Here is a 55,500-nt window from a genome sequence, read left to right on the forward strand (position 1 = left end):
CGCGGCCGTAGCCGCCCACGGCGACGAGGCTGACGCCGGTGAGTGACCCGGCGGCGGCCGTGAACAGTCCGGTGAGCCAGTCGTCGGTCAGTTCGGCGAGGGCGGCACGGCGCGGCGGCCCGGACCGCGCCTCCTCGGTGAGGAGGCGCAGCCGGGCCGCCGCGTAGCCGCTGGGTCCCGAGTCATCCGTCTGTTTCCGCACATCCGTACCCGTCACGCGGCGACTCCCGTCTTCACGTCGTGTCAGAGCGCGTCCGGGCCGCGCTCGCCGGTGCGGACCCGTACGGCCGTCTCCACCGGCAGGGACCAGACCTTGCCGTCACCGATCTTGCCGGTCCGGGCCGCCTTGACGACGACCTCGATCAGCTGCTCCGCGTCGTCGTCCTCGGCCAGCACCTCGATGCGGATCTTGGGGACGAGGTCGACGGTGTACTCGGCACCGCGGTAGACCTCGGTGTGGCCCCGCTGACGACCGTAGCCGCTGGCCTCGGTGACCGTCAGTCCGTGGACGCCGAAGGCCTGGAGGGCCTCCTTGATCTCGTCCAGCCGGTGGGGCTTGACGACGGCGGTGATGAGCTTCATGCGTCCACCTTCCTGTTCTGCGTGGCGGCCGGGGCCGGGGCGCTCGTGACGGTGCCGAGGACACCGCCGCCGGCGCCGCTGAAGTCGTAGGCGGTCTCGGCGTGCTCGGCCTGGTCGATGCCGGAGACCTCCTCGTCCTCGGTGACCCGCATCCCGATGGTCCGGTCGATCAGGAAGGCGAGGACGGCGGAGGCGACCAGGGAGTAGGCGAGGACGGCGAAGACACCGGCGCACTGCTTCCACAGCTGGTCGAAGGAGTGGTCGCCGTAGAGGACGCCCGTCGCGGTGGACTGGCCCTTGCCGGTGGCGAAGAAGCCGATGAGCAGGGAGCCGATGATGCCGCCGACCATGTGGACGCCGACGACGTCGAGGGAGTCGTCATAGCCGAACCTGAACTTCAGGCCGACGGCCGCGGCGCAGGCGACACCGGCGATGGCGCCGACGGCGATCGCGCCGAGCGGGGACACCGCGCCGCCGGACGGGGTGATGGCGACCAGGCCGGCGACCGCGCCGGAGGCGGCGCCCAGCGTGGTGCACGCGCCGTGGCGGATCTTCTCGTAGGCGAGCCAGGCCAGCATGGCGGCGGCGGTGGCGACCTGTGTGTTGACGAACATCAGCGCGCCGACGCCGTCGTCGTTGCCGAGCCAGGAGCCGGCGTTGAACCCGAACCAGCCGAACCACAGCAGACCGGCGCCGAGCATGACCAGCGGGAGGCTGTGCGGGCGCATCGGGTCCTTCTTGAAGCCGACCCGCTTGCCGATGACCAGGATCACGCCGAGGGCCGCGGCACCGGCGTTGATGTGGACGGCGGTACCACCGGCGAAGTCGATCACACCGAGCTTGAACGCCCAGCCGTCGGCGCCCCAGACCCAGTGGGCGACCGGGACGTAGACGATCGTGGCCCACAGGGCGATGAACAGCGACCACGCGGAGAACTTGACGCGGTCCGCGAGGGCACCGCTTATCAGGGCCGGCGTGATGATGGCGAACATCAGCTGGAACACCATGAACACGAAGACCGGGATGGTGTAGCCGTCCCACAGCTCCGTCAGCCCGATGTCGCTGAGCCCGAACCAGTCCGGGTTCCAGCCGATCAGGCTGTTGCCGGTGCCGAAGGCGAGGGAGAAGCCGTAGAGCACCCACAGAATCGTGACGATGCCCATGCTGATGAAGCTCATCATCAGCATGTTGAGGGTGCTCTTGACCCGGACCATGCCTCCGTAGAAGAAGGCCAGGCCCGGAGTCATGATCAGCACCAGGGCGGAACAGATGAGCATGAAGCCTGTGTTCGCGGAGGAAAGCTTGGGTGCCTCCGCGGCAAGCGTGATGGCTGGTGCCATCGGCGTCTCCTCGTCGGTTGGTACGGCGCCGTGCGGGCGGTGCCTGAGCGGTCCGGCGGGTGAGGGGCAGGCCGGTTATGCGCCATGAGATTGGCGCAGCGCGGTTTCGGTGGAAGCCCCTCGTTGTTTCGCCGGGGTGACGAAGGCGCCTGGCGTGTTACGCGTCCATGAACTGCCGGATGTCGGGCACGCCGATCGTTATCGTGACGCGACCATATTGACCGAGTGGGAAAACAGACCGGCCGCGGCGGCCTCTCCGATGACCTGGCGCGGGGGAGCCGAGTCGTACGGTTCGGGAGGACCGGCCGCGGCCGGGGCTCGGATGCTCTGGCGGGTCAGACCGCCTCTGCGGTCTCGGGAAGATCGACGGCGAGCTGCTCGGTGAGGTCGACCACGGCGGCCAGGTCGCCGTGGTCGCGCACGGCGGTGTCGACCGTCTTTCGGATACGGGTGTTCACACGCTCGGAGCGGACCTTCCTGGCGATGCTCATGGCCTGCGAGGCGTACTCCGTGCTGCGCTCGGGCTCGCCCTGGAGCAGGTGCACGGTGGCCATGCCGATCAGGTTCAGGGCGTAGGACCGCTGGTGCTCGCCGTCCTTGGCGAACAGCTCCACCGCCCGCTGCATCAGCGGCTCGGCCAGCGAGGCGTAGGCGGGGCTGCGGCCGGCGACATAGGCGAGGTCGCGGAACGAGTGGGAGTTCTCGCCGTACAGCTCGGCCTCGGAGAAGAAGCGGATCCAGTCGGGGTCCGGCTCGTCCCACTCGCCGGCCTCGGCGAAGGTGTCCTCGGCCATGCGGACCGCGCGCTTGGTCTTGCCGGGCTGGCCCATGTTGGCGTAGGCGCGGGCCTCCATCGCATACAGCATGGACTGGGTCCGGGGGCTCGCGCAGTCCCGGCTGCCGTACTGGGCGAGGTGGATGAGCTCCAGGGCGTCGTCGGGCCGGCCGAGGTGGATCATCTGCCGGCTCATGCTGGAGAGGATGTAGGAGCCGAGCGGCTTGTCGCCGGCCTCCTTGGCCGCGTGCAGGGCGAGCACGAAGTACTTCTGCGCGGTGGGCTGAAGGCCGACGTCGTACGACATCCAGCCCGCCAGTTCGGCGAGTTCCGCGGCGACCTTGAACAGGACGCGGGTGGTGGCTCCGGGCTGGGGTTCCTGGAGGAGGTCGGTGACCTCGTGCAGCTGGCCGACGACCGCCTTGCGGCGCAGGCCGCCGCCGCACTGCGCGTCCCACTGGCGGAACATCCGCGTGGTGGACTCCAGCAGGTCCAGCTCGGGCTTGGACAGCCGGCCCGGCCTGCGGGGGTCGAGGGCGGCCTCCGGCCCGGGCGGGAAGGGGGAGGCGGGGGCCGGCACGAGCCAGCGCTGGAGGGGCTCGATGAGGGAGGGTCCCGCGGACAGGGCCAGGGAGGTGCCGAGGAAGCCCCGGCGGGCCAGCATCAGGTCGCTGCGCGAGAACTCGCCGAGCAGGGCGACCGTCTGCGGCGCCGTCCAGGGCAGGTCGACGCCGGACGCGGAGGGGGTCTGGCGGGCGGCGCGCAGGCCGAGGTCCTCGATGGAGACGACGCAGCCGAAGCGTTCGCAGAACAGCTCGGAGAGGATGCGCGGAATCGGCTCGCGCGGGTTCTCCCCGTCCAGCCAGCGGCGCACCCGCGAGGTGTCCGTGGAGATGTGATTGGCACCCAACTGGCGGGCCCGGCGGTTCACTTGGCGGGCCAGCTCGCCCTTGGACCAGCCGCTGCGCACGAACCACGAGCCGAGCAGCTCATTGGGGCGCTTGTCAGCGTTCGTCCCGCTACCGCCGTTGCCCTCCACTGGAACGCCCCCATCCCTGAAGCCACGTGTCGCCGAGTGCGCCAAGCCCTATCAGAATGCCGGTAAATACGGCCTCCCGTCCGCCGGTTCTCACCCTTCGAACGAGCTGACGACTTGCCCCCGGCATACCCACGAGTGCATGTGCCCCCAGGACCCGCACACTCACAGTAACCCCACGATCACCCGCTCAGCCACGGGCGTTTGCGAAACGCCACCATTCGCCACCCCTTCGAATGAACTCACGGTGGCCTTCGCGCGATTCACTTGACACAGGACGGACGGAAGTGGGCGGAGTGATGCACGAAGGGGCGCACAGCCTCCCGTGCGCCACCCGATGCGCTTCAACGCGCCGCCTTGGCCTCGCGGCTGCGCGGGCAGGCGGACCCGTAGCGTTACGTTCCGCTTCCGTCTCGCTCCGTGTCGTAACCACCGGCGCGCAGGACCCGTTGGAGGGGGCATGGACTTCACGATCGGCGGCATTCGCGAGATCCGCACCGGCGTACGTCGTCGCGGCCGCGCCTCGGAGTGCACGGCCGTCGCCGAGTTCACCGGGCTGTGGGGCTGGGACGTGGTGCCGGGCGCGCGGGCCGCGGCGGGCGCCTGTTCCTGCGGACACGCCGACTGCCCGGCGCCGGGTGCCCATCCGCTGGACTTCGCGCCGCAGGTGCCGGCCGGCGCCACGCTGGACGAGGCGACAAGGACCTGGTCCGAGTTCCCGGGCGCCGCTGTGATGCTGCCGGTCGGCCGGGCGTTCGACGTCATCGAGGTCTCCGAGGCCGCCGGGCGGCGCGCCCTCGTCCGCCTGGAGCGCATGGGTCTCCCGCTCGGCCCGGTGACCGCGACGCCGGACGGCCGCGCGCACTTCTTCGTCGCGCCCGGAGCCGCCGCCGGTCTCCCCCGCCTGCTCTACCGCATGGGATGGGACGACCCCCGCGCACTGGACCTGCGCGGCCTGGGCCCGGGCGCGTTCGTCACCGCGCCGCCCTCCGACCGCGGCGGCCTGGGGCCGGTGCGCTGGCTGCGCCCGCCGGCACTGGACTCGGCGACCCGGCCCCCGGCGGCCCGGCTGCTGCTGGGCACGCTGGCGTACGTCGCCCACCGGTCACGGGCGTAGGCCCGGCCGGGCGGACCTGCCCGCCGGCTCCGATCGACGGCCTGGCCGGCGGCCCCTCCCGGCAATCCCGTCCGCCGGGAAGGACGAAACTCCCGCCCCGGCTGCGATACGGGGCGGGAGCTTCCTGGACCGACTGCGCGGATTGCCAGATGGTGACTACTCGCCGATCAGCGCGTCCACGAACGCCTCCGGCTCGAAGGGCGCGAGGTCGTCCGCGCCCTCGCCGAGCCCGACCAGCTTGACCGGCACGCCCAGCTCGCGCTGCACCGCGACGACGATGCCGCCCTTCGCCGTGCCGTCCAGCTTGGTCAGCACGATGCCGGTGATGTCCACGACCTCCGCGAACACCCGGGCCTGCACCAGACCGTTCTGGCCGGTGGTGGCGTCCAGGACGAGCAGCACCTCGTCCAGCGGCGCGTGCTTCTCGACCACGCGCTTGACCTTGCCCAGCTCGTCCATCAGGCCGGTCTTGGTGTGCAGGCGGCCGGCCGTGTCGATGAGGACGACGTCGACCCCCATCTCCTTGCCCTCCTTGACCGCGTCGAAGGCCACGGAGGCGGGGTCGCCGGCCTCGGGGCCGCGCACGGTGTAGGCGCCGACGCGCTCGCCCCAGGTCTGGAGCTGGTCGGCGGCGGCGGCCCGGAAGGTGTCGGCGGCGCCGAGGACGACCGTGCGGCCGTCGGCGACCAGTACCCGGGCGAGCTTGCCGGTGGTGGTGGTCTTGCCGGTGCCGTTGACGCCGACGACCATCACGATGCCCGGCTTGCGGTCCTCGGGCTCGGTCTTCACCACGCGGTCGACGTCCGTGCCGATCAGCTTGAGCAGCTCCTCGCGCAGGAGGCCGCGCAACTCCACGGGGGTGCGGGTGCCGAGCACCTTGACCCGCTCGCGCAGCCGCTCGACCAGCTCCTGGGTGGGCTGCACGCCGACGTCGGCGGTGAGCAGCGTGTCCTCGATCTCCTCCCAGGTGTCCTCGTCGAGATGCTCGCGGGACAGCAGCGTGAGCAGGCCTTTGCCGAGGGCGTTCTGCGATCGGGACAGGCGGGCGCGCAGGCGGACCAGCCGCCCGGCGGTGGGCTCCGGGATCTCGATCTCGATCTCGGGAGCCTCGACGACAGGGGGCTCCTCGACGGCGACCGGGGGGCCGCCCGGGAGATCCACCTCCTCGATGGTCCGGCGCGGTTCGTCGCGCGGCGTCTCGGCCTCGTCGCCGACGTGCGGCTCGGCCGGGGGCGCGGTGATGTCGGGCGCTGCGGGGGGCGGCGGGGGCAGCGGCTTCCGGCGCCGGCTGCCGACGATGAGCCCGCCGAGCGCGCCGAGCACGACCACGGCGATGACTACAGCAAGGATGACGATGTCCATAACGCGTCCAGTATCGGCCATGGGTCACGCCGGGGACCCGTTTTGCGGGCGTGGGCGGAAGTTGTACCTTCCACCAAGAGACAAACTCGGCATTAGGCATGGAGTCGGATCAAGTACGATGGTGGGAACTCCGTCCACGCGCGTAGAGTCCCCACGTCCCCCGTCCCCCACGTCTGGCATCCCTTCTTCATGAGTACAACCGTCGAGACCGAGGGCGCTCTCGAGACCCGAGGCATCGAGCAGGTCCCCGACCACGAGCGCACAGCGAAGACCCGTGAGCTGTTCCCCACCTGGGTCGGTGCGAACATCAGCGTGCTGCTGCTGACGATGGGCGCGAGCCTCGTCGTGGCGTACCACCTGGACATCTGGCAGGCGCTGATCGTCGCGGTGTCCGCGCCGATCGTGTCGTACGGCCTGGTCGGGCTGATCGGCATCGCCGGCAAGCGGGGCGGCGCGCCCGGCATGGCGCTGTCGCGCGCGGTCTTCGGGCAGCGCGGCAACCTGCTGCCCGGTTCGCTGATCTGGGTCGCCCGCTGGGGCTGGGAGACGATCAACGCGGTGACCGGCGCCTACGCGGTGCTCACCGTCCTGGACATCGTCTTCGGCATCAGGGCGAACAGCGTGCTGGACATGGTGACGCTGCTGGCGTTCGTCGTGGCGACCTTCGCGATCTCCGGGCTCGGCATCAACGCCGTGCAGAGGTGCAACAAGTACGCGGCCTACGTCTTCGGCGTCTTCTCGGTGCTGGTCCTCGCCTACCTGGTGGCGAGCACCGACTGGTCCGAGGTGCTGGACCACGGCGCCGGCTCCACCGCCTCGGTGATCACCGGCATCGGCATGATCGCGGCCGGCGGCGTCAGCTGGATCCCGTCCGCGCCGGACTTCACCCGCTACCTGCCGCGCACGGCTTCCTCGAAGGCGGTCGTGGGCACGGCGGTGGGCGGCGCCGGTGTCGTCGTCCTGCCGATGGTGCTGATGGGCGCGGTGATGGCGGTCTCCACGCCGGACCTGGCCTCGGCGACGGACCCGGTGTCCTTCCTCGGTGAGATCCTGCCGACCTGGATCGCGGTGCCGTACCTGTTCGTCGCGCTGATCGGCATGCTGCTGATCAACTCGATGTCGATGTACTCGGCGGGCTTCACCGCGCAGACCCTCGGTTTCAAGGTGCCCCGGCACTGGGCGGTGTCGGTCAACGCCGTGATCTCGCTGGTCTTCGGCGGGGTGCTGATGCTGGTGGCGACGAGCTTCATGGGCTCCTTCATCGCCTTCCTGTCGCTGCTGGCGGTGGCCTTCTCCGCCTGGGTCGGCGTCTTCGGCGCGGACATGCTGCGCCGCACCGAGTACGACGGCCGGGCCATGGCCGACACGACCCGCACCAGCGCCTACTGGTACCGGGGCGGCTTCTCCCCCGCGGCCGTGGCCGCCTGGGCGGCCGGCCTGCTCTCCGGCCTGATGCTCACCACCTCGGACTGGTTCACCGGTCCGCTCGCGAGGAACAACGTCATCGGCGAGTACGGCCTCGGCTGGGTCGCGACGATCGCGGTCTCGGGTGTGCTGTACCTGGTGCTGCCGAAGCCGGCCGTGGCGCGGCCGGCGGCCGGGCGGCCCGCCGGGGAGCCGGCCGGGGAGCGCGAGACCCTGGCCGTCTGAGCGCGGAACCCCGGCCGTCCGGCACGTCCCGGCCGACGTCCCCCTCCACCGAGCCGTACGGAGGGGGACTTTCCGTGCGGTCGGCGGCCGGGGACTTTCCGTGCGGTCGGCGGCCGGCTGGAGGAGCGGGCTCCGTCCCGCGGACAGCGCCGCGGGTGAACGCACCGCCGCCCCCGGTCCGGGCAGTGGCCGGGCCGGGGGCGACGGAGGGTACGAGGAGAGGGGCAGCGGGGACTTGGCCCGACTCCTCGGGACTGCGGGGCCTCAGCCCATCTCCTCCAGCGACTTGCCCTTCGTCTCCTTGACGAACTTCAGGACGAACGGGATGGAGAGCGCGGCGAAGACCGTGTAGATCACATAGGTGCCGGAGAGGTTCCAGTCGGCCAGCGACGGGAAGCTCGCGGTGATGGCCCAGTTGGCGATCCACTGCGCGGCGGCGGCGACGCCCAGGGCGGCGGCGCGGATCTTGTTCGGGAACATCTCGCCGAGCATGACCCAGACGACCACACCCCAGGACAGGGCGAAGAAGAGCACGAAGACGTGGGCGGCGATCAGGGCGACCCAGCCCTGGGTCGCGGGCAGCTTGCCGTCGACCAGGTGGAAGGAGAACGCCCAGGCCTCCAGCGCGAGGCCGACGGCCATGCCGACGGAACCGATGAGGGCGAGCGGCTTGCGGCCGACACGGTCCACGAAGATCATCGCGATCACGGTGCCGACGATGTTGATGATCGACGTCGTGAAGGAGTAGAAGAACGAGTGCGCCGGGTCGACGCCGACCGACTGCCACAGCGTCGAGGAGTAGTAGAACGCGACGTTGATGCCGACGAACTGCTGGAAGACCGACAGGCCGATGCCGACCCAGACGATCGGCTTGAAGAAGAAGCCGCCGCCGAGCAGGTCCTTGAAGCTGGACTTGTCCTCGCTCTTCATGGCGTTCTCGATCTCGGCGACCCGGGCGTCGAGGTCGACGCCCTTGCCCTCGACCTCGGCGAGGATCTCGCGGGCGCGGTCACGCTTGCCGACGGAGAGCAGGAAGCGCGGGGACTCGGGGATCGCGAAGGAGAGCATGCCGTAGAGGACGGCCGGGACGACCATCACGCCGAGCATGACCTGCCAGGCCTCCAGGCCCATCAGGGTGCCGCGCTGGTCGCCGCCGGCGGCGTTCAGCAGGCCCCAGTTGACCAGCTGTGAGATGGCGATGCCGACGACGATCGCGGCCTGCTGGAAGGAGCCGAGGCGGCCGCGGTAGGCGGGCGGGGCGACCTCGGCGATGTAGGCGGGGCCGATGACGGAGGCCATGCCGATGGCGAAGCCGCCGACGATGCGCCACAGGGCGAGGTCCCACAGCGCGAAGGGCAGCGCGGAGCCGACGGCGCTGATCGTGAACAGCACGGCGGCGATCTGCATGCAGCGGATGCGGCCGATCCGGTCGGCTATGCGGCCGGCGGTGGCGGCACCCACGGCACAGCCGATCAGCGCGATGGCGATGACCTGGGCCAGGGCGGCGGAGCCGATGTCGTAGCGGTCCCGGATGGCCTCGACGGCGCCGTTGATGACGGAGCTGTCGTACCCGAAGAGGAAGCCGCCCATGGCGGCCGCCGCCGCGATGAAGATGACGTGCCCGAGATGTTCGGGAGGTGCCGTCCTCACTCCTGACTGAGGTGTCTGCGCTGTGCTGGTCACGTGTATCTCCTCGGGCCACGGCAACGCTGCCGGTGGGGGTCAGCCCTACAGGTATCCCGTGGGGGGTCCTTCACTCCCACTTAAACCTGAAGGTAAAAGCAACGTTGCAGAGACTATGCCTTCAAGTTTCGAAGTCAATAGGTGAACGGCTATGAGTTTCGAGACAGCGTGAGACTCTCTACGTTCAAGAAGTGAACATAGAGTCAGTTGATCTTGAGGCGTGGTCTAGCGCAGGCGCTGGGAAATGACCTTGGACACGCCGTCACCCTGCATCGACACGCCGTAGAGCGCGTCGGCGACCTCCATCGTGCGCTTCTGGTGCGTGATCACGATCAGCTGCGAGGCCTCCTGCAGCTCCTGCATGATGCGGATCAGCCGCTGGAGGTTGGTGTCGTCCAGGGCCGCCTCGACCTCGTCCATGACGTAGAACGGGCTCGGCCGGGCCTTGAAGATCGACACCAGCAGGGCGACCGCGGTCAGGGACCGTTCGCCACCGGAGAGCAGGGACAGCCGCTTGACCTTCTTGCCCGGCGGCCGGGCCTCCACGTCCACGCCCGTGGTGAGCATGTTGTCGGGGTCGGTCAGCACCAGACGGCCCTCGCCGCCCGGGAAGAGGCGGCCGAAGACACCCTCGAACTCGCGGGCGGTGTCCCGGTAGGCCTCGGTGAAGACCTGCTCGACGCGCTCGTCGACCTCCTTCACCACCTGGAGCAGGTCGGCGCGGGTCTTCTTCAGGTCCTCCAGTTGCTCGCTCAGGAACTTGTGCCGCTCCTCCAGCGCCGCGAACTCCTCCAGGGCCAGCGGGTTGACCTTGCCCAGCTGCTGGTACGCGCGCTCGGCGGCCTTGAGGCGCTTCTCCTGTTCGGCCCGCACGAAGGGGCGCGGCCGGTTGCGCGGGTGCTCCGGGTCCTCCGGCAGCTGCTCGCCGTCGGCGGGGAGCGAGGGCGGCACGGGCTGCCGCGGCCCGTACTCGGCCACGAGCCCGGCCGGCTCGACGCCCAGCTCCTCCAGCGCCCTGGTCTCCAGCTGCTCGATCCGCAGCCTCTTCTCGGCCCCGAGCACCTCGCCGCGGTGCACCGAGTCCGTCAGCTTGTCGAGTTCGGCCTTCAGGTCGCGTCCCGCCGCGCGTGCGGCGGTCAGCTCCTGCTCGCGCCGTGCCTTGGCGGCCTCGGCGGCGGCGCGCTCCCGCTCGGCGCGGGTGACGGACACCTCGACGTGCGCGAGCAGCTGGCGGGCGCCGGAGGCGACGGCTTCCGCCACGGCCGCCTCGTGCCGCAGCCGGGCCCGGCGCTGCTCGGCACGCGCGCGTGCCTCGCGCTCGGCGCGGGCGGCACGGTCGAGCGAGTCGGCCCGCCCCGCCAGCCCCTTGACCCGTTCCTCGTGCGTACGGACCTGGAGCCGGGCCTCCATCTCGGTCTGCCGGGCGTTGGCGCCGTCGGCGGCCAGCCGGTCGCGCACGGAGGTGTCCGGCTCCTCCTCGGCCGGCGCCTCCTCGGCCACGGCAAGCCGTTCGGCCAGCTCCTCGGCCTCCTGTACGGCCTTCTCCAGCGCCTCCTGCGCCCGCGCGGCGGCCGCCGCGGACCGTTCCGCCTCACCGGCGGCGCCGCGCGCCTGGCCGGCGAGCCGGCCGAGCTGCTGGGCCACGGCACTCTTCTCCCGGTCGGCGGCCCGGCGCCGCTCCCCCAGTTCCTCCACGAGGCCGGCCGACCGGGTACGCCGCTCGGCCGCCACCCGCTGCTCCTCGGCGAGCCCAGTGCAGCGTACGGCCAGTTCGGCCAGTTCGGCGGCGGCCTCGTCCACGGAGGCCTGCACCTCCAGGAGGCTGGGGGCCCCGGCCGACCCGCCGTGCGCGAAGTGGGACCCGAGGAGATCGCCCTCGGCGGTCACCGCGATCAGCTCCGGGTGGTCGCGGACCAGGTCCTCGGCGTCCTCCAGCGTTCCGACGACCACGAATCCGCGCAGCAGTCGCCTTACGGCGGGCATGAGCTCGGCGGGGCCCTCCACGAGGCGCTCCGCGGGGAGGGCGGTGGCGGAACGTTCGGCGGCCGCGGGCGCGTCGTGGCCGGGCGCGCAGTTCCCCGCGCCCCTGGGAAGCGAGCCGTCGGCTGCCTCCGGGGCCGGTGCCTGATGTACGGCGGCCGCCGGTGCGTCGTGGCCGGGCGCGCAGTTCCCCGCGCCCCTGGGAAGCGTGCCGTCCTGTGTGTCGGCCGGGGCCGGTGCCTGATGTACGGCGGCCGCCGGTGCGTCGTGGCCGGGCGCGCAGTTCCCCGCGCCCCCGGGAAGTGTGTCGGCCGGGGGTGTGGCCAGCAGGAGGGACGCGCGGCCGGCGTCCTGTTTGCGCAGGAGTCTGATCGCCTCGGCCGCGGATGCCGGTGTCGCCACGGCGATCGCGTCCGCGGCCGCGCCGAAGGCGGCGGCGATCGCCGCCTCGTGGCCCGGGGCGACGGTCAGCAGTTCGGCGGCCGGGCCGAGGACTCCGGTGAGGCGGTCCTGGGCGCCGAGCAGTACGCCGGTGCCGTCCTTGCGCCGCAGGCCCAGCGCCAGCGCCTCGTGGCGGGCCCGGGTCGCGGCACGCGCGCGTTCGGCCGCGGTGAGCGCCTCGCGGGCCGCGCCGAGCGCGGCCTCGGCCTCGGCGAGCTGCCGCTTGGCCGCCTCGTGCCGCTCGGCCAGGTCGGCGTCGTCGGCGTCGAGGCCGTCCACCTCGGCCTTCAGTGCCTCGTACTCCTCCTGGGCGCGGACCGCGCGCTCCTGGGCCTCGTCCCGTGCCGTGGCCAGCCGGTCGATCTCGGCCTGCGCGGAGGCGGCGCGCGAGCGTGCCGCGTTGACCTGTCCGGACAGGCGGGCCAGGCCCTCACGGCGGTCTGCGATGGCGCGGGCCACGTCCTTCAGCCGGCGTTCCTCGACGGCCAGTTCGCGCTCCAGTTCGGCGCGGTGGGCCACCGTGTCGTCCAGGGCGTGCTGGGCCGCGTCCAGGGCCGCCTCCAGCTCGGCCTCCTGCTCACGGACACGGGCGGCCTCGCGCTCCAGGTCCTCGGGGTCCCGGCCGCGCCGCTCCTCGGCGGGCGCGGAGGTCGCGCTCTTGACCCGGGCGTCGGCCAGCGAGACGGTGCCGCGCACGCGCTCGGCCAGCTGGGACAGCTCGTACCAGGTCTGCTGGGCGCGCTGCAGCCGGGGTGTGAGCTGCCGTACCTCGTCCTCCAGCAGGGACTCGCGCTGCAGGGCCTTCTTCAGTTCCTGCTCCGCGGTCTCCTTGCGTTCCTTCAGGGCCGCCTCGTCGGCGATCTCGGCCTGGAGGGCCTCGCGCAGGCGTACGAGGTCGTCGGCGAGCAGCCTCAGCCGCGCGTCCCTGAGGTCCGCCTGGATGACAGCGGCTCTCCTCGCCACCGCCGCCTGGCGGCCGAGCGGCTTGAGCTGGCGGCGCAGCTCGTCGGTGAGGTCCTGCACGCGCGCGAGGTTGGCCTGCATCGCGTCCAGTTTCCGCAGAGCCTTCTCCTTGCGCTTGCGGTGCTTGAGGACGCCCGCGGCCTCCTCGATGAAGGCGCGGCGGCCCATGGGGTCGGCGTGCAGGACGGAGTCGAGCTGGCCCTGGCCGACGATGACGTGCATCTCGCGGCCGATGCCGGAGTCGGAGAGGAGTTCCTGGATGTCCAGCAGACGGCAGGTGTCGCCGTTGATCTGGTACTCGCTGCCGCCGTTGCGGAACATGATCCGCGTGATGGTGACCTCGGCGTACTCGATGGGGAGCGCGCCGTCGGAGTTGTCGATGGTCAGGGACACCTCGGCGCGGCCCAGCGGCGGACGGCCGGTGGTGCCGGCGAAGATGACGTCCTCCATCTTGCCGCCGCGCAGCGACTTGGCGCCCTGCTCGCCCATGACCCAGCTGAGCGCGTCCACCACGTTGGACTTGCCCGAGCCGTTGGGGCCGACGACGCACGTGATGCCCGGTTCGAACCGGAGCGTGGTGGCCGAGGCGAACGACTTGAACCCGCGGAGGGTCAGGGCCTTGAGGTGCACGCCGCTGGACTCTACCCGCCGCCGCTATCTCACTCCACGAACACTCGCAACCGCACGGTTTCGCCGTTGAACGGGAAGGGCACATCAGACGTTGAAGACAGTGAAAGGATGCGGGGGGAAGAAAGAAGGGACGCCGAAGCGTCCCTTGCGAATCCGACGGCCGGGTCGCAGCCGTCCAGATCAACTGAGCGGTTGATACGGGCAGCCCGAGCACTGCGCCTGCTGTTGTGGAGCGATGCAGTGATCAGGTGAGCGCAGGCTCCGCCTGGTGTGCGTCGATGCTCTCCATGATCCTCTCCTGAGAGGCGGCGGCCGACAGCGCTTCGTTCTCGGCCTGGATCCTGACGAGCTCGGACTCCAGGTCCTGGACACGCTGCTGCAGCCGTCGCATCTCGGCGAGGAGTCGAGGGTCGGAGCCGCCGACGTAACCGAGAAGCGCCTTTGCCATGATGGATGGTCCTCCACACTGAGTGACCGACCGAAACGGTGTGGGTCGTGAGGGATTCGCACCCGTGGTGCTTGGCACATCGGGTGTTGCTCTGCTGTTGTGTCATGCCAAACAGCTAAGGTGCGCGGGGCTTTCAGCGTCTCACCAAAAAGTTTGACGGTCAACACGATCACGCCCTGCAATGGCGGGCAAACCGGGGCGCGCGGCCGGAAAAACGGCGGCGCTGCGACTCGTCCGGGGCCCTCGGGGCGTGGCGATCAGCGGTACCCGCGGAGCTTCCCACGCCACGCCCTTCTTGGCAACCACCAGGCCGTTTCCGTCTTCCGCGGGTGCTCTCGGCGGCCCTCGCCGGCCCGCCCGCGGGGCCGGCTCAGCGGATGGCGAAGCCGTCGTAGCCGCCGCGAGGTGTGTCCCAGATCTCGGTGACGCCGTCGACGTGTCCGGGCGTGTCGTCGCCCTGGAGCCAGTCGAGCAGCCCCTCGCAGCCCTCGCGCGCCCCCTCCGCGACCACCTGGACCCGGCCGTCGGCCAGATTGAGAGCAAAACCACTCAACCCGCCGATCTCCAGCGCCTTGGCGCGCGTGAACCAGCGGAAACCCACGCCCTGCACGCGTCCGCGCACCCAGGCGACCAGCCGTACATCCTCGCTCATGGGTGCAACCTAACTGGCCGATGTCGCTCGGGACACATCGCGCCGCAGCGGCATGCGGTAGCGTCCGCTCCCAATGCATCTCATATGAAACTCACTCGATCGAGTGAGTTCGGGCCGGCCAGAGGGAGCCATACGCCGCGCTGCACCGGTCGACCGCGAGCACGAGGAAGAGGGGCAAGGACATGGGCCGCCACCGACGCTCCGCCGCCGGCCGCGCCGCCGAGGGCCGCGCCACCGGGGGCACGCACACGTACGACTCCGCCCAGGGGAACGACGACCCGTCGAACCCGTCCGCGGGCCGGCGGACGCCCATGGGCATCGCGCCGTACCTGAACCCGCAGGCCTACGCCGAGACCAACGCCAAGGCGCACGCCTACCTGTTCGAGGCGGACGACGACACCCCCGCCGCGGGCGGCGGGTTCACCCCGGCCGGCGGCCCGTCCCCGGGACACCGGCACCGCAAGAGGGCGGGGCGGCCGGTGCGCGCGGGCCTGCTCGGAGTGTCCGCGGCCGTCGCCCTCGGCACGGTCGCGGTGGCCACGGGCGTGGTGCCCGGCCTGGAGGACTACGGGCTCGGCGGCGGCACGAAGACCACCGGCGCCGACCACGTGGAGCCCGTGGGCGTGCCGAGCAACACGGCCAGCGAGCAGGGCGGCACCTCGGGCAGCGCCGACAGCGGTGACGGCTCGACCGCCGGCTCCCGGGGTGCCGGCGGGAACACCGGGCAGTCCCGCTCCCCGCGCCCGTCCGCGTCGCCGTCCACCTCCGCCCCCGCCTCCCCCTCCCCCTCCAAGCCGGCGTCCTCCGAGCCCGCCCCGTCGAAGACGGCCACCCGCGAGCCGGCGCCGAGGGCGACGCCGTCCAAGCCGAAGAGCACCCCGTCTCGTAAGACGCCCAAGGCGCCGTCGGCGCCCTCCGCACCGGGTCCGGTGTCGAAGGAGAGCGCCGTCGAGGCCGAGGTGCTCAAGCTGGTCAACGAGGAGCGGGCGAAGGCCGGCTGCAGCGCGCTGTCGGCGAACTCCTCTCTCGCCAGGCTGGCCGGGTCGTTCAGCGACGACATGGCCGCACGAGGCTTCTTCGACCACACCGACCCGGACGGGGCCACCCCGTGGGACCGGGCCGCCAAGGCGGGCATAACCGATCTCGGCGGCGAGAACATAGCCCGCGGCCAGACCGACGCGGCGGCCGTGATGGAGGCCTGGATGAACAGCCCCGGCCACCGCGCCAACATACTGAACTGCGACTTCAAGACCCTCGGCGTCGGCGTCCACCTCGGCCCGGGCGGCCCTTGGTGGACACAGGACTTCGGCTACTGAGAATCCCGCAGTTCTTCAACACCCCATGAGGTCTCCCGGGCCGCCTCAGGGCCGTCATCGGCAGCCGAGCCGCCCCCGAGGATCCGTCGACGGCGGCCCGGGTCCGGGTCGCGCCGGCGGCATCAGGTGGGGCCAGGTCCGACTCGGCGCAGGCGCCGGTCCTCGTCGAGTGCCCTCTGTGTAAGGGCGATGCGGTTGCGGTCGCGATGCCGAAGGATTGCGGTGATCCTGTCAGGGGAGCGTGGCCGTCTTCGCACGGGCCGTGTGCGTCGGTGACCAGGCTGTACAGGAAGGCTGCGGCCATGGCAACTATGCCGAGCAGGACCCGGCACGGAGGGCCCGACAGCAACGAAACGATCGACCGTGCGTCTTTGTTCGCCGGGGCCGCGCTGATGCTCAGCGGGCCCCTCAGCATTCTCATGGGCGCATCCGGCATCGCACAGGACACCCTGTTCGCCGCGTCCCGGTACGCCTACCGGTTCGACCTGACCGCCTGGGGCTGGATCCACCTCGTGATCGGAGTGGCACTCGTCGTTGCCGGCCTGGGAGTCCTGACGAACCAGAGCTGGGGTCGCGGGGCCGCCGCAGCGGCGGCAGGGATCAGCCTGATCACCCAGTTCATGTTCGTTCCGTACTACCCGGCGTGGGCCATCCTCGTGATGACGCTCGACCTCTTGATCTTGTTCGCGCTGACAAGGTCCCACATCGAGACACCCGGTGGCCGGTAGAGCCGTCATCGGTCTGCGCGTCGAGCACCCTCCGGGCCGTCTCGGTGCCGTCGGAGGGTGCTCGGCGACGACCGACGCCACTGACGGTCCCGCGGCACGTCCGCGGGTCGCCGGCGCCGGGGCGCCTTCCGGCTCAGGCGGCGGCTCGTCCCCGCGTGAAGGTCCGCGCCGTCCCGGCCACCCGGCGGCCCAGGTGTTCGGCGGTGGCCACGTCGGCCTTGTGGACACCCTCGGGGCCCTGGTCGTTGTTGCTCTGGGCGGCGGCGCCGGCGAAGAAGCCGAGGCGGTTGAGGTCGTTCTCGGAGGCGGTGGTGCTGTTCCAGCCGGGCAGCAGGCCGAGGTTGACCCAGTGCATGCCGTGCTGGGCGGCGAGCGTCTGGAAGAACTGCAGGGTGTGCAGCTTGTCGCCGCTCTTGGAGGCCGAGTTCGTGAACCCGGCGGCCAGCTTGTCCCCCCAGTCCTGGCCGAACCAGCGCCTGGAGGTCGCCTCGGCGAAGACGTGGAAGGCGCCGGAGGCGGTGCCCATGTAGGTGGGCGAACCGAAGACGATCGCGTCGGAACGGTCCAGCGTCCGCCACTGCTCGTCGGTGATCTCGTCGACCTTGATCAGGTGCACCTGGGCGCCCTCGTCGGCGGCGCCGGCGCGGACGGCCTCGGCGAGGACCGCGGTGTGGCCGAAACCGGAGTGGTAGGCGATGGAGATGACAGGGGTGGTCACAGGGACTCCTCGGGATGAGCTGCTCAAGTCGGTGACCAAACGAAAGCACTAACTTTTGGTTAGCGCAACCCTCCAGTTAGCGCTGCGCTCGCGTACGCTTGTGTCATGACCGGCATCCCACAGGAGCAGAACGACCTCGCGTACGACGTGTTCGCCAAGGCGTGCCCGTCGCGCGGCACGCTGGAGCACGTCACGGGCCGCTGGGGCGGACTGACGCTCGGCGCGCTGCACCAGGGCTCGCTGCGCTTCAACGAACTGCGCCGCCGCGTCGACGGCGTGAGCGAGAAGATGCTGTCCCAGACGCTGCACGCGCTGGAGCGCGACGGTCTGGTGCACCGCGAGGCCCAGCCGACCAACCCGCCCCGCGTCGACTACGAACTGACCCCCCTCGGCCGCCGGGTCACCGAGCGGCTGCTGGCCCTCATCCAGTGCGTGGAGGGCTCGATGGACGACGTGCTCGCCTCCCGCGCGGCCTACGACGCCGGTCAGCGGTCGTAACGCACCGGCGGTCCGGCGTCAGTCCTCGCCGCCGAAGCCGCGGTACGTCCCCGTACCGTCCACCTCGTCCGCGTACTCGGCGAAGTCCATGTTGGCGATGCCGAGGTTGACGGAGACGTCGGGGAACCACCGGGGCGGCACCCGGAACGTCCGGCCCGGCTCGTCGGCGAGGTCGACGGCCAGCAGCCGGTGCTCCGCGTCGGTCATGGTCACCGCGTCCGCGAGGAAGACGTGGAAGACCTTGTCCTCCTCCGCGGCGGCCGCCTCCTCGTCGAGCAGTGCCTGGACGGTCACGCCGGCGAAACGGGGGTCGCTGACGAAGGTGGCGGTCGAGTACTCCTCCGCCGCGTCGATCTCGGCGCACACCGCCCGCCAGGCCGCGTCGTCGCGGAAGTCGGCGCGCAGGACGAGCGAGAACTCGCCTTCGCCGGGCAGGGCCATGGTGGCGGTCCTCTCAGGCCCGGGCGGCGGATCCGGCGGCGGAGGGCCGCGGGGGCCGCTGGCACTTCGGGCAGAAGTAGCTGGAGCGATTCATCCAGGGCCTGCGGCGCATCGGGGTGCCGCACCGGCGGCACGGCAGGCCCTCGCGCCCGTAGGCGTCCAGGGAGCGGTCGAAGTAGCCCGACTCGCCGTTGACGTTGACGTACAGGCTGTCGAAGCTGGTGCCGCCGACGGCGAGGGCCGCGTTCATCACGTCCCGGACGTGGCCGAGGAGTTCGGCCGTCACCGGCCGGGTGAGGTTCGCCGTCGGGCGCTCGTAGTGGACGCGGGCGCGCCAGAGCGCCTCGTCGGCGTAGATGTTGCCCACCCCGCTGATCAGGGACTGGTCCAGCAGGGCCCGTTTGACGGTGGTGCGCCTGCGCCGCAGGGCCTGGTGGAACGCCTCGTCGTCGAACAGCGGATCGAGGGGGTCGCGGGCGATGTGCGCGATGACGTCGGGCAGGCCGTCGGGGGTGTTGTCGTGCAACGACAGCCCGCCGAAGGTGCGCTGGTCGACGAACCGCAGTTCCGTGCCGAGGGAGTCGGCGAACCGGACCCGGATGCGCAGGTGCTTCTCGTCCGGCGTCTCGTGCGGCTGCACCAGCAGCTGGCCGCTCATCCCGAGGTGGGCTAGGACGGACTCGTTGGTCTCCTCCAGCGGCAGCCACAGGTACTTGCCGCGCCGCCGGGGGGTGCCGATGTGGTGTCCCTTGAGGCGGTGCGCGAAGTCGTCGGCGCCCGCGACGTGCCGGCGTACGGCGCGCGGGTGCAGCACCTCGACCTCGGCGACGGTGCGGTGGGCGACCCACCGCTCCAGGCCGCGCCGCACGACCTCTACCTCGGGCAACTCGGGCATGGGGACCCCCGTACGGAGCGTGGATGAGGCGAGCGCCCGCCCCCTCGTGAACGGTGGGGCGGGCGCTCGGTGCTGCTTGCGTCAGGCGGTGGCGGACGACGGGTCGCCGTCCTGGGCGGCGGCCTCCCGGGCCGCCTTGGCGCGCTCGTCCGCCGCGGCCCGGATGGACCGCCAGGCGGACTCGGCGGCCTGCTGCTCCGCCTCCTTCTTGCTGCGGCCGGTGCCGGTGCCGTACGAGACGCCTCCGACGCGGGCGGCAGCAGTGAAGGTCTTCTCGTGGTCGGGACCGGTCTCCGTGACCAGGTACTCGGGCACACCGAGGCCTTCGGTCGCGGTGAGCTCCTGGAGGGACGTCTTCCAGTCCAGGCCGGCTCCGAGGTTCGAGGACTTCTCGATCAGCGGGTCGAAGAGCCGGTGCACCAGCTCGGACGCCGCGTCGAGGCCCTGGTCGAGATAGACCGCACCGATCACCGCTTCGAGCGTGTCGGCGAGGATGGACGCCTTGTCCCGGCCGCCCGTGCCCTCTTCACCCCGGCCGAGCCGGATGAAGGCGCCCAGGTCGAGGCCGCGGCCCACCTCCGCCAGCGCACGAGAGTTGACCACCGCGGCCCGCAGCTTGGCCAGCTGGCCTTCGGGCAGGTCGGGGTGGGTGCGGTACAGCGTGTCCGTGACGACGAGACCGAGCACGGAGTCCCCGAGGAACTCCAGCCGCTCGTTCGTCGGCAGACCGCCGTTCTCGTACGCGTAGGAACGGTGGGTCAGCGCACGCACCAGAAGGGCGGACTCGAGCTGGTAGCCGAGCCGCCCTTCCAGAAGCGTGTGGGACGAGGCCTGATGGTCCAATTTCTTCTTGGCGGGTGCGTCCGCCTTGGCGTCTTCCGCCTTCTTGGGACTGGACACAGTGCCTCTCACCAGCCCGCTCAGACTTCGAGGACCTGGCGCTTGTTGTAGGTGCCGCAAGACGGGCACGCGATGTGCTGCTGCTTGGGCTCGTGGCAGCGCTCGCACGCAACCAGGGTGGGGACCGCAGCCTTCCACTGCGACCGGCGGTGGCGCGTGTTGCTGCGCGACATCTTCCGCTTCGGAACAGCCACGGCTACTTCTCCTGCTTCTCGTCGACGCCCGCTTCCGCGTCAGCGCCGCTCATCTCGTCCTTCTCGCCGTCTTCAGGTGAACCGGCGAGTCCCTGCAAAGCCGCCCAACGGATGTCGACGGCGTCGTGGTGGTGGTCCGGGTCGTCCGCGAGCCGTGCTCCGCACTCGGAGCACAGGCCCGGACAGTCTTCCTGGCACACCGGCTGCATCGGCAGTGCGAGCACCACCGCATCGCGCAGCAGAGGTTCGAGGTCGAACAGTCCGTCCTCGAGGAAGAACCTGTCCTCGTCGTCCTCGGCGTCGTCGCCCGGTTCCGCGATCACACGGCCCCGGTCGTCGGCGTCAGGGTACGAGAACAGCTCCTGGAAGTCCGCTTCGAGCTCCAGCCCGACCGGCTCCAGACACCTTACGCACTCCCCCTCGGCTCGTGCACGGGCGGTACCCGTGACGAGCACCCCTTCCATGACCGACTCGAGTCGGAGTTCGAGCTCCACCGGGGCGCCCTGCGGCACTCCGATGACCCCTTCGATGCCGAGATCGGCGGGAGCGTCGATCGTGCGGTTCAGTCGCTGCAGCGCGCCAGGACGCCGGCCCAGCTCGTGAGTGTCGAACACGAGAGGGTTGCGGTGGTCGAGGCGGGCGTTGGAGGCCATTCCTGCTTTCGATCTTCGAGCTCGTGGGGAACGCCGCCCGGCGGTGTTCCGGGCAGCGGTGATCGCGGGCATACTCGCGACCGAAGAGCCAGGATACTGGACCTTTCACTCAGGGCCCAATCCGGTTCGGCTCCGGGACTCGCGGCTACAGGCCCCGGCCCTGTTCGTAGGCCCTCAGCTGCTCCGCGCTGATCATGCTCGTGTCGAAGAGGCTGGTCTCGTCGAGGGCGTAGCCCGGCTGCGGCGCCTGCTGCTGGGCCTGCGGCTGCTGCCCCGGCTGCTGGGGCTGCTGCGGGTCGTAGGCGGCCTGCTGGGGGTCGTAGGCGGCCTGGTAGGCGTAGGGGTCGGCCTGCTGGTAGCCGTACGGGTCCTGCTGCGGGGCGTAGCCGGGCTGCTGCGGGAAGCCCGCGTAGGGATCCGGCTGCTGCGGGTAGCCGTAGTCGGGCTGCGGCTCGTACGACGGCTGCTGCTGGGGCGCGGCCGGGCGCTGGGCCGGGGTGTCCTGCTCGGCGAGGGCCGCGAGGTCGGCCAGGTAGTCGGCGTCGCTGGAGTGCTGGTAGGTCGTGGTGTCGTCGGCGAGGGCGCCGAGGTCGTCGGTGGCGATGCGGCCGTGCAGCTTCTGCCGGCCCCGGCCGACGGCCTCCAGCGTCTTGGCGAGGACCGCCTCGAAGGCGCCGAGCTTGGTGTCGACGTACGCGTCGGCGTTGTGCCGCAGGGTCGCCGGGTCCTGGCTGCGCTCGGGGGCGTCCTCGTCCTCGTAGCCGTTCTCGTCCAGGCCGGGCCCGGTGCCGAGCAGCTTCTCGCGGCCGCGACCGACCGAGCCGAGGGTCTTGGTGAGGACGACCTCGAAGTTGGCGAGCTTGGAGTCGACGTAGTCGTCGGCGTCGGCGCGGATCTCCTCGGCCTCCTGGCGGGCCTCGGCGAGGATCCGGTCGGCCTCGGCCTGCGAGCGGCGGGCGACCTCGGTGCCGGAGACCAGCGAACCGCGTTCGGCGTGCGCGTCGGAGATGATCCGCTCGGCCTCCATCCGGGCCTGCTCGACCATCTGCTCACGGTCGCCGATCAGCTCCTGCGCCTGCGCGAGGGAGCCGGGCAGGGCCTGGCGCACCTCTTCCAGCATCGCGAGCAGCTCGGCGCGGTTGATCACACAGGACGCCGACATGGGCATGGCCCGGGCGCCGGCGACCGCGGAGACGATCTCGTCGAGCTTCTTCTGCACGTCCACCTGTGCTCGCCACTCTCTACAGCCGGGTTGAAGACGGACGGGACGACTGTAGCCCCATCAGCCCTTGCGCAGGCGCGCGTTCAGGGCCTCCAGGACGGGGGCGGGCACCAGGTGGGAGACGTCGCCGCCCCAGGCCGCGACCTCCTTGACCAAAGAGGAGGAGAGGAAGCTGTAGGTGGGGTTGGTGGGCACGAACAGCGTCTCGACGCCGGTGAGGCCGATGTTCATCTGGGCCATCTGGAGTTCGTAGTCGAAGTCGCTGACGGCGCGCAGGCCCTTGACGATGGCGGGGATGTCGCGCTGCTTGCAGAAGTCGACGAGGAGACCGTGGAAGGCCTCGACGCGGACGTTGGCGTACTCGGCGGTGACCTGGCGGATCAGCTCGATCCGCTCGTCGATCTCGAACAGGCCCTTCTTGGACTGGTTGATCATCACCGCGACGTAGACCTCGTCGTAAAGACGGGAGGCCCGGGCGATGATGTCGAGGTGTCCGTTGGTGATCGGGTCGAACGACCCGGGACAGACGGCGCGGCGCACTTGTGATCCCTCGCTCTCCGGTCCGGTCATCGTGCGTCTTCGCACGTAGAGGCGGCGCGACCGTACCAAAACGTTCCCTCGCCGTATCGGCGGGACCGGATCGCCTCGAAGCCGTCCGGCCAGCGGAATTCACCGCCCCTGGTGCTGCGCTCCACGGTGACCAGCGCTTCTTCGGCGAGCCAGCCCTCCGTGCGGAGTGTGAGCAGAATCTCCCGGAGATCGTCGTCCGCGACGGCGTACGGGGGGTCCAGGAAGACGACGTCGTACGGCTCGGCCGGGGGCGCGGTCCGGATGATCTGTTCCGCTTTGCCCGCTCTCACCTCGGCGCCCGGCAGGCCCAGGTTCTTCACGTTCTCCCGGACCGTCCTCGCCGCGCGGGCGTCCGCCTCGACCAGCAGGGTGTGGCTCGCGCCCCTCGACAGCGCCTCCAGGCCCACGGCTCCGGAGCCGGCGTAGAGGTCGAGGACGCGTTCACCGGCCAGCGGGCCGCCGAGGAGGGACTGCCAGGTGGAGAAGAGGGCCTCGCGCGCGCGGTCCGATGTCGGACGGGTTCCGGTGCCAGGGGGTACTGACAAGCGCCGTCCGCCTGCCCGGCCGGCGATCACGCGGGTCATGTGGGGAGTCCTTCTTCGTGGGCGGCTTTACGGTTCATTGTCGCTGGCCGCGCCCGCGCGGCGGTAGCCGCGTACGGAGTACGGGGCCGCGCACGCCCGGGCAGCCGCCCTCACCCCTTGTCCAGGTACTGCTCCCGCTCCTCGTCCAGCAGGGCGTCCAGCGCGGTCCGCAGGCCCGGGAGGCCGGTCAGCTCGGGGTCGGCCGCGACGAGGGCCGCCGCCTCCTCGCGTGCCTGGGCGATGACCTCCTCGTCCTCGATGACCTCCAGGACCCGCAGGCTGGAGCGGGCACCGGACTGGGCCTGGCCCAGGACGTCGCCCTCGCGGCGCTGTTCGAGGTCGATGCGGGAGAGTTCGAAGCCGTCGAGCGTGGCGGCGACCGCGTTCAGGCGCCGGCGGGCGGCACTGGCCTCGGGCATCTCGGTGACCAGCAGGCACAGGCCGGGGGCCGAGCCGCGGCCGACGCGGCCGCGCAGCTGGTGCAGCTGGGAGACGCCGAAGCGGTCGGCGTCCATGATGACCATGGCGGTGGCGTTGGGGACGTTGACGCCGACCTCGATGACGGTGGTGGCGACCAGGACGTCCGTCTCACCCGCCGCGAAGCGGCGCATCACGGCGTCCTTGTCGTCGGGGTGCATGCGGCCGTGCAGGACCTCGACGCCGAGGCCCTTCAGGGGGCCCTGGCCCAGCTGGCCGGCCACGTCGAGGACCGCGAGCGGGGGGCGCTTCTCGGCCTCGTCCTCGGGGGACTTCGTCCTGCCCGCCTTCCTGGGGTCGGCCGCCTCGTCGGCGTCGTCCCCGATGCGGGGACAGACGACGTACGCCTGGTGGCCGCCCGCCACCTCCTCGCGCACCCGCTCCCAGGCGCGGGCCAGGAAGTGGGGCTTGTCGGCGGCGGGGACGACGTGGCTGGCGATCGGGGACCGGCCCGCCGGGAGCTGGTCGAGGACCGAGGTCTCCAGGTCACCGAAGACCGTCATCGCGACCGTGCGCGGGATGGGGGTGGCCGTCATGACCAGCAGGTGCGGGGGCTGCTTGCCCTTGCCGCGCAGGGCGTCGCGCTGTTCGACGCCGAAGCGGTGCTGTTCGTCGACGACGACCAGGCCGAGGTCGTGGAACCGGACCTTGTCCTCGATGAGGGCGTGCGTGCCGATGACGATGCCCGCCTCGCCGGTGGCGAGGTCCAGCAGCGCGTGGCGGCGGGCCGCGGCACCCATCGAGCCGGTGAGCAGGACCACCTTGGTGGCGTGCTCGGCGCCGCCCAGCATGCCCTGCTCGGCCAGGTCGCCCATCATCTCGGTGATCGAGCGGTGGTGCTGCTGGGCGAGGACCTCCGTGGGCGCGAGCATGGCCGCCTGGCCGCCCGCGTCGACCACGGCGAGCATCGCGCGCAGGGCGACGAGCGTCTTGCCGGAGCCGACCTCGCCCTGCAGGAGGCGGTGCATCGGGTGCTCGGTGGCGAGGTCGGCGAAGATCTCGTCCGAGACCTTGCGCTGGCCCGCGGTGAGGGTGAAGGGCAGCCGGTCGTCGAAGGCGGTCAGGAGGCCGTCCGGCTTCGGTCGGCGGGGCGCCGCCGGGAGCTGGGAGTCGGCGTGCCGGCGGCGGGCCAGGGCGACCTGGAGGACGAAGGCCTCGTCCCACTTCAGACGGGCGCGGGCGTCGGCGATGTCGGCCTTGGTGTGCGGGCGGTGGATCTTGAGCAGGGCCTCGGGGAGCGGGAGCAGGCCGCGCCCGGCGAGGAGCGGGCCGGGGAGCGGGTCGAGGGCCTCCTGGGCGCCGGGGAGCACCGTCTGAACGGCCTTGCCGATCTTCCAGGACTCCAGTTTGGCGGTGGCGGGATAGATCGGGATGAGGGCGCCGGCCCAGGTCTCGACCGTCTCCTCGGAGTCGCCGCGCAGCAGTTCGTAGGCGGGGTGCGCGAGCTGGAGCCGGCGGTTGAAGACGGAGACCTTGCCGGCGAACATCGCGCGCGTGCCCGGCAGCAGCTCCTTGTGGGGCTTGTGCACGCCGCTGCCGAAGAAGACCAGCTGGAGCCGGCCGCTGCCGTCGGTGATCGTGACCTCCAGCCGCTGGCCCTTGCCCCGCGGGGCCTTGGCCGAGGCGAAGGAGTGCAGGCGGGCGTCGGCGACCTGGGCGACCACCGTGACGTGCTCGTCCATGGGCAGGTCGGCGAGGTGGGTGAGCTGGCCCCGCTCCTCGTATCTGCGCGGGTAGTGGTGCAGGAGGTCGCCGACGGTGTGCAGGCCGAGGTGCTCGGCCATCACCTTCGCGGTGGCGGGGCCGAGCACTGACTTCAGGGACTGCTTCAGTGGTTCATCCAGTGCGGGCACGCAGTCCATTGCACACCACGGCACTGACAATGCCGTACACCCTGCCCTGCGGTTTTGCCGCCCACGGCCGTGCGCCCGGTCCGGGAAGGCCCCGGAAATTCCGGGGAAAGTCCTGGTCAGGTGGGCTGTTCCGGCTCTAGGATGGCGCGCTCCGGCCATCCTTCGCGGTCACCGCCCCATCCGGGACCGCCCGACCCCGCGCCGCCCACGCACTCCCCCCTCCGGCGCAGTGACGATGGACTCCCAGACCTCGCAGTCAGCCCAGGCATCCCAGTCACCCCACACACCTCACACGTTCCAGGTCGACCTGCGCGGTCTGGTGGACCTGCTCTCCCATCACCTCTACTCCAGTCCCAGGGTCTATCTGCGCGAGCTGCTGCAGAACGCCGTGGACGCCGTCACCGCGCGGCGGGCCGAGGAGCCGGACGCCCCGGCGCTGGTCCGGCTCCACGCCTCGGACGGCGGCCTGCGCGTGGAGGACAGCGGCGTCGGGCTCACCGAGTCCGACGTGCACGGCCTGCTGGCGACCATCGGCCGCAGCTCCAAGCGGGCGGAGGCCCTGCAGGAGGCCCGGTCGGACTTCCTCGGCCAGTTCGGCATCGGGCTGCTCGCCTGCTTCGTGGTCGCCGAGCGGATCCGGGTGGTCAGCCGCAGCGCCCGGACGCCCGGGGCCCCGCCGGTGGAGTGGACGGCGCGCGACGACGGGTCGTACACCGTGCGCACGCTGCCCGACGCCGAACGGCCCGAGCCGGGTACGACGGTGTACCTGACGGCGCGGGCCGGCGCGGCCGAGTGGCTGTCGCCCGAGCGCGTCCTCACCCTGGCCCGGGACTTCGGCTCGCTGCTGCCGTACGACGTCCGGGTGGGCGAGGAGCGGATCACCGAGCTGCCCGCGCCCTGGGACCGCCCGTACCCGAGTCCCGCCACGCGGCGGGCGGCGCTGACCCGGCACTGTCGCGAGCTGTTCGGGTTCACCCCGCTGGACTCGATCGACCTGGACGTGCCGGTGGCCGGGATCCGCGGGGTGGCGTACGTGCTGCCGTCGGCGGTCAGCCCGGCCCAGCGCGCCACCCACCGGGTGCACCTGAAGGGCATGCTGCTGACCGAGCGGGCCGAACAGCTGCTGCCCGACTGGGCGTTCTTCGTGCGCTGCGTGCTGGACACGGACAGCCTGCGGCCGACGGCCTCACGCGAGTCGCTGTACGAGGACGAGACGCTGGCCGCCGTGCGGGAGGCGCTCGGCGAGCGGATCCGGTCGTGGCTGACCCGGCTCGCCGCCGGTGACCCGGAACGGCTCGCGGCCTTCCTGGCCGTGCACCACCTGGGCGTGAAGTCCCTCGCCCGGCACGACGGCGACATGCTGCGCACGATGCTGCCGTGGCTGCCGTTCGAGACCACCGACGGGCAGCTGTCCCTGGAGGAGTTCGCGCAGCGCCACCCGGTGGTGCACTTCACGCGGACCGTGGAGGAGTACCGGCAGGTCGCCCCGATCGCCTCCGCGCAGGGCGTCGGGGTGGTCAACGGCGGCTACACCTACGACAGCGAACTGATCGAGGCGCTGCCGGGGGTGCGGCCGGGGACGGTGGTCGCCGAACTGGACGCGGACACCGTGACCGCGCACCTGGACGCGGTGGACCCGGGCGAGGAGCTGGCGCTGTCGGGGTTCCTCGCGGCCGCGCGCGCGAAGCTGGACCCGCTGGGCTGTGACGTCGTCCTGCGCGCCTTCCACCCGCTGTCGGTGCCCGCGCTGCACCTGGACGACCGGGGCGCCCGGCACGAGCAGGCGCGGGCGGAGGCCGAGGAGCGGGCCGACGACCTGTGGGCGGGCATCCTGGGCTCGCTGCGCGGCAGCGCCCCGCGCGCGCGTCTGGTGCTGAACCACCTCAACCCGCTGGTCCGGCGAATCGGTTCGCTGGGGGACCCGGAGCTGATCGGCACCGCCACCGAGTCGCTGTACGGGCAGGCCCTGCTGATGGCCCAGCGCCCGCTCCGGCCGGCCGACTCGGCGCTGCTCAACCGGGCGTTCATCGGGCTGCTGGAGTGGGCCACACACGGGGAGAACGGTCGCTGATGGAAGAGATCACGGACTTCGACGCGCTGCGCCGGGCGCTGGCGGAGAACTCCGGGCAGCCGGAGGGACCCGCCCGCAACGCGCGCGCCGAGCGGCTGCTGGCGGACGCGGAGCGGCTGGACGTCCCGCTCGCCGTGATCGAGGCGCTCGGGCACCAGCTGAAGGTCTACAACTACAGCTCCGAGAAGGACAAGATGTTCGTCCCGTTCGCGCGGCTGCTGCGCATGTGGGACGAACGGCCCGAGGAGTTCGACGAGTACGAGACCGACTCGCTGCACTGGGTCTTCAAGTGGATGTCGGCGGGCATGCTGGACCAGCCGCACGTCCCGCTCGCCTCGATCGAGAAGTGGCTCGGCGAGATGGAGCACCGCTACCGGCTCGCCGGGCACTCGGAACGGGCGGTGCGCGGCTCCGAGTTCGCCGTGGCCGCGCACGTCGGCGACCTGGCGCGCGCGCAGCGGGCGTACGCCGCGTGGCTGGCCGCCGACCGGGACCGGATGGCCGACTGCCACGCCTGCGAGCTGAACGGGCAGGGCGCCTGGCAGGCCGAGCGGGGGCAGGACGCGCAGGCCCTGCGGCTGTGGGCGCCGGTGCTGGAGGGCGAGTACGGCTGCGCGCACGAGCCGCACGCCGTCCTCGCCGCCTCGCTGAAGCCGCTGCTGCGGCTCGGCCGGGCGGAGGAGGCCCGCGCGAACCACCTGCGGGGCTTCCGGCTCGTGCGGTCCATGGAGAGCATGCGGGGCGCCTACGCGGACCACGTGGAGTTCTGCGCGCTGACCGGCAACGAGGCACGCGGCCTCGAACTGCTCGCCGAGCGGCCCGCGTACTTCACGGACACCGGGCACCCGCGCAGCCGGCTCGACTTCATGGCCGTCGTGGCGCTGCTCATGGACCGGCTGACGGAGCTGGGGCACGGCGATCAGCGGGTGCCGGGGCCCGCCGGGCGGACGTGGACCGCGCGGGAGCTCGCCGCGCACGCGCGCGCGGAGGCGACGGAGCTGGCCGGGCGGTTCGACCGCCGCAACGGCACCTCGCACGTCGGCGACCGGGCACGCGCGCGCATGGCACAGCGGCCGCTGGTGGAACGTCTGCCCCTGGGCGTGCGCACGGTGCGCCCCGCGCCCGCGCCGGCGCCCGTGGCCGCGCCTTCGGTGCCGGACGTCACCGACGGGCCCGGCCTCGCGGCGCTGCTGGCCGAGGCACGGCGGCTGTCGGACACCCTGCGGCCGCACGCGCTGGAGGCCTGGGCCGCGGTCGCACGGGCCGCGCGGGACGTCGAGCTGGAGCCGCGGGACCGCGCGGAGATCGCCGACCACGAGGCGATGGCCCGCGGCCCCGAGGGCGTCGGCCTGTTCGAGCGGGCGGCGGAGCTGTACGCGCGGGCGGGCGATCCGGGCGAGGCGCTGGCGGCACGCGCGCGTGGGGCGTACGTCCGCGCGCTGGGCGGAGAGGTGGACGCGGCCCTCGGCACGGTCGCGGGCCTGTACGACGAGGTGCTCGCCCTGTACGCCGACGAGGCCACCGGGGTGCGGCAGACGGCGTCGGTGGTGATGAGCCGGGCCCGGATCCTGATGCGCCGGGTGCACGAGGGCGCCGCCGGCCCGGCCGGCCGTGCGGCGCGCGCGGAGGCCGAGCAGGCGGTGCGCGAGGTGCTGGCGCTGGTCGAGGGGCGGGCCGGGGACGAGGTGTGGCCGGCGGCGCGGGCGGCCGAGGCGCGCGGGATGCTCGCCGAACTGGCCGGGCTCTGCGGGGACCCCGGCCGGGCCGCGGAGCTGTTCGGGCGGGCCGCCGGCGAGTACGTGGCCGCGGGCCTGCCGTGGTTCGCCGTCGAGTACGAGGTGCAGGTCGCCGCCCTGGCCCACCAGGCGGGTGACCTCGCAGGGGCCGAACGGGCGCTGCGCGCGGCCCTGGAGTACGGCGGGCCGCACGTGGAGCCGGTCGGGCGGGCCCAGCTGCACCTGCAGCTCGCCGAGGTGATCGGCGGCCGGGGCGAGGCCGTGGAAGCGGCGGAGCACGCGCTGCAGGCCGCGCACTGGGCCGACGAGGCGGGTGAGAGCGGCACGCTGGGCGCCTGGGCGCGTCAGCAGCTGGGCGGCTTCCTGCTGCGTCAGGGGCGGTACGCGGAGGGCGCCGAGGTCCTGGAGTCGGCGCTGGCCGACCTGAGCGCCGAGACGCACGGCGACGGGGCGGTCGTCCAGGCCCGCTGGTGGCTCGGGGACTGCCTGGGCGAGCTGGGCGAGCACCGCTCGGCGGCCGAGCACCGGCTGCGGGCCGCCGACATCGCCCGCGAGTGGCCCGAGCAGCAGGACCACGCCACGCTCGCGCACCTCGCCGCCGAGTCCCTGAGCAGCGCCGGGCTGCCGGCGGAGGCGGACCGCGCCTACGCGCGCGCGGGCGAGCTGTGGCGTGCGCTGGGCAACCCGCAGTTCCTGGTCCGCGCGCTGCGGGCCCGCGGCTGGCTGGCGCTGCGCGGGGAGGCCGGGGCGGAGGGTGCGCGGGTGCTGATGGCGGACGCGGTGCGCGAGTGCGAGGACGCGCTGGAGGCCGCGGCGGACCCGGTGGCCCGGGAGCAGCTCACCGCGGAACTGGGCAGCACCCACCGTCAGTTCGGCGACCTGCTGGCCCGCTCGGCGGCCGAGGAGGCGGAGGACGACGTGATCCGGGCCGCGTTCGAGGCGGCGCTGACGCAGATGGACCGTGCGGCGGCGCTGTTCGGCACGCTCGGCGCCGACGGCCTGCACAGCCGCACCGGCGCCGAACTGGCCGCGGGCTGGCTGGAGGCCGACCTGGGCCGCCCGGACGGGGCGGAGGCACGCGCGCGTGCGGTGCTGGCCGCCTACGAAACCGCCGGCGAGACGGACGAAACGGCCCAGGCGCGACGCGCGGAGGCCACACAGATGCTGCGGGCGGCCCGGTCCGAGACATGACCGCCCGCGCGGCGGGCGGCAGTCACACGGATGCCGCGGGCCGCACAGCCGAAGAGCGTGCGGCCACTCAAGCTACGGAACCGCACCCTCCGCAGCGCGGAGAACTGCCTCGGGCGCGGGGGCGGTACGCGCGCGTGCCGTGCCGGACGTCTGCCGAGGCGTTGGCGCCTTCGAAGCGGGGGCACGCGGGTGCCGTGGGCGGTCGGGGCGGGGCCGGGTTCACTCCACGCCGATGAGCAGGAGCGCTCCCTGGCGGCCGCCCCGGTACAGCATCGTGTCCACGGCCAGGTAGGCCTCGCGGACGCGGGCCCGGAGGTGGTCGGCGACGGTCTCGGGAGCCTCGTCGCCGACGACCAGGGTGACCAGCTCGCCGCCGGCCTGGAGCATGCGGTCCAGGACGGTCTCGGCGATGGCGGTGACGTCCGCCCCGATCACCGCCACGTCGCCGTCGATCAGGCCCAGGACGTCCCCGGCCTGGCAGATGCCGGCCGTGGTCCAGGACTGGCGTTCGGCGACGACGACCTCCGCGTACCGGGTCGCGCCCGCCGCCGAGGTCATCTGGACGACGTCCTCGTCGAACCGGCGCTCCGGCTCGTGCACGGCCAGCGCGGCGATGCCCTGGACCGCGGAACGGGTCGGGATCAGGGCCACCCGGATGCCCTCCGTGCGGGCCTGCTCGGCCGCGGCGGCGGCCGTGTGACGCAGTTCGGCGTCGTTGGGCAGCAGGACGACCTCGCGGGCGTGGGCGCGCCGTACCGCCTGCACCAGCTCCCCGCTGGCGGGCGGCTCCCCGGGGCGCGCCAGGACGGTGGTCGCGCCGGCCTCGGCGTACAGCCCGGCCAGGCCCTCGCCCGGCACGACGGCGACGACGGCCCGCTGGGCCCGCTCGCGCGGCGGCCGCTCGCCGCCGGTGTGGACGTCGCCGGCGCCGAAGTGGGTGATCCGTATCCGGTACGGCCGCCCGGCCTCCACACCCGCCTCCACGGCGGCGCCCGCGTCGTCCACGTGCACGTGGACGTTCCACAGCCCGTCGCCGCCGACGACGACCAGGGAGTCCCCGAGGGCGTCGAGCCGCGCGCGCAGCCGGGTCACGGCCTCGTCGCCGGCCTCCAGGAGGTAGATCACCTCGAAGGCGGGCCCGTCGGTCCCGGCGCCTTCGGCGCACAGGCCGGGGTCAGGACCGGTGACGCGGGCGTGCGGGTCGACGCCGCGAACGGCGGCGCCCTGTGCGTGCGGCCCGGCCCCGGACACGGTGTCAGTGGCGGGGGCCTCCCCGGTGAGCGCCTCCACCAGCGCCCCGAGCACCGCCACCAGCCCCCGTCCGCCCGCGTCGACCACTCCGGCCCGCTCCAGCACGGCCAGCTGGCCCGGAGTCGCGGCCAGGGCCGCCCGGGCGCCCTCGTAGGCCGCGCGCGCCACGGTCCCGCAGTCGTCCCCGGTCCCCTGGGCCGCGTCGGCGGCGGCGGAGGCGACCGTGAGCACGGTGCCCTCGACGGGGTGCGCCACGGCGTCCCGGGCGGAGTCGGCGGCCCGCCGCAGGGCCAGCCCCAGCCCGGCACCGTCGACGCGGGGCGTCCCGCCCCCGGGGGCGCCGGCGAGCACCTGGGCCATGCCCCGCAGCAGCTGCGCGAGGATCGTCCCCGAGTTGCCCCGCGCCCCGATGAGCGCCCCGTGGGCCATCGCGCGCACCGCGTCCCCGAGCGACGGCTCCGCGCGGCCCGTCTCGTACCCGGCGAACACGGCCTCCACGGCCGTCGCCGCCGACTCCAGGGTCAGGTACAGGTTGGTTCCGGTGTCACCGTCCGCGACCGGGTAGACGTTGATCGCGTCGATCTCCTCGCGGGCCCGCCCCAGTGCCCCGAGCGCCAGACCGCACCAGGTGCGCACCGCGAGAGCATCGAAGAATGTCTGCGGCACCTGCGCCACCTGCGCCTCCTTGAGCTGGACGTGGGACGCAGCGTAGACCCCGAGGGGGTGTCCGCCGGAAGAGGGCCGGGGACGGGGCCCGGAGCTGCCATGGTAGTTTCGTTGTACGGACGCAGCCGTTGTATGCTGCTCCGGTTGCCCGATCCGATCGGGCCATTCCCCTGGCAGCGCCACTCAAGATCTCAGGTCGTATGATCTCGATCCCGGCATGCCGGGATCAACCGTAAGTGCATCTGAAGTCTTTGGAGTGACCCGTGGCTGCCAACTGCGACGTCTGCGGCAAGGGGCCGGGCTTCGGCAACAACATCTCGCACTCGCACCGCCGTACGTCCCGCCGCTGGAACCCGAACATCCAGCGTGTGCGTACCGTGGTCGGCGGGACGCCGAAGCGCGTGAACGCTTGCACCTCGTGCATCAAGGCCGGCAAGGTCTCGCGCTGACGCTACAGCTGAGCGCGCGGCCACTGCTTGGTTCGCTGCACTGAGCCGGTCCACCTCCGGGTGGGCCGGCTTTTTGCCGTGCCCGGCCGCACCCGCCGGATCACTCGCCACGAGATCATCGCGGCGCCCTGAGCCGCCAGCCGTGGTCCACCGGCCCGATGCCCGCTCCGAGCGCGAACCCGGCCGCGATGGCCCCGGTGACGTACTCCTTGGCCCGGGCGACGGCCTCCGGCACGGCCAGCCCCGTCGCCAGCCCGGACGCGATCGCGGACGCGAGTGTGCAGCCCGTGCCGTGCGTGTGCCGGTTGTCGTGGCGCGGGGCCCGCAGCCAGTGCTCCTCCGCACCGTCCGTGAGGAGGTCCACGGCCTCTCCGGACAGGTGCCCGCCCTTGATCAGCGCCCAGCGCGGCCCGAACCCCAGCACGGCCTCCGCGGCCCGTCGCAGGTCGTCCTCGGACTCGACGCGGACCCCGGTCAGTTGGGCCACCTCGTCGAGGTTGGGTGTGGCCACGGTCGCCGCGGGCAGCAGCCGCTCGCGTACGGAGTCCAGCGCGGAGGCGGCCAGCAGGGGGTCCCCGTGCTTGGAGACGCCCACCGGGTCGACCACGGCCGGCGCGTCGGTGCCGGAGATCAAATCGGCGATCGCCTCGACCAGTTCGGCCGAGGCCAGCATGCCGGTCTTCACTGCCTGGACGCCGATGTCGTCCACGACGCTGCGGTACTGGGCGCGGACCGCCTCCACGGGCAGCTCCCAGGCGCCCTGCACGCCCACCGAGTTCTGCGCGGTCACCGCCGTGATCACGCTCATCCCGTGCACGCCCAGCGCCAGCATGGTCTTCAGGTCGGCCTGGACGCCCGCGCCGCCCCCGGAGTCCGAGCCGGCGACCGTGAGGACCCGGGGGATCACGACTCGATGTCCCCGAAGTGGTCCCAGCCGCCCTTGGTGGTCCAGGGCGCCCCGTCGACCGTCACCTGGGGCAGCGCCGAGGGGTTGAGCACCTCGCCGATCACCTTCCAGCGGGCCGGGAGCTTGGCGTCCGGCGGGAAGGTCGCCACGATCGCGTGGTCCTCTCCCCCGGTCAGCACCCACTGCAGCGGGTCGACGCCGACGGCCTGCCCGATGTCGTTCATCTGGGTCGGGATGTCGATCGCGCCGGAGCGGATGTCGATGCGGACCTTGCTGGCCTCGGCGATGTGCCCGAGGTCGGCGATCAGCCCGTCGCTGACGTCGCACATCGCGGTGGCGCCGAGCGCGGCGGCGGCCGGTCCCGCGTGGTACGGCGGTTCGGGGCGCCGGTGGGCCTCCACGAAGGCGCGCGGCGAGCGGAAGCCGCGGGCGAGCACCGCGTACCCGGCCGCGGACCAGCCCAGCCAGCCCGTGACGGCCACGAGGTCGCCGGGCTGGGCGCCGGCACGGGTCACCGGCTCCTGGTTGCGCAGATCGCCGAGCGCGGTGATCGACACCATGATCGTGTCCCCGCGCACGACGTCCCCGCCGACCACGGAGGCGCCCGCGACCTGGCACTCGTCGCGCAGGCCGTCCATCAGCTCGGTCGGCCAGGTGACCGGGAGCTCGGCCGGGACGACCAGGCCGAGCAGCAGCGCCGTGGGGACGGCGCCCATGGCGGCGATGTCCGCGAGGTTCTGCGCCGCCGCCTTGCGGCCGACGTCGTAGGCCGTCGACCAGTCGCGGCGGAAGTGCCGCCCCTCCAGCAGGATGTCGGTGCTCGCCACCACCCGGCGGTCCGGCGCGGCGACCACCGCGGCGTCGTCGCCGGGGCCGACCCGGACCGCCGGGGTGGTGGTGAGACGGGAGGTGAGCTCCCTGATGAGCCCGAACTCCCCGAGCTCACCAACAGTGCCCTTCATTTCCCTTGGCTCCCCTTCTCTGCCTTGCCGTGCCCGGTCGCGCGTCATCAGTGTCCCCGATACCGTCGAGATGACCGTCGGCGCGGTCGGGATGACCCTCGTCGCGGCCGGCCCGGCCGTCAACTTCCGTCCTGCCCCTGCCCTGGCGCGCAAGCCCGGTTCCCGCAGGTCTCCCCGCGGGGAGCGGCGACGCGATACCGTGGCGTTCCTTCTCCCCACATGATCCTCGTGGCCGCCCTGGAGGTTCCGTGGTACAGGCGTACATCCTGATCCAGACGGAGGTCGGCAAGGCGTCGACCGTCGCCGAGACGATCAGCAAGATCCCTGGAGTGATCCAGGCCGAGGACGTGACGGGACCGTACGACGTCATCGTGCGCGCCCAGGCCGACACGGTCGACGACCTCGGCCGCATGGTGGTCGCGAAGGTCCAGCAAGTGGACGGCATCACCCGCACCCTGACCTGTCCGGTCGTGCATCTGTAGCCCCCGTCTACCCTTGGCCGGTGAACTACTTCCGTCACCGGCCCCTCGGCCTGCTCGCGCCTGCCCTGCTGATCGCGGTCGCGGGCTGCTCCCCGAGCGGCGGCGGCACCACGACGGCGGTTCCCAGTCCCGACGCGAAGACGGCGAAGGTGTGCCGGGAGCTGCACCGGGTGCTGCCGGGGAAGCTCGACGGACGCAGCCGCAACGACCCCGAGCCCCGGTCCGCCTACACGGCGGGCTGGGGAAACCCGGCGATCATACTGCGCTGCGGCGTCGTACGGCCGCCGAAGATGGTCGATCCCAAGGTCGCCGAGGGAGGCGACCCGGACGCGATCGCGGGCGGGGTGAACGGCGTCGACTGGCTGATGGAGAAACAGGACGACGGCACCTGGCGGTTCACCACGGCGAACCGTGTGGCCTATGTGCAGGTCAGCCTGCCCGAGGGGCTGTCCGCGCAGGAGGAGGGCGCCTCGGTGCTCACGGACCTCGCGCGGGCAGTGAAGAAGGCGATCCCCAAGGGGATCGCCTCCATGCGGTGAGCGTGTCCGGTCAGCGCAGCCCGGTCGAGCGGCGCAGCGCGGCCCGCAGCAGCAGGTCGATCAGCTCGGGGTAGGAGACGCCGGTGGCCTGCCACATCTGCGGGTACATCGAGATGGGCGTGAAGCCGGGCATGGTGTTGATCTCGTTGATGACGAACTCGCCGTCCTCGGTGAGGAAGAAGTCCGCGCGCACCAGGCCCTCGCAGGAGGCCGCCTCGAACGCCTCCACCGCGAGCCGCCGCACCTCGGCGGTCTCCTCCCCGGTCAGCGGGGCCGGGACGATGCCGGGCGTGGAGTCGATGTACTTGGCCTCGAAGTCGTAGTAGGCGTGCGCGTCCGGCGGCGGGATCTCGGCCGGGACGGAGGCCCGCGGTCCGTCCTCGAACTCGAGGACGCCGCACTCGATCTCGCGGCCGCGCACGGCGGCCTCGACCAGGATCTTCGGGTCGTGCGACTGGGCCTCGGCGATCGCCTCGTCCAGGCCGGAGAGGTCGTCGACCTTCGTGATGCCGATGGACGAGCCCGCGCGCGCGGGCTTCACGAACAGCGGCCAGCCGTGCTCGCCGGCGAAGTCGACGATCTTCTTGCGGGCCGCGGACTCGTCCAGCTCCCACTCGCGGGGCCGGATCACCACGTACGGGCCGACCTTGAGCCCGAAGGAGGTGAACACCCGCTTCATGTACTCCTTGTCCTGGCCGACGGCCGAGGCGAGCACACCGGAGCCCACGTACGGCACACCGGACAGCTCCAGCAGGCCCTGGAGCGTGCCGTCCTCCCCGTAGGGGCCGTGCAGCACGGGGAAGACGACGTCGACCTCGCCGAGCGCCTTGGGCACCGAGCCGGGCTCGCTGTAGACGACCTCGCGGTTGGCGGGGTCGACGGGGAGCACCACACCGCCCTCGTGCGACTCCGCGAGGTCCGCGACGCTGGGGGTGCGGCGGTCGGTGATGGCCATCCGCTCCGGCTCGTCGGCGGTCAGGGCCCAACGGCCGTCCGCGGTGATGCCGATCGGCAGGACGTCGTACTTCGTCCGGTCGATGGCCTTGAGGACGGCGCCCGCGGTGACCACGGAGATCCCGTGCTCGGAGCTGCGCCCGCCGAACACGACGGCCACGCGCGGCTTGCGGATCGCCTGGTCAGGGCTCTGGGGGAGGTTCTCGGTGCTCATATCGCGTTGAGCGTACCTGGAGGCGGTTGCCAAGTCAGCGGCCGCTCCGGTGCCGTCGCTCAGCGTCGCACGGACGGTCGCTCAGCGTCGCGCGGGAGGCGGCGCTCAGCGCCTCTCGGGCTTGGCGCTGCGCGACATCAGCTCCTTGAGGGCGACCACCGGCGGCTTGCCCTCGTGCACGATGTCCACGACCGTCCCGGTGATCGGCATCTCGACGCCGTGCCGGCGGGCCAGATCCGCCACGGACTCGCACGACTTGACGCCCTCGGCGGTCTGCCTGGTGACCGCGATGGTCTCCTGCAGGGTCATGCCCTTGCCGAGGTTGGTGCCGAAGGTGTGGTTGCGGGACAGCGGCGAGGAGCAGGTGGCGACGAGGTCGCCGAGGCCCGCGAGTCCGGAGAAGGTCAGCGGGTCCGCGCCGAGCGCCATGCCGAGCCGGGTGGTCTCGGCGAGGCCGCGCGTGATGAGCGAGCCCTTGGCGTTGTCGCCGAGGCCCATGCCGTCGGCGATGCCGACCGCGAGGCCGATGACGTTCTTGACCGCGCCGCCGAGTTCGCAGCCCACCACGTCGGTGTTGGTGTACGGCCGGAAGTAGGGCGTGTGGCAGGCCGCCTGGAGGCGCTGTGCGACCGTCTCGTCGGTGCATGCCACGACGGCCGCGGCGGGCATCCGCGCGGCGATCTCACGGGCCAGGTTGGGCCCGGTGACGACGGCGATGCGGTCGGCGCCGACCTTGGCGACGTCGTCGATCACTTCGCTCATCCGCATGGTGGAGCCGAGTTCGACGCCCTTCATGAGGGAGACGAGCACGGTGCCGGGCGCGAGCAGCGGGACCCACTCGGCCAGGTTGGCGCGCAGGGTCTGGGAGGGGATCGCGAGGACGGTGAAGTCGGCGTCCCGCAGGGCCTCGGCGGCGTCCGCGGTGGCGCGCAGGTTCTCGGGGAGTTCGACGCCCGGCAGGTAGTCGGGGTTGGTCCGCGTGGAGTTGACCGCCTCGGCCAGCTCGGGGCGGCGGGCCCACAGGGTGACCTCGCAGCCCGCGTCGGCCAGGACCATGCCGAAGGCGGTGCCCCATGAGCCGGTGCCCATGACGGCTGCCCGGACAGGCTTGCTCACGTGCCGCTCTCCTGTTCCTTGCCGGCCGGCGCCTGGGTGCGTTCCCGGCCGGACTGCGCCTGGGTGCGCCGCCGCTGCTCGATCCGCTCCCGGCGCGGGTCGTAGGGCTTCTCGGGCGCCTTCTCGCCCCGGATGTCCTCCAGCAGGCGGGTGATGGCCGCCATGATGACCTCGGTCGTCTCCTTGAGCAGCTCCGGGGTCATCTCCCGGTCGTAGAAGCGCGACAGGTCCACCGGCGGCCCCGCGAGCACCCGGTGGGTCTTGCGCGGCAGGAGGTTCGGCTTCTTCGCGTACGGCGGCAGCAGTTCGTTGGCGCCCCACTGGGCGACCGGGACGACCGGGCACTTGGTCTGCAGGGCCACGCGGGCGGCGCCGGTCTTGCCGGTCATGGGCCAGCCGTCCGGGTCGCGGGTGAGGGTGCCCTCGGGGTAGAAGGCGACGCACTCGCCGCGCTCCACGGCGTCGATCGCGGCGCGGAAGGCGCTGAGCGCGTCGGTGCTCTCGCGGTAGACGGGGATCTGCCCGGTGCCGCGCATCGCGGCACCGACGAAACCCTTCTTGAAAAGTCCGCTCTTCGCGAGGAATCGCGGAACCCGTCCGGTGTTGTACTGATAGTGCGCGTACGCGAAGGGGTCCACGTGTGAATTGTGGTTCACCACGGTGATAAATCCGCCCTCGGCCGGAATGTGCTCCATTCCACGCCAGTCCCGCTTGATCAGAACCACCAGCGGCGGTTTGCAGATCACCGCGGCGAAGCGGTACCAGAAGCCGATTCTGCGGCGGGGCACGGGAACACCTTCCTCTAGGGCTGCCACCCCGGCGGGGGCCGCACAAGTGTGGACCCGGGCCGCCGGTCTGTCGAGAACACCGTACGCCCCGACACCCGTGGCGCCGGATACGCCGGGTGACAATGGGCGCGACGAGAGAGGGGCGGTACGCCGGTGCAGTGGACCTTGGTCATCCCCCTGAAGCCCCTGACGCGGGCCAAGAGCAGGCTCGCGGACACCGCGGCGGACGGGGTGCGCCCGGGACTGGCGCTCGCCTTCGCCCAGGACACGGTGGCCGCGGCGCTGGCCTGCGCGGCGGTGGCGGATGTGGCGGTAGTCACGGACGACCGGCTGGCCGCCCGCGAGCTGGGGGCGCTGGGCGCGCGGATCGTCCCGGACACCCCGGCGGACGGCCTGAACGCCGCTCTGGCGCACGGCGCGGGCGTCGTACGGCGGCTGAGGCCCCGCGTGCCGGTCGCGGCCCTGAACGCGGATCTGCCGGCGTTGCGCCCGGGAGAACTGGAGCGGGTGCTGGTGGCGGCGGGGGAATTCCCGCGGGCGTTTCTCGCGGATGCGGTGGGGGTCGGCACGACGATGCTGGCCGTTGCGGGGGAAGGGGAACTGCGGCCGGCGTTCGGTGTCGGATCCCGTTCCCGGCACCGGGCGTCGGGGGCGGCGGAACTCGGGCTCGCGGGGGTCGATTCGGTGCGGCAGGACGTGGACACGGGGGAGGATCTGCGGGCGGCGCTGGCGCTCGGGGTGGGGTCGTACACGGCGGCGGTGTCGGCGGGCCTGCTGATCCCGGAGCCGTGAACCACTCCTCCCGCTCCCGCGAGGGTGGCGCTGCGCCCACCCGTGCCGCCCCAGCGGCACGACTGCCCGCAGCTACGCGCCGACCAGGGGCGCGGGGAACCGCGCGACCGGCCACCACGCACCCGCACCCGGCAGCGGGCCGACGCCGAGGAGCCGCAGGCATCCGGCGGGAGTTAGGGTGGCTGGCATGCAGGCCACCGCGTACACCTACGACGCCGAAACCCGTAGCGGGCAGGTGCTGCTCGACGACGGGACTCCCGTCCCCTTCGGCACCGCCGCGTTCGACGCGGGCGGCCTCCGGCTGCTGCGCCCGGGCCAGCGCGTGCGCATCGAGACCGAGGGCGCCGGGGACGGCCTGCGGATCACGCTCGTGACCCTGCAGACGCTGTAACTCACCGTAACTCTCCTCGTACACGCCGCGGGCCGGGCTCCCCGAGGAGTCCGGCCCGGCGCGTGAGTACCCAGGGGACCTTACGACGTCGCCTTGCGGGCGGTGGCCTTCTTCGCGGTGGTCTTGCGGGCCGTCGACTTCTTCGCCGGGGCCTTCTTGGCGGTGACCTTCTTCGCCGGGGCCTTCTTCGCCGTGGTCTTCTTGGCGGCGGTCTTCGTCGCGGTGGCCTTTGCGGTCGCCGTCGTCTTCTTGGCGGGCGCCTTCTTCGCCGTCGTCTTCTTGGCCGCGGCGGCCGTGGTCTTCTTCGCCGTCGTCTTCTTCGCCGTGGCCTTCTTCGCCGCACCCGCCGTCTTCTTGGCGGCGGCCTTCTTGCCGGCGGCCTTGGCGATGGTGGGCGGCGGGCCGGACAGGCTGCCCTTGGGCGCCTTCTTGACCGACACCTCGCCTCCGCGCGGGAGCTTCTTCGAACCGCTCACCAGGTCCTTGAAGCCCTGGCCGGCGCGGAAGCGCGGCACGGAGGTCTTCTTGACCCGAACCCGCTCGCCCGTCTGGGGGTTACGGGCGTAGCGGGCGGGGCGGTCCACCTTCTCGAAGGACCCGAAGCCGGTGACCGAGACCCGCTCGCCCGCGACGACCGCGCGGACGATGGCGTCCAGGACATGATCGACAGCGTCGGCGGCCTGCTGGCGGCCCCCAACCTTGTCGGCAATCGCTTCTACGAGCTGCGCCTTGTTCACGTCTTCCCCTTCGGAGACATCGCCAGAACGAAAGTGTTCAAGCTTTTTCGCACGTTAGGCAGATATATACCGCAAATCAAACACGAAACGGGCTTATCACCCTTGTGCCGCAGCGGTTTCGGCTGCCTCGGACCGTTCAGCGGTCCTCGTCGGGGATGCGCCCCTCGTCGAGGTCCGCGACGAACCGCTCGAGCCGCCTTGCCGCACCGGCGAGATCGTGCTTGGCCGCGGCCGTAATGACCAGCAGCTTCCGGGTCAGCGCCATCCGTACGCCCTCCGGGACTTGCAGTGCGCGCACCCTCGAGTGCGCTTCCTTGAGTTGGTTCGCGACCGCCGTATAGAGCTGGAGTTGGCCGTCGTGTTCCATGCACAGATTGTGCCATCTGGGGCGAGTTGTCGCCTGCGCAGGGTGTAACTGCCGCCTCAAATGGCCTTCCAGGCACTTGCGGAGAACGCGAACACAGCACTCACGTACCCGGTCAACGGCCTCTGTAACGTGGGAAGTTGGCCTGACCACGGCTGATGCGCGGGGCCATTCGGGTGCAGACACGCCCGTACCCCCGATCGTGGTGATCGGGGGTACGGGCGGGGTGTTGGGGTGGCCGAAACCAGACCGCTCGGGGCGGGTGGATCAGGCCTGCAGCGTCCGGGGCTTGTAGCCGGGCCGGCCGGCCTCGTAGGCGGCGATGTCGGGCTCGTTCCGGAGCGTGATGGAGATGTCGTCCAGGCCGTTCAGCAGCCGCCAGCGGGAGTTCTCGTCCAGCTCGAAGGAGGCGACGATGCCCTGCGCACGCACCTCACGCGCCTCAAGGTCCACAGTGACCTCAGCAGTGGGGTCCTGTTCCGTCAGCTCCCACAGCGCGTCCACGACCTTCTGGTCCAGGACCACCGTGAGCAGGCCGTTCTTCAGCGAGTTGCCCCGGAAGATGTCCGCGAAGCGGGAGGAGATCACGGCCTTGAAGCCGTAGTTCTGCAGCGCCCAGACGGCGTGCTCGCGGGAGGAGCCGGTACCGAAGTCGGGGCCCGCGACCAGGACCGTGGCGCCCGTGCGCTCGGGGCGGTTGAGGACGAACTCGGGGTCCTTGCGCCAGGCCTCGAAGAGCCCGTCCTCGAACCCGTCCCGGGTCACCTTCTTGAGCCAGTGGGCGGGGATGATCTGGTCGGTGTCGACGTTGCTGCGGCGCAGCGGGACGGCCCGGCCGGTGTGGGTGGTGAAGGCTTCCATGATTCTCAGACTCCAGCGGGCGTGCGGTCGTCGGTCAGGTCGGCGGGGGACGCGAGGTGGCCCAGGACCGCCGTGGCGGCCGCGACCTGCGGCGACACCAGGTGCGTACGACCGCCCTTGCCCTGCCGGCCCTCGAAGTTGCGGTTGGAGGTGGACGCGGAGCGCTCGCCAGGGGCCAGCTGGTCGGGGTTCATGCCGAGGCACATCGAGCAGCCCGCGTGCCGCCATTCGGCGCCGGCCTCCTTGAAGACCACGTCAAGGCCCTCGGAGACGGCCTGCAGGCCCACGCGCGCGGAGCCCGGGACGACCAGCATGCGTACGCCGTCGGCGACTTTGCGGCCCCGCAGCAGATCCGCGGCGGCACGCAGGTCCTCGATGCGGCCGTTGGTGCACGAGCCTACGAAGACGGTGTCCACGTTGATGGAGCGCAGCGGCTGGCCGGCCTCCAACCCCATGTACTCCAGGGCCTTTTCGGCGGCGAGGCGCTCCGAAGCGTCTTCGTACGAAGCCGGGTCGGGGACGGACGCCGAAAGCGGGGCGCCCTGGCCGGGGTTGGTGCCCCAGGTGACGAACGGCGACAGCTCGCCGGCCTTGATGACGACCTCGGCGTCGAAGACCGCGTCCTCGTCGGTGCGCAGGGTCTTCCAGTACTCGACGGCCGCGTCCCAGTCGGCGCCCTCGGGCGCGTGGGGACGGCCCTTGAGGTACTCGAACGTGGTCTCGTCGGGGGCGATCATGCCCGCGCGGGCGCCGGCCTCGATCGACATGTTGCAGATGGTCATCCGGGCCTCCATCGAGAGCTTCTCGATGGCGGAGCCGCGGTACTCCAGGATGTAGCCCTGGCCGCCGCCGGTACCGATCCGGGCGATGATCGCCAGGATCAGGTCCTTGGCGGTGACGCCCTCGGGCAGCTCGCCGTCGACCGTGATGGCCATGGTCTTCGGGCGGGCCAGCGGCAGCGTCTGGGTGGCCAGCACGTGCTCGACCTGCGAGGTGCCGATGCCGAAGGCCAGCGCGCCGAAGGCGCCGTGCGTGGAGGTGTGCGAGTCACCGCAGACGACGGTCGTGCCGGGCTGGGTCAGACCGAGCTGCGGGCCGACGACGTGCACGACGCCCTGCTCGACGTCGCCCAGCGGGTGCAGGCGCACCCCGAACTCGGCGCAGTTCTTGCGCAGCGTCTCCAGCTGGGCACGCGAGACCGGGTCGGCGATGGGCTTGTCGATGTCGAGGGTGGGGGTGTTGTGGTCCTCGGTCGCGATGGTGAGGTCGAGACGGCGCACCTGGCGGCCGTTCTTGCGCAGACCGTCGAAGGCCTGCGGGCTGGTCACCTCGTGCAGCAGGTGCAGATCGATGTAGAGGAGGTCGGGCTCGCCCTCGGCGCGCCGGACGACGTGGTCGTCCCAGACCTTCTCCGCGAGTGTCCTACCCATCGCTTTCCCTCCGACCGGCAGACGTGCACCGGCCCAACTAGAGATCCTGAGGAAGCGGCCCCGCACCCTGACGTCGTGGTTCCGGGCGTCCACCGCCAGGCCCGTTGGTCTGCGGGCCGCTGTCTGATTCCAGGGTGGCGCGTTCCACGGAAAATTGAACTTGCGTTTCACAGAGTGAGACGCGAGTATCGTTGCATGGACAACAGTAGCGGCGTCGGCGTTCTGGACAAGGCGGCCCTCGTCCTGAGCGCTCTGGAGTCCGGTCCGGCCACCCTCGCGGGTCTGGTCGGCGCCACCGGACTGGCACGACCCACGGCCCACCGCCTGGCCGTGGCTCTGGAACACCACCGCATGGTGGCACGCGACATGCAGGGCCGGTTCATCCTCGGACCGCGCCTCGCGGAACTCGCGGCGGCGGCCGGCGAGGACCGCCTGCTCGCCACGGCGGGCCCCGTGCTCACCCACCTCCGCGACATCACGGGCGAGAGCGCGCAGCTCTACCGCCGCCAGGGCGACATGCGGATCTGCGTGGCCGCGGCGGAGCGGCTGTCCGGCCTGCGGGACACCGTGCCGGTCGGCTCCACGCTGACGATGAAGGCCGGCTCCTCCGCCCAGATCCTGCTCGCCTGGGAGGAGCCCGAGCGGCTGCACCGCGGCCTGCAGGGCGCCCGCTTCACGGCGACGGCCCTGTCGGGCGTACGGCGCCGCGGCTGGGCCCAGTCCATCGGTGAGCGCGAGCCGGGCGTCGCGTCCGTCTCGGCGCCCGTGCGCGGCCCCTCCAACCGCGTGGTGGCCGCCGTGTCCGTCTCCGGCCCCATCGAGCGCCTGACGCGTCACCCCGGCCGCATGCACGCCCAGGCGGTCATCGACTCCGCCGCCCGGCTGTCCGAGGCCCTGCGCCGCTCGGGCTGAACCGCCACAGCACTCCGGAACACCGAGGAGGGCCCGCCTCAACGCCGCGGCAGGCCCTCCTCGCCCTCTCTCCCCGTCCTCCCTGTCCCCCGTTCTCCCCGGCTCCGGGCCCCGCCCGACCGGTCTCCCCCGCCGGCTGCTCCACCCCGCCGGCCGTTCTCCGCCGTCAGCCGGTCCTCTCGGTCGCCGGCGTCCGCGCCGACCGGTGTGCGAACCGGTCCTTCGCGTACCGCCCCCTCTTCTCCAGCGGCACCTGCCCGTGCGCGGCGGCCAGCCCGAAGGCCGGCATGTCGCCGTAGACCGACTCGTACGCGCCCTCCGGCACGACGTACGTCTCGTGCCAGATCCCCACGTGCCCGCGCACCTTCCCGGCCCGCTCCCTGCGGTTGATCAGGGCCCAGACACGGTGGTGGAAGGCGTCCGGCGCCGTCGCGTACGCGTACAGCTTCTCCTTGGACTCCCAGTACTGGACGACGTAGTACGTCCGCGGCGAGGCCGTCAGCAGCACCCGGCCGAGCAGCCCCCGGCTCCGGTCCCGGGCCAGCTCCGCCAGCATGCGGAACATCGCCAGCATCACCGGGACCCACTGGTGGACCGCCCAGAAGTGATTGACGCGCATGCCGATCAGCAGGACGACCACGTCGCCCTCGGCATCAGCGGTGGTCCGGCCCTCAACGATCCGGCTCGGCATCGGGACTCCCCTCGTCGGCGAGCGGCGCTATCCAAGCCCGCATGTTTGGATAGTGCCGTTATCCAATAAGGAGCGCAAGGGATGCGGCTCGCGGAGTTGAGCAGACGCAGTGGTGTGTCCACCGCGACGATCAAGTACTACCTGCGGGAAGGACTGTTGCCGCCGGGCCGCCAGGTCAACACGACTACCGCCGAGTACGACGAGGAGCACCTGCGCCGGTTGCGGCTGGTGCGCGCGATGATCCAGGTCGGACGGCTTCCCGTGGCAACCGTCCGGGAGGTGCTGGGCCACGTCGACGACGAGTCCCTGGGCCGCACGCTCCGGCTGGGCGCCGCCCTGTGGGCGCTGCCCCAGGTGCCGGAGCCGGACGAGGACGACGAGTGGATCCAGGCCGCGCACCAGCGGGTGGGCGAACTGCTTCAGACGCTGGGCTGGTCCAACGCCAAGCTGCTGGTCACCATCTCCCCGGCGTACCGCTCACTGGTGGTGGCGGTCGCCGCGCTGCGCCGGCTCGGCTACGACTGGGATCCCGAAATGCTCGTCTCGTACGGGAAGTTGATGCACCAGGCGGCGGTCCTCGACCTGGACTTCGTGGAGACCCATCCCTCGGAGGCGGAGAAGGTGGAGACCGCGGTGCTCGGCGCGGTCCTGGTCGAGCCGATGCTGCAGGCGCTGCACCGGCTGGCGCAGGAGGAGGAGTCGGCGCGGCGCTACGGCTTCGAGTGAGCGTCCGGCGCTCCGGGAACGCCCGGGACGCGCGGAAGGCCCTCCACCGAGGTGGAGGGCCTTCCCTCTGTACCCCCGACCGGATTCGAACCGGCGCTACCGCCTTGAGAGGGCGGCGTGCTAGGCCGCTACACAACGGGGGCCTGGACACTGCGTTTCCGCAGGTCCGAGCTGGTCTACCTGGACTCGAACCAAGACTAACTGAACCAGAATCAGTCGTGCTGCCAATTACACCATAGACCAATGATGGTTTAGACCAGTCAGTACCCCCGACCGGATTCGAACCGGCGCTACCGCCTTGAGAGGGCGGCGTGCTAGGCCGCTACACAACGGGGGCCCTAGCGATCCCGACAGGATCAGGATCAGTACCCCCGACCGGATTCGAACCGGCGCTACTGCCTTGAGAGGGCAGCGTGCTAGGCCGCTACACAACGGGGGCTTTGCAGATAAGCTCTGCGAGCTGGCCTACCTGGACTCGAACCAAGACTAACTGAACCAGAATCAGTCGTGCTGCCAATTACACCATAGGCCACTGGAACTCAAGCCCCTGCGGGGTTCTCGTTCTAGCTTGCTCCTCGGGGCTTCGGCCTTCCGGCCCGTCCCCTCGGCGCAGGAAGAACATTACCCGAAGGTGGACGGGGCTCCAAAACGAGTATCCGCGCGGACGAGGGCGGGGAGTTCGGCGAGGGTCGAGATCCGGTGCGCGACGACCTCCCCGGCAGCTCGTGTGTAGGCCGCCCCGCGGTCGATCCACACGGACAGCAGCCCGGCCTCGGCGGCGCCCCGCCCGTCGATCTCCGGGTGGTCGCCGACGTACGCCACCTCGTGCGGAGGCAGCCCCAGTGCCTCGCAGGCCGCGAGGAAGGCGGCGGCCTCCGGCTTGGAGACGCCCAGCTCGGCGGCGCACAGCACGGACTCGAAGCGGTCGAGGACGCCGAGGGTGCGCAGCTTGTGCTCCTGGACCGTGATGCTGGAGTTGGAGAGCACCGAGTGCCGGTGGCTGGCGGCGAGCACCTCCAGGACGGGCAGCACGTCCGGGAAGAGGCTCCAGGCGGCCTCGTAGTGACCGACGTAACGCCGGAACCAGACGTCCGCCTCGGTGTCGCTCAGGTCCGCGTCGAGGAACACCCGGACGCGGTCGCGGCGCTGGGCCTGGAAGGTGCACTCCCCCGCCGCGTACCGCGCCCACTGCAGGTCGGTGATCTCCCGCCACCGCACGAGGGCCTCCTCCGGGGAGGCGTACCCGGCGAGCAGCCCCTCCGCTGCCAGGTGGGCCCGCATGCCCTCCCGGTCCGCGGTCGTGTAGTCGAAGAGGGTGTCGTCCACGTCCCAGACCACGGCTCTGATCGTCATGCCACCGACGTTACCGCCCGGCCGGCCGCCGGCCCGGGGGAATCGGACACGGCTCCTCGGGCCGGACCGGCAAAGGCCGCCGAGGGGTCCGGTGCCACGCGATGCCGCTCGCGGTATGAGCCGGAACACCCGTGCGACCCCCTGCCGACATGCCCGAGGGGCGGCGGCCGGTGCGGCCGCCGCCCCTCGGGCGTGTCGTGTGTGCCTACGCGGTGAGCCTCGCCAGCGCCGCGTCGATGCGCGCCAGCGTCTTCTCCTTGCCCAGGACCTCCAGGGACTCGAAGAGCGGCAGGCCGACCGTGCGGCCGGTCACCGCGACGCGGACGGGGGCCTGGGCCTTGCCGAGCTTGAGACCGTGGGCCTCGCCGGCGGCCAGGACCGCCTCCTTGAGGGACTCGGCGGAGGTCCAGTCGGCGGACTCCAGCTTCTCGCGGGCCGTGCGCAGCAGGGCGTCGGAGCCCTCCTTCATCGCCTTGGTCCACGAGGCCTCGTCGTAGACCGGCTCCGGCAGGAACAGGAAGTCGACGTTGTCGGTGATCTCCGAGAGCACCTTCAGGCGGGTCTGCGCGTACGGGGCGACGGCCTGCCACTTCGACTCGTCGAAGTCCTCCGGCGCCCAGGGCGCGAAGGGGGCCTTGAGCCAGGGCGCGCAGCGCTCGGCGAAGTCCTTCGCGTCGAGCATGCGGATGTGGTCGGCGTTGATCGCCTCGCACTTCTTGAGGTCGAAGCGCGCCGGGTTGGGGTTCACGTCGGCGACGTCGAAGGCCGCGACCATCTCGTCGATCGAGAAGATGTCCTTGTCGGCCGAGAGCGACCAGCCGAGCAGGGACAGGTAGTTGAGCAGGCCCTCGGGCAGGAAGCCGCGCTCGCGGTAGAGGTTGAGCGAGGACTGCGGGTCGCGCTTGGAGAGCTTCTTGTTGCCCTCGCCCATGACGTAGGGCAGGTGACCGAAGGCCGGGGTCCGCTGGGCGATGCCCAGCTCGGTCAGCGCCTTGTACAGGGCGATCTGGCGCGGGGTGGAGGAGAGCAGGTCCTCGCCGCGCAGGACGTGGGTGATGTCCATCAGGGCGTCGTCGACCGGGTTGACCAGCGTGTACAGCGGCGCGCCGTTGGCGCGGACGATGCCGTAGTCCGGGACGTTCTCCGGGGTGAAGGTCAGCTCGCCGCGGACCAGGTCGGTGAAGGTGATCGTCTCGTCCGGCATGCGGAAGCGGACGATCGGGGTGCGGCCCTGGGCCTTGTACTCCTCGACCTGCGCCTCGGTGAGGTCGCGGCAGTGCCCGTCGTAGCCGGACGGCTTGCCGGCGGCGCGGGCGGCCTCGCGGCGGGCGTCCAGCTCCTCCTGGGAGCAGTAGCAGTGGTAGGCGTGGCCGGCGTCCAGGAGCTTGCGGGCGACGTCCTTGTACACGTCCATGCGCTGCGACTGGCGGTACGGCGCGTGCGGACCGCCGACCTCGGGGCCCTCGTCCCAGTCGAAGCCGAGCCAGCGCATCGCGTCGAGCAGCTGGTTGTAGGACTCCTCGGAGTCGCGGGCGGCGTCGGTGTCCTCGATGCGGAAGACCAGGGTGCCCTGGTGGTGCCGGGCGAACGCCCAGTTGAACAGGGCGGTGCGGACCAGGCCCACGTGGGGGTTGCCGGTGGGCGAGGGACAGAAACGGACGCGGACGGGTGAGGCGGGTGCGCTAGCCACGCTTGACAACCTTGTTGGTGAGAGTGCCGATGCCTTCGATGGTGACGGCGACCTCGTCGCCGACACTGAGGGGGCCGACCCCCGCGGGGGTGCCGGTGAGGATGACGTCGCCGGGAAGCAGGGTCATGGCCTCGGAGATGTTGACGATCAGGTCCTCGATGGGGTGGATCATCTGGCTCGTGCGGCCCAGCTGGCGCTGTTCGCCGTTGACCGTGAGCTGGAGGGTGAGGTCGCCCGCGCGGTCGAGGTCCAGGTCCGTCTCCACCCAGGGGCCGAGCGGGCAGGACGTGTCGAAGCCCTTGGCCCGCGCCCACTGCTTCTCGCGCTTCTGCACGTCGCGGGCGGTGACGTCGTTGGCGCAGGTGTAGCCGAAGATCACGTCCTTGACGCGCTCGCGGGGGACCTCGCGGCACATGCGGCCGATGACGACGGCCAGCTCGGCCTCGTGGTGCAGCTCCTCGGAGAACGGCGGGTACTGGATGTCGTCGCCGGGGCCGATCACCGAGGTGGAGGGCTTGAAGAAGGCGAAGGGGGCCTCGGGTACCTCGTTGCCCAGCTCCCGTGCGTGCTCGGCGTAGTTGCGGCCGAAGGCGACGACCTTGTTGGGCAGGACCGGCGGGAGCAGCCTGACCTTGTTCAGCGGCACCTTGGTCCCGGACAGCTCGTGGTCGGCGAACGGGATGCCCTTGATGATGTCGAGGACGAGTTCGTCCTCCCTGTCACCCTCGACCGCGCCGAAGGCTACGTTCCCGTCGATGGAGAACCTGGCGATGCGCACGGGATCCTTGCGCCCCTCAACTAGACCGGCGTACTGACGCCCCAGGTTAACCGGTCACGGGGTCCGGCGTTCGGCCACAGGTCCGCGGGTCCGGTGTTTCCCGGCGCCCGGACACGGTGCGCCGGTATTCCCCGTTCCGGGGGTTCGCGGGCTGTCTCCGGAAAGCAGAAAGGCGCGGTCAGGGGGACCGTCACGGAGACGTGACCCCTCCGACCGCGCTCGCCGGGGACCGGGCGGCTACTCGCCGACGGCGGCCGCCGCGCCGACCGGGATCTCCATCAGCACGGTGCGCCTCGGGTTCGCCGTCTGGGCGGGGAGGTCGACGGCGTGCTCCGGCAGCTCCGGCGTCTGCAGTGCGCCGGCGTCCTCGACGTGCGCCAGGGTGGTGCGTCGCGGGTTGGCTATCTTGCGGAACATCGTCGTCGTCTTCACCGTTGTCGTCCTGTGGCCTCTGGTCGGGTGGGTGGGCAGGGTCGCCGCTCTTGTAAAGCGTCAGGCTAAACATCCAATTCCCAGCCGAAGGCGCCAACTGCCCGGAAGATGCGTGTGAGTTTGCTCACTGACTTGGTGACAATACGGTTAATTCCGGCCCGCAATTCGCGCGAGAAAAACGGACATTGCACACCTGAAGCCACCATTCCGCTCCCGATCATGGCGACTGGGACACGTGACACCGCGCGGCAACTCACAGGGATACGTCCGTTTCGCCCTGAATAAGCATCCACGGCAAGTAATCCGGCGCTCACTGCCCGTCACGGAGGTCACAGCTCGGTCCACGGCTCTTGTTGGAGATCCTGCACTGTGCTGGAATCTCACGGACCGCCGCAGGATCGAGCCGGTGCACACGGGCGCGACGCCGCGCCGAGTGGCGGCGAGATAGGGGGGAACCGCGCCGGTCACTCAAGACCACCCGGGGGGCGTATTCAGGGCGCCCACCACAACGCCGACACCGTGTCCCTCCGTTCCAGCGGAGGGGCGCCTGGTCCAGAGGTTGCGACGCTAGTGCAGGGACGTTTCAAGAGGGATGGCAGCGCTTCGGCGGAGCCGGAGCCGCACGGCGGGACTGGCCCGATGGCCGTCAGCTCCTCGCCCCAGCACGCCCAGAACCAGGGCCCGGCCCCGTCAGGAGACGGCGGTGAGCGCTCCGGGCGGGCCGGCGGGCCGGGCGGCACCGGAACGACAAACTCGGCGAACCCCACGCCGCCCGTGAAGCCCGTCGAGGGCCCCACCGGCCCCGGTTCGCGCATCGCCCTGCGCAACTGGCGCATCTCCACGCGACTGGTGTCGCTGCTCGCGCTGCCCGTGGTCGCCGCGACCTCGCTGGGCGCGCTGCGCATCAACGAGTCCATGGACAACATGCAGCAGCTCGACAACATGAAGCTGCTGACGGAGATGACCAAGCAGGCCACCGAGCTGGCCACCGCGCTCCAGGAGGAGCGCGACCAGTCCGCCGGTCCCCTGTCGCACGGCCTCAAGAGCGACAACTACGAGATCAAGGGCTTCCAGGAGAAGACCAACCGGGCCCGCGACAACTTCCTCGACGCCTCCGAGGAGATCGACTCGGTCAGCAAGGACGGCCAGCTGCAGGGCGTCCGCGACTCGCTCGTCGGCATCGCCCACCAGCTGAACGACCTGGCCAAGATCCGCCAGCACGCCTACGAGGCGAAGGACAACTCGACCCAGACCGTCGAGTCCTACCACCGGCTCATCACCCAGCTGATCGGCCTGTCCCAGGACATGGCCGAGGCGTCCAGCAACCCGGAGATGATCTCGCGCACCCGCGCCCTGGCGGCCTTCTCCACCGCCCAGGAGTACGCCTCCGTGCAGCGCGCCATGATCGCCGCCGCGCTGCCCGCGTCCACCTCCACCAAGGGCCACCTCTCCGGCAACGACCGCCTCTACGGCCAGTCGGCGTACGAGAGCGAGAACTCCGAGCTCGCGATCTTCCGGAAGGTCTACGCGGACCAGGACGCCGAGACGCTGCTCAAGCCGATCGACGGTTCCAACCCGATGATCAAGACGGCGGACACCTACGCCAAGCGCGCCTTCGAGTCGCCCGACGGCATCGAGTCGCTGCCCGCCCGCTCCTACCGCGACTGGGTGGACACCAGCTCGTCCAAGATCGACCAGATGAAGAAGATCGAGCACACGCTGCTCGAGGACATGGAGCAGAAGGCCCGCGAGCTGCGCAGCGCGTCCGAGCGCGAGGCGATCATCTCCGGTGCGCTGATCCTCATCGTGCTCGGTGTGTCGCTGGTCGGCGCCTTCGTCGTGGCCCGCTCCATGATCCGCTCGCTGCGCCGCCTGCAGGAGACCGCCACCAAGGTCGCCCAGGACCGGCTGCCCGAGCTGGTCAAGCAGCTGTCGGAGTCCGACCCGCAGGACGTGGACACGTCCGTGGAGTCGGTCGGTGTGCACTCCCGGGACGAGATCGGCCAGGTGGCCGCGGCCTTCGACGACGTGCACCGCGAGGCGGTCCGCCTCGCCGCCGAGCAGGCCCTGCTGCGGGGCAACGTCAACGCGATGTTCACCAACCTCTCGCGCCGCTCCCAGGGCCTGATCCAGCGCCAGCTGTCGCTGATCTCCGAGCTGGAGTCCCGCGAGGCCGACCCCGACCAGCTGTCCTCGCTGTTCAAGCTGGATCACCTCGCCACCCGTATGCGCCGTAACGGTGAGAACCTCCTCGTCCTCGCGGGTGAGGAGCCCGGCCGCCGCTGGACCCGTCCGGTCCCGCTGGTCGACGTGCTCCGCGCCGCCGCGTCCGAGGTGGAGCAGTACGAGCGCATCGAGCTGGCCTCCGTGCCCACCACCGAGGTCGCGGGCCGCGTCGTCAACGACCTCGTGCACCTGCTCGCCGAGCTGCTGGAGAACGCGACCTCGTTCTCCTCCCCGCAGACCAAGGTCAAGGTCACCGGTCACGCGCTGCCCGACGGCCGCGTGCTGATCGAGATCCACGACACCGGTATCGGTCTGTCGCCCGAGGACCTCGCGGCGATCAACGAGCGGCTCGCCTCCCCGCCCACCGTGGACGTGTCGGTCTCCCGCCGCATGGGCCTCTTCGTGGTCGGTCGTCTGTCGCAGCGTCACGGCATCCGCATCCAGCTGCGCCCGTCCGACTCCGGCGGTACGACCGCGCTGGTCATGCTGCCCGTGGACGTCGCCCAGGGCGGCAAGAAGCCCGCCCCCGGCAAGCCGGGCGCGCCCGCGACCGGTGGCCCCGCGGCCGCACAGGCCGCCGCCGGTGCCGCCGCGGCCCGCCGGGCGAACGGCGGCAACGGCCAGGGCGGCGCCCCGGCCGGCGGTGGTCTGCTCGGTGGCGGCGCGGGTCCCCGCGGCCAGGTCGGTTCCGGTCAGGGTCCCCGGGCCGCACTGCCCGGCGCGGGTCAGGGCGGCCGTCCCGGTGGACCGGGCGGTGCGCGTGGTCCGCAGGGCGGTCCCGGTGCGCAGGCGCAGGGCCGGCCGGTGCCGGCGGGTTCCGGTGCGGGCGGCTTCGGCGGCCAGGCCCCGGGTGCCCCGCAGGGCCTGCAGGCCGCGAACCAGAACGGACAGCAGCAGGACCTCTTCGCCGGCCGCAACCCGCGCCGGCCCGCCGCGTCCGACCAGGGCCGCCAGCCCCAGCTGCCGCCGCGCGGCGGCCCGCGGGCCGAGCTGCCCGGCGGTGAGCAGCAGGGCGCCGCGAACTGGAGCGGCAACCAGGGCTCGCCGGCGCGCGCCTCGCTGGACGCCCCGCGCGGCCACGACGAGCGGGACCCCTCGCAGACCTCCCGCATGCCGCGGGTGGACGACCGGCAGGGCCCGGGCTCGACCGCGGAGATGCCGCGGATCGACGCACAGGGCCCGGCGGCCACGGGCGAGTTCCCGCGCGCCGAGCCGAACGGCCTGGGCGGCCCGCAGCAGACGGGTCAGTTCGCGCGGCCGGAGAACGCCCAGCAGACGGGTCAGTTCGCGCGGCCCGACGCCGCCCAGCAGGACCAGTACGGGCAGCGGCCCAACGGTCAGCAGGGTTCCGGTCCCTACGTCCGCTCCGACGTCTTCGGCACGCAGGCGCCCGGGCAGCAGGACCCGCAGAGCACCGGCCAGTTCGCGGCCCCGCAGGGCTACGACCGCGGCTTCGACGGCGGCTCCACCGGCCAGCACGCGCTGCCCGGCCGCCAGGGCCCGGCCGACACCGGCCAGTTCGAGCGCCCGCAGCCGGCCGGCGGTGAGGACTTCGGCGGCCCGCGCCGGCAGCAGGCCCCGCAGCAACAGCAGCAGCGTCCGGTCCGCCACGAGCCGGAGGCCCTGCCGCCGGCCAGCGGTCCGGGTGACGGACGTACCCCGCTGTACGACACGCTGGAGACCAACTGGTTCCACGGTCAGCAGCAGGGGGGCGCGCCGGCGCCGCAGCAGCCGCAGGCACCCGCCCCGGCTCCGCAGCGTCCGGCTTCGAACACCGGCTCCTGGCGCACCTCGCCGAACGACGAACTCGTCCGGCAGGCCGAGCGCGTACGGCAGCCCGCCGCGGGCGGTGTCACCACCTCCGGCCTGCCGCGCCGGGTGCCCCGGGCCAACCTGGTCCCGGGCACAGCACAGCAGCAACAGCACCAAGCCGGTCCGCAGGTCTCGCGTGCGCCTGACGACGTGCGCGGACGGCTGACCAATCTTCGTCGGGGCATCGCTCAGGGTCGGCAGGCCGGCAACGGCCAGACCGGCAGCTTCCCGAGCCCCACTCACCAGCAGGAGCGTTAGTTGAGTCCGATGAGCCAGGCGGCACAGAACCTGAACTGGTTGATCACCAACTTCGTGGACAACACCCCTGGGGTGTCCCACACCGTGGTGGTCTCCGCCGACGGCCTTCTGCTGGCGATGTCCGAAGGTTTCCCGCGGGACCGCGCCGACCAGCTGGCGGCCGTCGCGTCCGGGCTGACCTCCCTCACGGCCGGGGCGTCCCGGATCTTCGAGGGCGGCAGCGTGGCGCAGACGGTCGTCGAGATGGAGCGCGGCTTCCTCTTCCTGATGTCCATCTCGGACGGGTCGTCCCTCGCGGTCCTGGCCCATCCCGAAGCGGACATCGGTCTCGTCGGCTACGAGATGGCACTGCTCGTCGACCGCGCGGGTGCGGTACTCACCCCGGATCTGCGCGCCGAACTCCAGGGCAGTCTGCTTCACTGACCGCCCCCGGCACCACCCACCTCACAAAAACACCGTCCGGCCGCCACAATCCCCCCACCGGCCCTGTCAGACGGCTTGACTGACCGACTTGCTGTCCCGCCCGGAGGATTCATGACCCCGCCCACCGCCCATCATGATCCGTACGCGGAGCCGTACGGGGATGAGGGCGACCAGCCGCTGGTTAGGCCGTACGCGATGACCGGCGGCCGGACCCGGCCGCGCTACCAGCTCGCGATCGAGGCGCTGATCAGCACCACGGCCGACCCGGCAGCGCTCATGGGTCTGCTCCCGGAGCATCAGCGGATCTGCCACCTGTGCCGGGAGGTGAAGTCGGTCGCGGAGGTCTCCGCGCTGCTTTCCATGCCTCTCGGGGTGGCGCGGATCCTGGTGGCCGACCTCGCCGAGGCCGGCCTGGTCGCCATCCACCAGCCTGGTGGCGACGAGAACAACGGCGGCGCTCCGGACGTGACGCTGCTCGAAAGGGTGCTCAGTGGACTTCGCAAGCTCTGACGCGGGCCGGGCCACCACCTCGGCGAAGATCGTGGTGGCGGGCGGCTTCGGCGTGGGCAAGACCACGTTCGTCGGCGCCG

The 55,500-nt window shown here is 71.9% G+C and carries 50 protein-coding genes, 5 tRNA genes and 2 pseudogenes (1 of these 57 cut by a window edge); 18 read left to right on the forward strand and 39 right to left on the reverse strand.

What is annotated here, in order from left to right; genetic code table 11:
• From IE177_RS30135 to nsdA, 4 genes are all read right to left on the reverse strand, one after another.
• Positions 1-217: the 5' portion of a [protein-PII] uridylyltransferase gene (locus IE177_RS30135; protein WP_190018645.1), read on the reverse strand. The gene continues 2,234 nt to the left of window position 1, outside the view; only the first 217 of its 2,451 coding nucleotides appear in the window; it begins with the start codon at positions 215-217; its stop codon lies off the left edge, out of view.
• 26 nt (positions 218-243) lie between these two features.
• Positions 244-582 carry a P-II family nitrogen regulator gene (locus IE177_RS30140; protein ID WP_039656487.1) on the reverse strand — a complete coding sequence of 113 codons (339 nt, stop codon included), beginning with the start codon at positions 580-582 and terminating at the stop codon, positions 244-246.
• Positions 579-1,922 (reverse strand): ammonium transporter, encoded by a 1,344-nt coding sequence (locus IE177_RS30145; protein WP_190018646.1) that lies wholly within the window; start codon positions 1,920-1,922, stop codon positions 579-581. Before IE177_RS30145 ends, IE177_RS30140 begins: the two co-directional genes overlap by 4 nt.
• 335 nt (positions 1,923-2,257) lie before the next feature.
• Positions 2,258-3,736, reverse strand: coding sequence for a transcriptional repressor NsdA (nsdA, locus tag IE177_RS30150; RefSeq protein WP_190018647.1), 1,479 nt, complete (start codon positions 3,734-3,736; stop codon positions 2,258-2,260).
• 457 nt (positions 3,737-4,193) lie between these two features.
• Here nsdA and IE177_RS30155 point away from each other — a divergent pair, with 457 nt between their 5' ends.
• Positions 4,194-4,850: a bifunctional DNA primase/polymerase gene (locus IE177_RS30155; protein WP_190018648.1), complete on the forward strand. Its 657-nt coding sequence runs from the start codon at positions 4,194-4,196 to the stop codon at positions 4,848-4,850.
• Positions 4,851-5,006: 156 nt separating this feature from the next.
• On the opposite strand, the gene ftsY is transcribed toward IE177_RS30155, so the two are convergent.
• Positions 5,007-6,212 (reverse strand): signal recognition particle-docking protein FtsY, encoded by a 1,206-nt coding sequence (ftsY, locus tag IE177_RS30160; RefSeq protein ID WP_190018649.1) that lies wholly within the window; start codon positions 6,210-6,212, stop codon positions 5,007-5,009.
• A 189-nt stretch (positions 6,213-6,401) separates the two neighbouring features.
• Here ftsY and IE177_RS30165 point away from each other — a divergent pair, with 189 nt between their 5' ends.
• On the forward strand, positions 6,402-7,862 hold the full coding sequence (locus IE177_RS30165; protein WP_190018650.1) for a cytosine permease: 1,461 nt from the start codon (positions 6,402-6,404) through the stop codon (positions 7,860-7,862).
• A 264-nt stretch (positions 7,863-8,126) separates the two neighbouring features.
• On the opposite strand, the gene IE177_RS30170 is transcribed toward IE177_RS30165, so the two are convergent.
• The 4 genes from IE177_RS30170 to IE177_RS30185 all read right to left on the reverse strand — a co-directional run bounded on the left by IE177_RS30170 (position 8,127) and on the right by IE177_RS30185 (position 14,659).
• A complete protein-coding gene (locus IE177_RS30170) occupies positions 8,127-9,545 on the reverse strand; it encodes a sugar porter family MFS transporter (RefSeq protein ID WP_190018651.1) in 1,419 nt (472 codons plus the stop codon).
• 225 nt (positions 9,546-9,770) lie between these two features.
• Positions 9,771-13,559 carry a chromosome segregation SMC family protein gene (locus tag IE177_RS30175; protein ID WP_190018652.1) on the reverse strand — a complete coding sequence of 1,263 codons (3,789 nt, stop codon included), beginning with the start codon at positions 13,557-13,559 and terminating at the stop codon, positions 9,771-9,773.
• 244 nt (positions 13,560-13,803) lie between these two features.
• Positions 13,804-14,007: a hypothetical protein gene (locus IE177_RS30180; protein ID WP_190018653.1), complete on the reverse strand. Its 204-nt coding sequence runs from the start codon at positions 14,005-14,007 to the stop codon at positions 13,804-13,806.
• A gap of 370 nt (positions 14,008-14,377) precedes the next feature.
• Positions 14,378-14,659, reverse strand: coding sequence for an acylphosphatase (locus IE177_RS30185; protein ID WP_190018654.1), 282 nt, complete (start codon positions 14,657-14,659; stop codon positions 14,378-14,380).
• Between the two features lie 182 nt (positions 14,660-14,841).
• On the opposite strand from IE177_RS30185, the gene IE177_RS30190 reads away from it, so the two are divergent.
• Together IE177_RS30190 and IE177_RS30195 are read left to right on the forward strand one after the other, a co-directional pair.
• A complete protein-coding gene (locus tag IE177_RS30190; RefSeq protein ID WP_190018655.1) occupies positions 14,842-15,975 on the forward strand; it encodes a CAP domain-containing protein in 1,134 nt (377 codons plus the stop codon).
• A gap of 302 nt (positions 15,976-16,277) precedes the next feature.
• Positions 16,278-16,703, forward strand: coding sequence for a DUF7144 family membrane protein (locus IE177_RS30195; protein ID WP_190018656.1), 426 nt, complete (start codon positions 16,278-16,280; stop codon positions 16,701-16,703).
• A 133-nt stretch (positions 16,704-16,836) separates the two neighbouring features.
• Here IE177_RS30195 and IE177_RS30200 read toward each other — a convergent pair whose 3' ends face one another.
• Positions 16,837-17,421 carry a flavodoxin family protein gene (locus tag IE177_RS30200; RefSeq protein ID WP_190018657.1) on the reverse strand — a complete coding sequence of 195 codons (585 nt, stop codon included), beginning with the start codon at positions 17,419-17,421 and terminating at the stop codon, positions 16,837-16,839.
• Positions 17,422-17,526: 105 nt separating this feature from the next.
• Here IE177_RS30200 and IE177_RS30205 point away from each other — a divergent pair, with 105 nt between their 5' ends.
• Positions 17,527-17,919, forward strand: coding sequence for a winged helix-turn-helix transcriptional regulator (locus IE177_RS30205; protein WP_190018658.1), 393 nt, complete (start codon positions 17,527-17,529; stop codon positions 17,917-17,919).
• Positions 17,920-17,937: 18 nt separating this feature from the next.
• Here IE177_RS30205 and IE177_RS30210 read toward each other — a convergent pair whose 3' ends face one another.
• The 9 genes and pseudogenes from IE177_RS30210 to recG all read right to left on the reverse strand — a co-directional run bounded on the left by IE177_RS30210 (position 17,938) and on the right by recG (position 25,717).
• A complete protein-coding gene (locus IE177_RS30210; protein WP_190018659.1) occupies positions 17,938-18,360 on the reverse strand; it encodes a DUF6924 domain-containing protein in 423 nt (140 codons plus the stop codon).
• 13 nt (positions 18,361-18,373) lie between these two features.
• A complete protein-coding gene (mutM, locus tag IE177_RS30215; RefSeq protein WP_190018660.1) occupies positions 18,374-19,255 on the reverse strand; it encodes a bifunctional DNA-formamidopyrimidine glycosylase/DNA-(apurinic or apyrimidinic site) lyase in 882 nt (293 codons plus the stop codon).
• An 81-nt stretch (positions 19,256-19,336) separates the two neighbouring features.
• Positions 19,337-20,167 carry a ribonuclease III gene (rnc, locus tag IE177_RS30220; protein WP_190018661.1) on the reverse strand — a complete coding sequence of 277 codons (831 nt, stop codon included), beginning with the start codon at positions 20,165-20,167 and terminating at the stop codon, positions 19,337-19,339.
• An 8-nt stretch (positions 20,168-20,175) separates the two neighbouring features.
• The gene (rpmF, locus tag IE177_RS30225; RefSeq protein ID WP_003951102.1) at positions 20,176-20,349 is read right to left on the reverse strand and encodes a 50S ribosomal protein L32; all 174 of its coding nucleotides are present in this window, start codon (positions 20,347-20,349) and stop codon (positions 20,176-20,178) included.
• 2 nt (positions 20,350-20,351) lie between these two features.
• Positions 20,352-21,002, reverse strand: a complete 651-nt coding sequence (locus IE177_RS30230) for a YceD family protein (RefSeq protein WP_190018696.1) — start codon at positions 21,000-21,002, stop codon at positions 20,352-20,354.
• 145 nt (positions 21,003-21,147) lie between these two features.
• Positions 21,148-22,227, reverse strand: coding sequence for a F0F1 ATP synthase subunit B (locus IE177_RS30235; RefSeq protein ID WP_190018662.1), 1,080 nt, complete (start codon positions 22,225-22,227; stop codon positions 21,148-21,150).
• 57 nt (positions 22,228-22,284) lie between these two features.
• Positions 22,285-22,764, reverse strand: a complete 480-nt coding sequence (gene coaD, locus IE177_RS30240; RefSeq protein WP_190018697.1) for a pantetheine-phosphate adenylyltransferase — start codon at positions 22,762-22,764, stop codon at positions 22,285-22,287.
• Between the two features lie 26 nt (positions 22,765-22,790).
• Positions 22,791-23,387: pseudogene (gene rsmD, locus IE177_RS30245) on the reverse strand (16S rRNA (guanine(966)-N(2))-methyltransferase RsmD); the annotation flags it as partial.
• Between the two features lie 101 nt (positions 23,388-23,488).
• Entirely contained in the window at positions 23,489-25,717 is a 2,229-nt protein-coding gene (gene recG / locus IE177_RS30250; protein ID WP_190018664.1) for an ATP-dependent DNA helicase RecG, read from the reverse strand.
• A 226-nt stretch (positions 25,718-25,943) separates the two neighbouring features.
• On the opposite strand from recG, the gene IE177_RS30255 reads away from it, so the two are divergent.
• Both IE177_RS30255 and IE177_RS30260 read left to right on the forward strand, forming a co-directional pair.
• On the forward strand, positions 25,944-27,779 hold the full coding sequence (locus IE177_RS30255) for an HSP90 family protein (RefSeq protein WP_190018665.1): 1,836 nt from the start codon (positions 25,944-25,946) through the stop codon (positions 27,777-27,779).
• Positions 27,779-30,706: a tetratricopeptide repeat protein gene (locus IE177_RS30260; protein ID WP_190018666.1), complete on the forward strand. Its 2,928-nt coding sequence runs from the start codon at positions 27,779-27,781 to the stop codon at positions 30,704-30,706. Before IE177_RS30255 ends, IE177_RS30260 begins: the two co-directional genes overlap by 1 nt.
• Before the next feature lie 219 nt (positions 30,707-30,925).
• Here IE177_RS30260 and fakA read toward each other — a convergent pair whose 3' ends face one another.
• Positions 30,926-32,632 carry a DAK2 domain-containing protein gene (fakA, locus tag IE177_RS30265; protein WP_190018667.1) on the reverse strand — a complete coding sequence of 569 codons (1,707 nt, stop codon included), beginning with the start codon at positions 32,630-32,632 and terminating at the stop codon, positions 30,926-30,928.
• Positions 32,633-32,886: 254 nt separating this feature from the next.
• Here fakA and rpmB point away from each other — a divergent pair, with 254 nt between their 5' ends.
• Positions 32,887-33,072, forward strand: coding sequence for a 50S ribosomal protein L28 (gene rpmB / locus IE177_RS30270; RefSeq protein ID WP_003993230.1), 186 nt, complete (start codon positions 32,887-32,889; stop codon positions 33,070-33,072).
• A gap of 115 nt (positions 33,073-33,187) precedes the next feature.
• Here the strand turns inward: rpmB and thiD are convergent, their stop codons facing one another.
• A complete protein-coding gene (gene thiD / locus IE177_RS30275) occupies positions 33,188-33,979 on the reverse strand; it encodes a bifunctional hydroxymethylpyrimidine kinase/phosphomethylpyrimidine kinase (protein ID WP_190018668.1) in 792 nt (263 codons plus the stop codon).
• Positions 33,976-34,941 carry a thiamine-phosphate kinase gene (locus IE177_RS30280; protein WP_190018669.1) on the reverse strand — a complete coding sequence of 322 codons (966 nt, stop codon included), beginning with the start codon at positions 34,939-34,941 and terminating at the stop codon, positions 33,976-33,978. Before IE177_RS30280 ends, thiD begins: the two co-directional genes overlap by 4 nt.
• A gap of 248 nt (positions 34,942-35,189) precedes the next feature.
• Here IE177_RS30280 and IE177_RS30285 point away from each other — a divergent pair, with 248 nt between their 5' ends.
• Complete coding sequence (locus IE177_RS30285; protein ID WP_003997603.1) at positions 35,190-35,423, forward strand: Lrp/AsnC family transcriptional regulator; 234 nt, start codon at positions 35,190-35,192, stop codon at positions 35,421-35,423.
• A gap of 20 nt (positions 35,424-35,443) precedes the next feature.
• Positions 35,444-35,962, forward strand: coding sequence for a DUF3515 domain-containing protein (locus tag IE177_RS30290; RefSeq protein WP_190018670.1), 519 nt, complete (start codon positions 35,444-35,446; stop codon positions 35,960-35,962).
• A 10-nt stretch (positions 35,963-35,972) separates the two neighbouring features.
• Here the strand turns inward: IE177_RS30290 and IE177_RS30295 are convergent, their stop codons facing one another.
• The 3 genes from IE177_RS30295 to IE177_RS30305 form a co-directional block, all read right to left on the reverse strand.
• Positions 35,973-37,130, reverse strand: coding sequence for a D-alanine--D-alanine ligase family protein (locus tag IE177_RS30295; protein ID WP_190018671.1), 1,158 nt, complete (start codon positions 37,128-37,130; stop codon positions 35,973-35,975).
• Between the two features lie 105 nt (positions 37,131-37,235).
• On the reverse strand, positions 37,236-38,246 hold the full coding sequence (locus tag IE177_RS30300) for an NAD(P)H-dependent glycerol-3-phosphate dehydrogenase (RefSeq protein WP_190018672.1): 1,011 nt from the start codon (positions 38,244-38,246) through the stop codon (positions 37,236-37,238).
• A complete protein-coding gene (locus IE177_RS30305; RefSeq protein WP_190018673.1) occupies positions 38,243-39,034 on the reverse strand; it encodes a lysophospholipid acyltransferase family protein in 792 nt (263 codons plus the stop codon). Before IE177_RS30305 ends, IE177_RS30300 begins: the two co-directional genes overlap by 4 nt.
• Positions 39,035-39,187: 153 nt before the next feature.
• Between IE177_RS30305 and cofC the strand changes: the two genes are divergently transcribed.
• Positions 39,188-39,826, forward strand: a complete 639-nt coding sequence (gene cofC / locus IE177_RS30310; RefSeq protein WP_190018674.1) for a 2-phospho-L-lactate guanylyltransferase — start codon at positions 39,188-39,190, stop codon at positions 39,824-39,826.
• Between the two features lie 187 nt (positions 39,827-40,013).
• Positions 40,014-40,217 carry a hypothetical protein gene (locus IE177_RS30315; protein WP_190018675.1) on the forward strand — a complete coding sequence of 68 codons (204 nt, stop codon included), beginning with the start codon at positions 40,014-40,016 and terminating at the stop codon, positions 40,215-40,217.
• A gap of 80 nt (positions 40,218-40,297) precedes the next feature.
• On the opposite strand, the gene IE177_RS30320 is transcribed toward IE177_RS30315, so the two are convergent.
• The 4 genes from IE177_RS30320 to leuC all read right to left on the reverse strand — a co-directional run bounded on the left by IE177_RS30320 (position 40,298) and on the right by leuC (position 43,609).
• The gene (locus IE177_RS30320) at positions 40,298-40,954 is read right to left on the reverse strand and encodes an HU family DNA-binding protein (RefSeq protein ID WP_190018676.1); all 657 of its coding nucleotides are present in this window, start codon (positions 40,952-40,954) and stop codon (positions 40,298-40,300) included.
• A gap of 136 nt (positions 40,955-41,090) precedes the next feature.
• Positions 41,091-41,321 (reverse strand): SCO5555 family protein, encoded by a 231-nt coding sequence (locus IE177_RS30325; RefSeq protein ID WP_190018677.1) that lies wholly within the window; start codon positions 41,319-41,321, stop codon positions 41,091-41,093.
• 264 nt (positions 41,322-41,585) lie between these two features.
• On the reverse strand, positions 41,586-42,179 hold the full coding sequence (gene leuD / locus IE177_RS30330) for a 3-isopropylmalate dehydratase small subunit (protein ID WP_190018678.1): 594 nt from the start codon (positions 42,177-42,179) through the stop codon (positions 41,586-41,588).
• Positions 42,180-42,184: 5 nt separating this feature from the next.
• Positions 42,185-43,609 carry a 3-isopropylmalate dehydratase large subunit gene (gene leuC, locus IE177_RS30335; RefSeq protein WP_190018679.1) on the reverse strand — a complete coding sequence of 475 codons (1,425 nt, stop codon included), beginning with the start codon at positions 43,607-43,609 and terminating at the stop codon, positions 42,185-42,187.
• 195 nt (positions 43,610-43,804) lie between these two features.
• Here leuC and ndgR point away from each other — a divergent pair, with 195 nt between their 5' ends.
• Positions 43,805-44,521: an IclR family transcriptional regulator NdgR gene (gene ndgR / locus IE177_RS30340; protein WP_190018680.1), complete on the forward strand. Its 717-nt coding sequence runs from the start codon at positions 43,805-43,807 to the stop codon at positions 44,519-44,521.
• 166 nt (positions 44,522-44,687) lie between these two features.
• Here the strand turns inward: ndgR and IE177_RS30345 are convergent, their stop codons facing one another.
• Positions 44,688-45,212 (reverse strand): DUF4188 domain-containing protein, encoded by a 525-nt coding sequence (locus IE177_RS30345; RefSeq protein WP_190018681.1) that lies wholly within the window; start codon positions 45,210-45,212, stop codon positions 44,688-44,690.
• Between the two features lie 81 nt (positions 45,213-45,293).
• On the opposite strand from IE177_RS30345, the gene IE177_RS30350 reads away from it, so the two are divergent.
• Positions 45,294-45,938 carry a MerR family transcriptional regulator gene (locus IE177_RS30350; protein WP_190018682.1) on the forward strand — a complete coding sequence of 215 codons (645 nt, stop codon included), beginning with the start codon at positions 45,294-45,296 and terminating at the stop codon, positions 45,936-45,938.
• Between the two features lie 70 nt (positions 45,939-46,008).
• On the opposite strand, the gene IE177_RS30355 is transcribed toward IE177_RS30350, so the two are convergent.
• From IE177_RS30355 to IE177_RS30395, 9 genes are all read right to left on the reverse strand, one after another.
• Positions 46,009-46,081, reverse strand: a tRNA-Glu gene (locus tag IE177_RS30355).
• 28 nt (positions 46,082-46,109) lie between these two features.
• Positions 46,110-46,181: transfer RNA gene (locus IE177_RS30360), tRNA-Gln, on the reverse strand.
• 21 nt (positions 46,182-46,202) lie between these two features.
• Positions 46,203-46,275 (reverse strand) — tRNA-Glu (locus IE177_RS30365).
• Positions 46,276-46,304: 29 nt separating this feature from the next.
• Positions 46,305-46,377 (reverse strand) — tRNA-Glu (locus tag IE177_RS30370).
• Between the two features lie 21 nt (positions 46,378-46,398).
• Positions 46,399-46,470, reverse strand: a tRNA-Gln gene (locus IE177_RS30375).
• An 89-nt stretch (positions 46,471-46,559) separates the two neighbouring features.
• On the reverse strand, positions 46,560-47,291 hold the full coding sequence (locus IE177_RS30380) for an HAD family hydrolase (RefSeq protein WP_190018683.1): 732 nt from the start codon (positions 47,289-47,291) through the stop codon (positions 46,560-46,562).
• A 205-nt stretch (positions 47,292-47,496) separates the two neighbouring features.
• Complete coding sequence (gltX, locus tag IE177_RS30385; RefSeq protein ID WP_190018684.1) at positions 47,497-48,981, reverse strand: glutamate--tRNA ligase; 1,485 nt, start codon at positions 48,979-48,981, stop codon at positions 47,497-47,499.
• The gene (locus IE177_RS30390) at positions 48,974-49,759 is read right to left on the reverse strand and encodes a fumarylacetoacetate hydrolase family protein (RefSeq protein ID WP_190018685.1); all 786 of its coding nucleotides are present in this window, start codon (positions 49,757-49,759) and stop codon (positions 48,974-48,976) included. Before IE177_RS30390 ends, gltX begins: the two co-directional genes overlap by 8 nt.
• Before the next feature lie 237 nt (positions 49,760-49,996).
• The gene (locus tag IE177_RS30395) at positions 49,997-50,191 is read right to left on the reverse strand and encodes a hypothetical protein (protein WP_190018686.1); all 195 of its coding nucleotides are present in this window, start codon (positions 50,189-50,191) and stop codon (positions 49,997-49,999) included.
• A 570-nt stretch (positions 50,192-50,761) separates the two neighbouring features.
• On the opposite strand from IE177_RS30395, the gene IE177_RS30400 reads away from it, so the two are divergent.
• The 4 genes and pseudogenes from IE177_RS30400 to IE177_RS30415 all read left to right on the forward strand — a co-directional run.
• Complete coding sequence (locus IE177_RS30400) at positions 50,762-54,487, forward strand: sensor histidine kinase (RefSeq protein ID WP_190018687.1); 3,726 nt, start codon at positions 50,762-50,764, stop codon at positions 54,485-54,487.
• A gap of 9 nt (positions 54,488-54,496) precedes the next feature.
• Complete coding sequence (locus IE177_RS30405; protein WP_190018698.1) at positions 54,497-54,910, forward strand: roadblock/LC7 domain-containing protein; 414 nt, start codon at positions 54,497-54,499, stop codon at positions 54,908-54,910.
• Positions 54,911-55,021: 111 nt separating this feature from the next.
• Complete coding sequence (locus tag IE177_RS30410; RefSeq protein ID WP_190018688.1) at positions 55,022-55,420, forward strand: DUF742 domain-containing protein; 399 nt, start codon at positions 55,022-55,024, stop codon at positions 55,418-55,420.
• Positions 55,401-55,500: pseudogene (locus tag IE177_RS30415) on the forward strand (ATP-binding protein); the annotation flags it as partial. The gene IE177_RS30410 and the pseudogene IE177_RS30415, both read left to right, overlap by 20 nt.

The sequence above is a fragment of the Streptomyces lucensis JCM 4490 genome (assembly GCF_014650035.1).
Lineage (GTDB): Bacteria > Actinomycetota > Actinomycetes > Streptomycetales > Streptomycetaceae > Streptomyces > Streptomyces lucensis.

Bases quoted from the DNA above. Each gene is read 5' to 3' on its own strand.
- IE177_RS30140 (WP_039656487.1), bottom strand. From the start codon at position 582: ATGAAGCTCATCACCGCCGTCGTCAAGCCCCACCGGCTGGACGAGATC.
- IE177_RS30145 (WP_190018646.1), bottom strand. From the start codon at position 1,922: ATGGCACCAGCCATCACGCTTGCCGCGGAGGCACCCAAGCTTTCCTCC.
- IE177_RS30155 (WP_190018648.1), top strand. From the start codon at position 4,194: ATGGACTTCACGATCGGCGGCATTCGCGAGATCCGCACCGGCGTACGT.
- ftsY (WP_190018649.1), bottom strand. From the start codon at position 6,212: ATGGACATCGTCATCCTTGCTGTAGTCATCGCCGTGGTCGTGCTCGGC.
- IE177_RS30165 (WP_190018650.1), top strand. From the start codon at position 6,402: ATGAGTACAACCGTCGAGACCGAGGGCGCTCTCGAGACCCGAGGCATC.
- IE177_RS30180 (WP_190018653.1), bottom strand. From the start codon at position 14,007: ATGGCAAAGGCGCTTCTCGGTTACGTCGGCGGCTCCGACCCTCGACTC.
- IE177_RS30185 (WP_190018654.1), bottom strand. From the start codon at position 14,659: ATGAGCGAGGATGTACGGCTGGTCGCCTGGGTGCGCGGACGCGTGCAG.
- IE177_RS30190 (WP_190018655.1), top strand. From the start codon at position 14,842: ATGGGCCGCCACCGACGCTCCGCCGCCGGCCGCGCCGCCGAGGGCCGC.
- IE177_RS30195 (WP_190018656.1), top strand. From the start codon at position 16,278: ATGGCAACTATGCCGAGCAGGACCCGGCACGGAGGGCCCGACAGCAAC.
- IE177_RS30205 (WP_190018658.1), top strand. From the start codon at position 17,527: ATGACCGGCATCCCACAGGAGCAGAACGACCTCGCGTACGACGTGTTC.
- IE177_RS30210 (WP_190018659.1), bottom strand. From the start codon at position 18,360: ATGGCCCTGCCCGGCGAAGGCGAGTTCTCGCTCGTCCTGCGCGCCGAC.
- mutM (WP_190018660.1), bottom strand. From the start codon at position 19,255: ATGCCCGAGTTGCCCGAGGTAGAGGTCGTGCGGCGCGGCCTGGAGCGG.
- IE177_RS30230 (WP_190018696.1), bottom strand. From the start codon at position 21,002: ATGGCCTCCAACGCCCGCCTCGACCACCGCAACCCTCTCGTGTTCGAC.
- recG (WP_190018664.1), bottom strand. From the start codon at position 25,717: ATGGACTGCGTGCCCGCACTGGATGAACCACTGAAGCAGTCCCTGAAG.
- IE177_RS30255 (WP_190018665.1), top strand. From the start codon at position 25,944: ATGGACTCCCAGACCTCGCAGTCAGCCCAGGCATCCCAGTCACCCCAC.
- IE177_RS30260 (WP_190018666.1), top strand. From the start codon at position 27,779: ATGGAAGAGATCACGGACTTCGACGCGCTGCGCCGGGCGCTGGCGGAG.
- IE177_RS30280 (WP_190018669.1), bottom strand. From the start codon at position 34,941: ATGAAGGGCACTGTTGGTGAGCTCGGGGAGTTCGGGCTCATCAGGGAG.
- IE177_RS30295 (WP_190018671.1), bottom strand. From the start codon at position 37,130: ATGAGCACCGAGAACCTCCCCCAGAGCCCTGACCAGGCGATCCGCAAG.
- IE177_RS30315 (WP_190018675.1), top strand. From the start codon at position 40,014: ATGCAGGCCACCGCGTACACCTACGACGCCGAAACCCGTAGCGGGCAG.
- IE177_RS30325 (WP_190018677.1), bottom strand. From the start codon at position 41,321: ATGGAACACGACGGCCAACTCCAGCTCTATACGGCGGTCGCGAACCAA.
- leuD (WP_190018678.1), bottom strand. From the start codon at position 42,179: ATGGAAGCCTTCACCACCCACACCGGCCGGGCCGTCCCGCTGCGCCGC.
- leuC (WP_190018679.1), bottom strand. From the start codon at position 43,609: ATGGGTAGGACACTCGCGGAGAAGGTCTGGGACGACCACGTCGTCCGG.
- ndgR (WP_190018680.1), top strand. From the start codon at position 43,805: ATGGACAACAGTAGCGGCGTCGGCGTTCTGGACAAGGCGGCCCTCGTC.
- IE177_RS30345 (WP_190018681.1), bottom strand. From the start codon at position 45,212: ATGCCGAGCCGGATCGTTGAGGGCCGGACCACCGCTGATGCCGAGGGC.
- IE177_RS30350 (WP_190018682.1), top strand. From the start codon at position 45,294: ATGCGGCTCGCGGAGTTGAGCAGACGCAGTGGTGTGTCCACCGCGACG.
- IE177_RS30380 (WP_190018683.1), bottom strand. From the start codon at position 47,291: ATGACGATCAGAGCCGTGGTCTGGGACGTGGACGACACCCTCTTCGAC.
- IE177_RS30405 (WP_190018698.1), top strand. From the start codon at position 54,497: ATGAGCCAGGCGGCACAGAACCTGAACTGGTTGATCACCAACTTCGTG.
- IE177_RS30410 (WP_190018688.1), top strand. From the start codon at position 55,022: ATGACCCCGCCCACCGCCCATCATGATCCGTACGCGGAGCCGTACGGG.